This window comes from Hyphomicrobium sp. 99, from assembly GCF_000384335.2.
Taxonomy (GTDB): domain Bacteria; phylum Pseudomonadota; class Alphaproteobacteria; order Rhizobiales; family Hyphomicrobiaceae; genus Hyphomicrobium_B.
The window spans coordinates 628613-684912 of the sequence record NZ_KQ031382.1; the positions used below are offsets into that span (position 1 = coordinate 628613).

The 56300-nt window shown below is 57.6% G+C and carries 59 protein-coding genes (1 of these 59 cut by a window edge); 28 read left to right on the top strand and 31 right to left on the bottom strand.

Annotation, left to right across the window (positions count from 1 at the left end):
• Positions 1-216: 216 nt before the first annotated feature.
• The 7 genes from G359_RS03310 to G359_RS03340 form a co-directional block, all read right to left on the bottom strand.
• On the bottom strand, positions 217-729 hold the full coding sequence (locus G359_RS03310) for a c-type cytochrome (protein WP_245279913.1): 513 nt from the start codon (positions 727-729) through the stop codon (positions 217-219).
• Positions 730-1024: 295 nt separating this feature from the next.
• Entirely contained in the window at positions 1025-1204 is a 180-nt protein-coding gene (locus G359_RS03315; protein ID WP_245280104.1) for a hypothetical protein, read from the bottom strand.
• 90 nt (positions 1205-1294) lie between these two features.
• Complete coding sequence (locus tag G359_RS03320; RefSeq protein ID WP_245279914.1) at positions 1295-3592, bottom strand: heavy metal translocating P-type ATPase; 2298 nt, start codon at positions 3590-3592, stop codon at positions 1295-1297.
• A 40-nt stretch (positions 3593-3632) separates the two neighbouring features.
• Positions 3633-4334: a VIT1/CCC1 transporter family protein gene (locus G359_RS03325; protein WP_045837589.1), complete on the bottom strand. Its 702-nt coding sequence runs from the start codon at positions 4332-4334 to the stop codon at positions 3633-3635.
• A 44-nt stretch (positions 4335-4378) separates the two neighbouring features.
• The gene (locus G359_RS03330) at positions 4379-4942 is read right to left on the bottom strand and encodes a cytochrome b/b6 domain-containing protein (RefSeq protein ID WP_045837590.1); all 564 of its coding nucleotides are present in this window, start codon (positions 4940-4942) and stop codon (positions 4379-4381) included.
• Between the two features lie 5 nt (positions 4943-4947).
• Complete coding sequence (locus G359_RS03335; protein ID WP_045834980.1) at positions 4948-5244, bottom strand: PepSY domain-containing protein; 297 nt, start codon at positions 5242-5244, stop codon at positions 4948-4950.
• Positions 5245-5365: 121 nt separating this feature from the next.
• Positions 5366-5638, bottom strand: coding sequence for a PepSY domain-containing protein (locus G359_RS03340; protein WP_045834981.1), 273 nt, complete (start codon positions 5636-5638; stop codon positions 5366-5368).
• A gap of 161 nt (positions 5639-5799) precedes the next feature.
• Between G359_RS03340 and G359_RS03345 the strand changes: the two genes are divergently transcribed.
• From G359_RS03345 to G359_RS03355, 3 genes are read left to right on the top strand one after another with little or no spacing between them, the layout of a single operon-like run.
• Positions 5800-6138, top strand: a complete 339-nt coding sequence (locus tag G359_RS03345; RefSeq protein WP_052699165.1) for a PepSY domain-containing protein — start codon at positions 5800-5802, stop codon at positions 6136-6138.
• The gene (locus G359_RS03350) at positions 6138-6803 is read left to right on the top strand and encodes a response regulator transcription factor (protein ID WP_045837592.1); all 666 of its coding nucleotides are present in this window, start codon (positions 6138-6140) and stop codon (positions 6801-6803) included. The genes G359_RS03345 and G359_RS03350 overlap by 1 nt, the downstream gene beginning before the upstream one ends.
• Complete coding sequence (locus G359_RS03355; RefSeq protein ID WP_045834982.1) at positions 6800-8134, top strand: sensor histidine kinase; 1335 nt, start codon at positions 6800-6802, stop codon at positions 8132-8134. Before G359_RS03350 ends, G359_RS03355 begins: the two co-directional genes overlap by 4 nt.
• Positions 8135-8246: 112 nt before the next feature.
• Here G359_RS03355 and G359_RS03360 read toward each other — a convergent pair whose 3' ends face one another.
• Genes G359_RS03360 through G359_RS03380 form a run of 5 tightly spaced genes read right to left on the bottom strand, consistent with a single transcriptional unit; the run spans position 8247 to position 12500 of the window.
• Positions 8247-9035, bottom strand: a complete 789-nt coding sequence (locus tag G359_RS03360; protein WP_197077525.1) for a sulfite exporter TauE/SafE family protein — start codon at positions 9033-9035, stop codon at positions 8247-8249.
• Entirely contained in the window at positions 9032-10699 is a 1668-nt protein-coding gene (locus tag G359_RS03365; RefSeq protein WP_045834984.1) for a bifunctional protein tyrosine phosphatase family protein/NAD(P)/FAD-dependent oxidoreductase, read from the bottom strand. The genes G359_RS03360 and G359_RS03365 overlap by 4 nt, the downstream gene beginning before the upstream one ends.
• Positions 10700-11146 (bottom strand): DUF6691 family protein, encoded by a 447-nt coding sequence (locus G359_RS03370; RefSeq protein WP_045837593.1) that lies wholly within the window; start codon positions 11144-11146, stop codon positions 10700-10702. It lies immediately after the preceding gene.
• Positions 11146-11580 carry a YeeE/YedE family protein gene (locus tag G359_RS03375; RefSeq protein WP_156150652.1) on the bottom strand — a complete coding sequence of 145 codons (435 nt, stop codon included), beginning with the start codon at positions 11578-11580 and terminating at the stop codon, positions 11146-11148. The genes G359_RS03370 and G359_RS03375 overlap by 1 nt, the downstream gene beginning before the upstream one ends.
• The gene (locus G359_RS03380) at positions 11580-12500 is read right to left on the bottom strand and encodes an MBL fold metallo-hydrolase (protein WP_045834986.1); all 921 of its coding nucleotides are present in this window, start codon (positions 12498-12500) and stop codon (positions 11580-11582) included. The genes G359_RS03375 and G359_RS03380 overlap by 1 nt, the downstream gene beginning before the upstream one ends.
• A gap of 84 nt (positions 12501-12584) precedes the next feature.
• On the opposite strand from G359_RS03380, the gene G359_RS03385 reads away from it, so the two are divergent.
• A complete protein-coding gene (locus G359_RS03385; RefSeq protein WP_045837594.1) occupies positions 12585-13223 on the top strand; it encodes a peroxiredoxin in 639 nt (212 codons plus the stop codon).
• Positions 13220-13630 carry an ArsR/SmtB family transcription factor gene (locus tag G359_RS03390; RefSeq protein WP_045834987.1) on the top strand — a complete coding sequence of 137 codons (411 nt, stop codon included), beginning with the start codon at positions 13220-13222 and terminating at the stop codon, positions 13628-13630. Before G359_RS03385 ends, G359_RS03390 begins: the two co-directional genes overlap by 4 nt.
• Positions 13631-13964: 334 nt before the next feature.
• Here G359_RS03390 and G359_RS03395 read toward each other — a convergent pair whose 3' ends face one another.
• Positions 13965-15890, bottom strand: a complete 1926-nt coding sequence (locus tag G359_RS03395; protein WP_156150654.1) for a phosphoethanolamine transferase — start codon at positions 15888-15890, stop codon at positions 13965-13967.
• Between the two features lie 471 nt (positions 15891-16361).
• Here G359_RS03395 and G359_RS03400 point away from each other — a divergent pair, with 471 nt between their 5' ends.
• Positions 16362-16670 carry a formate dehydrogenase subunit delta gene (locus tag G359_RS03400; RefSeq protein WP_045834989.1) on the top strand — a complete coding sequence of 103 codons (309 nt, stop codon included), beginning with the start codon at positions 16362-16364 and terminating at the stop codon, positions 16668-16670.
• Between the two features lie 15 nt (positions 16671-16685).
• Here the strand turns inward: G359_RS03400 and G359_RS03405 are convergent, their stop codons facing one another.
• Positions 16686-18059: a hypothetical protein gene (locus G359_RS03405; protein ID WP_045834990.1), complete on the bottom strand. Its 1374-nt coding sequence runs from the start codon at positions 18057-18059 to the stop codon at positions 16686-16688.
• 549 nt (positions 18060-18608) lie between these two features.
• Between G359_RS03405 and G359_RS20295 the strand changes: the two genes are divergently transcribed.
• Positions 18609-18830, top strand: a complete 222-nt coding sequence (locus tag G359_RS20295) for a hypothetical protein (RefSeq protein WP_045834992.1) — start codon at positions 18609-18611, stop codon at positions 18828-18830.
• Positions 18831-19033: 203 nt separating this feature from the next.
• On the opposite strand, the gene G359_RS03420 is transcribed toward G359_RS20295, so the two are convergent.
• Complete coding sequence (locus G359_RS03420) at positions 19034-19579, bottom strand: hypothetical protein (RefSeq protein ID WP_156150655.1); 546 nt, start codon at positions 19577-19579, stop codon at positions 19034-19036.
• Between the two features lie 566 nt (positions 19580-20145).
• Between G359_RS03420 and G359_RS03425 the strand changes: the two genes are divergently transcribed.
• Together G359_RS03425 and G359_RS03435 are read left to right on the top strand one after the other, a co-directional pair.
• Complete coding sequence (locus tag G359_RS03425) at positions 20146-20478, top strand: hypothetical protein (RefSeq protein ID WP_045834994.1); 333 nt, start codon at positions 20146-20148, stop codon at positions 20476-20478.
• Between the two features lie 511 nt (positions 20479-20989).
• Positions 20990-21571 (top strand): HdeA/HdeB family chaperone, encoded by a 582-nt coding sequence (locus tag G359_RS03435; RefSeq protein WP_045834996.1) that lies wholly within the window; start codon positions 20990-20992, stop codon positions 21569-21571.
• Between the two features lie 449 nt (positions 21572-22020).
• Here the strand turns inward: G359_RS03435 and G359_RS21080 are convergent, their stop codons facing one another.
• Complete coding sequence (locus G359_RS21080; RefSeq protein WP_371199113.1) at positions 22021-22596, bottom strand: hypothetical protein; 576 nt, start codon at positions 22594-22596, stop codon at positions 22021-22023.
• Between G359_RS21080 and G359_RS03440 the strand changes: the two genes are divergently transcribed.
• Complete coding sequence (locus G359_RS03440; protein WP_371199088.1) at positions 22492-24210, top strand: cytochrome-c peroxidase; 1719 nt, start codon at positions 22492-22494, stop codon at positions 24208-24210. The genes G359_RS21080 and G359_RS03440 overlap by 105 nt on opposite strands.
• A gap of 98 nt (positions 24211-24308) precedes the next feature.
• Complete coding sequence (locus tag G359_RS03445; protein WP_045834997.1) at positions 24309-24575, top strand: hypothetical protein; 267 nt, start codon at positions 24309-24311, stop codon at positions 24573-24575.
• A 116-nt stretch (positions 24576-24691) separates the two neighbouring features.
• On the opposite strand, the gene G359_RS03450 is transcribed toward G359_RS03445, so the two are convergent.
• The 4 genes from G359_RS03450 to G359_RS03465 form a co-directional block, all read right to left on the bottom strand.
• Positions 24692-26131: a sensor histidine kinase gene (locus G359_RS03450; RefSeq protein WP_045834998.1), complete on the bottom strand. Its 1440-nt coding sequence runs from the start codon at positions 26129-26131 to the stop codon at positions 24692-24694.
• 152 nt (positions 26132-26283) lie between these two features.
• Positions 26284-27636, bottom strand: coding sequence for an ATP-binding protein (locus G359_RS03455; RefSeq protein WP_045834999.1), 1353 nt, complete (start codon positions 27634-27636; stop codon positions 26284-26286).
• Positions 27633-28295: a response regulator transcription factor gene (locus G359_RS03460; protein WP_045835000.1), complete on the bottom strand. Its 663-nt coding sequence runs from the start codon at positions 28293-28295 to the stop codon at positions 27633-27635. Before G359_RS03460 ends, G359_RS03455 begins: the two co-directional genes overlap by 4 nt.
• 125 nt (positions 28296-28420) lie before the next feature.
• Positions 28421-29059 carry a response regulator gene (locus G359_RS03465; RefSeq protein WP_045835001.1) on the bottom strand — a complete coding sequence of 213 codons (639 nt, stop codon included), beginning with the start codon at positions 29057-29059 and terminating at the stop codon, positions 28421-28423.
• A gap of 280 nt (positions 29060-29339) precedes the next feature.
• Between G359_RS03465 and G359_RS03470 the strand changes: the two genes are divergently transcribed.
• Genes G359_RS03470 through G359_RS03495 form a run of 6 tightly spaced genes read left to right on the top strand, consistent with a single transcriptional unit; the run spans position 29340 to position 34230 of the window.
• A complete protein-coding gene (locus G359_RS03470) occupies positions 29340-29678 on the top strand; it encodes a hypothetical protein (protein ID WP_045835002.1) in 339 nt (112 codons plus the stop codon).
• Positions 29679-29732: 54 nt separating this feature from the next.
• Positions 29733-31544 carry a GspE/PulE family protein gene (locus G359_RS03475; RefSeq protein WP_245279917.1) on the top strand — a complete coding sequence of 604 codons (1812 nt, stop codon included), beginning with the start codon at positions 29733-29735 and terminating at the stop codon, positions 31542-31544.
• Positions 31499-32725 (top strand): type II secretion system F family protein, encoded by a 1227-nt coding sequence (locus G359_RS03480; protein ID WP_045835003.1) that lies wholly within the window; start codon positions 31499-31501, stop codon positions 32723-32725. The genes G359_RS03475 and G359_RS03480 overlap by 46 nt, the downstream gene beginning before the upstream one ends.
• Positions 32722-33183 carry a GspH/FimT family pseudopilin gene (locus G359_RS03485; protein ID WP_045835004.1) on the top strand — a complete coding sequence of 154 codons (462 nt, stop codon included), beginning with the start codon at positions 32722-32724 and terminating at the stop codon, positions 33181-33183. The genes G359_RS03480 and G359_RS03485 overlap by 4 nt, the downstream gene beginning before the upstream one ends.
• Positions 33167-33583, top strand: coding sequence for a type II secretion system protein (locus G359_RS03490; RefSeq protein ID WP_045835005.1), 417 nt, complete (start codon positions 33167-33169; stop codon positions 33581-33583). The genes G359_RS03485 and G359_RS03490 overlap by 17 nt, the downstream gene beginning before the upstream one ends.
• The gene (locus G359_RS03495; RefSeq protein ID WP_045835006.1) at positions 33580-34230 is read left to right on the top strand and encodes a prepilin-type N-terminal cleavage/methylation domain-containing protein; all 651 of its coding nucleotides are present in this window, start codon (positions 33580-33582) and stop codon (positions 34228-34230) included. Before G359_RS03490 ends, G359_RS03495 begins: the two co-directional genes overlap by 4 nt.
• 10 nt (positions 34231-34240) lie before the next feature.
• Here G359_RS03495 and gspG read toward each other — a convergent pair whose 3' ends face one another.
• Entirely contained in the window at positions 34241-34708 is a 468-nt protein-coding gene (gspG, locus tag G359_RS03500; protein ID WP_045837597.1) for a type II secretion system major pseudopilin GspG, read from the bottom strand.
• Between the two features lie 43 nt (positions 34709-34751).
• Complete coding sequence (locus tag G359_RS03505; protein WP_197077527.1) at positions 34752-35255, bottom strand: prepilin peptidase; 504 nt, start codon at positions 35253-35255, stop codon at positions 34752-34754.
• A gap of 399 nt (positions 35256-35654) precedes the next feature.
• On the opposite strand from G359_RS03505, the gene G359_RS03510 reads away from it, so the two are divergent.
• The 3 genes from G359_RS03510 to G359_RS03520 are packed head-to-tail and all read left to right on the top strand — an operon-like array spanning position 35655 to position 37898.
• The gene (locus G359_RS03510; RefSeq protein WP_045835007.1) at positions 35655-36758 is read left to right on the top strand and encodes a PilN domain-containing protein; all 1104 of its coding nucleotides are present in this window, start codon (positions 35655-35657) and stop codon (positions 36756-36758) included.
• Positions 36755-37333 carry a type II secretion system protein GspM gene (gene gspM / locus G359_RS03515; protein ID WP_045835008.1) on the top strand — a complete coding sequence of 193 codons (579 nt, stop codon included), beginning with the start codon at positions 36755-36757 and terminating at the stop codon, positions 37331-37333. The genes G359_RS03510 and gspM overlap by 4 nt, the downstream gene beginning before the upstream one ends.
• A 46-nt stretch (positions 37334-37379) precedes the next feature.
• Positions 37380-37898, top strand: coding sequence for a hypothetical protein (locus G359_RS03520; protein WP_045835009.1), 519 nt, complete (start codon positions 37380-37382; stop codon positions 37896-37898).
• On the opposite strand, the gene G359_RS03525 is transcribed toward G359_RS03520, so the two are convergent.
• Both G359_RS03525 and G359_RS03530 read right to left on the bottom strand, forming a co-directional pair.
• Positions 37899-38918: an SCO family protein gene (locus G359_RS03525; protein WP_156150656.1), complete on the bottom strand. Its 1020-nt coding sequence runs from the start codon at positions 38916-38918 to the stop codon at positions 37899-37901.
• A 77-nt stretch (positions 38919-38995) separates the two neighbouring features.
• Positions 38996-41440, bottom strand: coding sequence for a multicopper oxidase domain-containing protein (locus G359_RS03530; RefSeq protein ID WP_082072780.1), 2445 nt, complete (start codon positions 41438-41440; stop codon positions 38996-38998).
• Between the two features lie 556 nt (positions 41441-41996).
• On the opposite strand from G359_RS03530, the gene gspD reads away from it, so the two are divergent.
• Both gspD and G359_RS03540 read left to right on the top strand, forming a co-directional pair.
• Positions 41997-44351 (top strand): type II secretion system secretin GspD, encoded by a 2355-nt coding sequence (gene gspD / locus G359_RS03535; RefSeq protein WP_052699170.1) that lies wholly within the window; start codon positions 41997-41999, stop codon positions 44349-44351.
• Between the two features lie 51 nt (positions 44352-44402).
• Positions 44403-45320: a type II secretion system minor pseudopilin gene (locus G359_RS03540; RefSeq protein ID WP_045835010.1), complete on the top strand. Its 918-nt coding sequence runs from the start codon at positions 44403-44405 to the stop codon at positions 45318-45320.
• Between the two features lie 467 nt (positions 45321-45787).
• On the opposite strand, the gene G359_RS03550 is transcribed toward G359_RS03540, so the two are convergent.
• The 3 genes from G359_RS03550 to G359_RS21085 are packed head-to-tail and all read right to left on the bottom strand — an operon-like array spanning position 45788 to position 47423.
• Complete coding sequence (locus G359_RS03550; protein WP_045835012.1) at positions 45788-46417, bottom strand: prepilin-type N-terminal cleavage/methylation domain-containing protein; 630 nt, start codon at positions 46415-46417, stop codon at positions 45788-45790.
• On the bottom strand, positions 46414-46815 hold the full coding sequence (locus tag G359_RS03555; protein WP_045835013.1) for a prepilin-type N-terminal cleavage/methylation domain-containing protein: 402 nt from the start codon (positions 46813-46815) through the stop codon (positions 46414-46416). The genes G359_RS03550 and G359_RS03555 overlap by 4 nt, the downstream gene beginning before the upstream one ends.
• A complete protein-coding gene (locus G359_RS21085) occupies positions 46812-47423 on the bottom strand; it encodes a GspH/FimT family pseudopilin (RefSeq protein ID WP_045835014.1) in 612 nt (203 codons plus the stop codon). Before G359_RS21085 ends, G359_RS03555 begins: the two co-directional genes overlap by 4 nt.
• 5 nt (positions 47424-47428) lie before the next feature.
• Between G359_RS21085 and G359_RS03565 the strand changes: the two genes are divergently transcribed.
• A complete protein-coding gene (locus G359_RS03565; protein WP_045835015.1) occupies positions 47429-48343 on the top strand; it encodes a type II secretion system protein GspK in 915 nt (304 codons plus the stop codon).
• A gap of 13 nt (positions 48344-48356) precedes the next feature.
• On the opposite strand, the gene G359_RS03570 is transcribed toward G359_RS03565, so the two are convergent.
• Positions 48357-48833, bottom strand: coding sequence for a hypothetical protein (locus tag G359_RS03570; protein ID WP_045835016.1), 477 nt, complete (start codon positions 48831-48833; stop codon positions 48357-48359).
• Positions 48834-49056: 223 nt separating this feature from the next.
• On the bottom strand, positions 49057-51021 hold the full coding sequence (locus G359_RS03575) for a hypothetical protein (RefSeq protein WP_045835017.1): 1965 nt from the start codon (positions 51019-51021) through the stop codon (positions 49057-49059).
• A gap of 629 nt (positions 51022-51650) precedes the next feature.
• Here G359_RS03575 and G359_RS03580 point away from each other — a divergent pair.
• The gene (locus G359_RS03580) at positions 51651-52310 is read left to right on the top strand and encodes a response regulator transcription factor (RefSeq protein ID WP_045835018.1); all 660 of its coding nucleotides are present in this window, start codon (positions 51651-51653) and stop codon (positions 52308-52310) included.
• A 223-nt stretch (positions 52311-52533) separates the two neighbouring features.
• On the top strand, positions 52534-52794 hold the full coding sequence (locus tag G359_RS03585) for a hypothetical protein (RefSeq protein WP_045837602.1): 261 nt from the start codon (positions 52534-52536) through the stop codon (positions 52792-52794).
• A 48-nt stretch (positions 52795-52842) separates the two neighbouring features.
• Here the strand turns inward: G359_RS03585 and G359_RS19875 are convergent, their stop codons facing one another.
• A complete protein-coding gene (locus G359_RS19875) occupies positions 52843-53148 on the bottom strand; it encodes a hypothetical protein (RefSeq protein ID WP_156150658.1) in 306 nt (101 codons plus the stop codon).
• A gap of 171 nt (positions 53149-53319) precedes the next feature.
• Positions 53320-53577, bottom strand: a complete 258-nt coding sequence (locus tag G359_RS03590) for a hypothetical protein (RefSeq protein ID WP_045835019.1) — start codon at positions 53575-53577, stop codon at positions 53320-53322.
• Positions 53578-54000: 423 nt separating this feature from the next.
• On the opposite strand from G359_RS03590, the gene G359_RS20300 reads away from it, so the two are divergent.
• The 3 genes from G359_RS20300 to G359_RS03605 all read left to right on the top strand — a co-directional run.
• On the top strand, positions 54001-54261 hold the full coding sequence (locus G359_RS20300) for a hypothetical protein (RefSeq protein WP_156150659.1): 261 nt from the start codon (positions 54001-54003) through the stop codon (positions 54259-54261).
• A 329-nt stretch (positions 54262-54590) separates the two neighbouring features.
• Positions 54591-55682, top strand: coding sequence for a glycosyltransferase family 4 protein (locus tag G359_RS03600; RefSeq protein WP_045835020.1), 1092 nt, complete (start codon positions 54591-54593; stop codon positions 55680-55682).
• 74 nt (positions 55683-55756) lie between these two features.
• Positions 55757-56300, top strand: the beginning of a protein-coding gene (locus tag G359_RS03605) for an amylo-alpha-1,6-glucosidase (protein ID WP_045837604.1). Its footprint extends 1634 nt past the window's final position; 544 of the gene's 2178 nt are visible here — the first part of the coding sequence; it begins with the start codon at positions 55757-55759; its stop codon lies off the right edge, out of view.

Consider the following 56300-nt stretch of genomic DNA (forward strand, 5'->3'; position numbering starts at 1 on the left):
AACGCATCCGGCTCGTTGGATTGGTCGATTGGCTCACCCTGCATGGCATCGGTGTTACGCCAATCAGGCAGCTGGGCCGCGATAGTCTCTGGCCTGGCGGCCGGAGAGACCGTCGTTATCCAAGCAATAGCGTGCGGTCCGGCGTAAGAGTTAGAGCAGGCTCAGCAAAGTGTTGGCTAATGGACTGCACCGCGTGAGCATACTTGCCGTCGCGCGTTAAGGCGCTTGGTGCTTCTCCAAATAGGAGACAAGGTCTTCGATGACCTGGTCGGCGCCTTCTGGGGTCGCGTCGCCTCGGAAATATTTCTCCCAGGCGAGCAAGTGCATGGTGCCGTGGCCCGTAATGCCGCCGTCTCGAATGACGGCTTCGACCCGGGCTCGTGGGAACATCCCGCCATTGCGTTTTGCAATCTCGGTGAGGTCAGGAGCCGCTTTCTTCAGCGCGTCTGCAAACATGCCAGGGCCGGTGCCGATTCCATGGCATAAGGAGCAGTAGGCCATGTAGGTTGCTTCACCCGCACTTGCAGGATTAGCAGAACGATCGCCACCGTGCTCTAAATCGGCGGCTTGCTTTGCAATCCCCAATGCATCATCCGTTGCGTCTCTCGCCTTGTCTAACACCTCTTCTGTCGCCCGCTTGGCATGCTCCAAAGCTTCGCTCGATACCTGCTTTGCTTTGTCGATCGATGAACCGATGTGAGGCTTGGCTTTTTCTAGTGCTTCTTTCACGGCCCGCCGCGCCCTCTCGATCGCATCGACCGCAGCTTCCTTTGCGGAATCGATGGCCGACTTCGTCGACTCCGCGGCATCGTCGATTGCCCGATCGACTTTAGCGCCAGATTCTTTCGCTGTGGGTTGGCCGTTGGAAGTTGCGCTCGGCGTGGGCGAAGCTTGCTCGGCATTTGCCGCGGCAGCGAACATAGCGGTGAATGCTATTCCCCAAAAAATTGGACGTTTCATGGAACCAGCCTCTTTGCTTTGATCAGCGCTTCGCCAACTTCATGGCGCGGCAATCGCCAACGTCTCATTGACGCACATCAATGACTTCAAACGGCTGCCGAATCGGTTTCCGGCATGCCGCAGTTCCAGGCCAGGACAACACCGAGGCGAGGACTCCGAACACCATCAGACCCGGAAAAAGACTCCAGATCATGAGAGCTTTGGAAAAAAGAGGCTCGTCCCGCCTGCGAGGCGGACGTCTCATCACATTGTCTTCCTCAACTTCGGCCTCGAAAACCAACGAACAGACAGGATCGATGACCACGAGCGGCAGAGCATGCGCCCTCGTCAGGCGCTAGCCCGCCGCTGCTTGCTCGTAGATGTCGTCCTCCTGCGCATTGTGCATACGGACTAGGGATTCTATTGATTCAATCACACGCTGAGCATCCCGGATCAGATATTTGTCGACCGCCTCGGTCTTTAGCCCGTTCGACAATCTCGAAAGCAACCGCGACAAATGAAGAATTTCGCGGTGCGCGCGACTCATCGCGACAAGCCCAGGAGCGTCATGGAGGATCTTGGCAATGCGCGGATAAACGTTGCTCTCATCGTCGCGTTCGTGTTCGACGATGTTCCGGGCAATCAGTTCGTTGGCCTCGATGATCAGCGGAACCGCGCAATCAGCAGATGCTTCGTCGAGCGCATCCGCAATTTCCCTCAGACGATCGAGGCACGCCTGAAGATCGGTGTGACCCTGCCGAAGAGCACGACTGGCAGCCGTCTGGAGTCGCTGCTGACCAAATCTCCATCCCGGAGTCAGCGCACGCAGTGCATTGAGTATGACCGCGACATCGATTGCCTCCTGTGTAAGTGCGCCCTCCACCGGCGTTAAATATCCGAACGCCGCGGCGATCATCGCCACGCCCGACATGCCCATGCCCGCGGCGATGCTCTGAATAGCGATGCGGCGCGTTCGTCGAGCAATCGCAACAGCATCGGAAACCCGATCAAGCTGATCAACGAGAATAACGACGTCAGCAGCCTCTGAGGACGCGCTGGCTCCACGAGCTCCCAACGCAATGCCGACATCGGCGGCCGCAAGAGCAGGCGCATCATTGATGCCATCGCCCACCATGATCGTCGGATGAAGCCGCTGTTCGACGACGACAGCCTCAACTTTGTCAGAAGGAACCCGTTCAGCAAGCACGGCATCAAGGTCTAGAGCTGCGGCAATCGTATCCGCCGACTCGGCGCGATCGCCGGTGACCATCATGATACGTTCGACGCCAGCGGCGCGCAGATTTTGCACAGCCCTAGGCGTCTCGCGCCGCAGTTCGTCAGCCAAGAGAATGGCCCCGATTGTTGTGCCATCCACTGACACAAACACGCTCAGCGCGGATCGCCACGATGCCCGGCGAAGCGCGCGCACCGCCCAAGGTGGCGGCCGCCCCTGACCGTACACTAAGTCAAACGAACCCACGCGCACGTCGCGACCGTCGACCAAGCCCTGCAGGCCAGATCCCATCGTCTCTTTGACCTCGGCTGGCTGAGAAAGCAACAGGCCGCGCGCGCGCGCCGTCGTAACGATCGCCGCCGCGACGACGTGATGAGAGGCTTGTTCGAGAGAGCCTGCCAGCCGCAATATTTCGTCTGCCGACTGCTGCGGCGCAGTTTCGATCGCAACAAGTCTTGCGCCGCCAACGGTCAGTGTGCCGGTCTTGTCGAACATTACGGTATGAGTTCGCGCCAGAGCTTCGATCGCGGCGCCGCCTTTGACGAGGATGCCACGGCGAGCGGCTCGGGAGATACCGGCGATGAAGGCGACCGGCGCCGCCAGGATCAGTGGACAAGGGGTTGATGCCACGAGAACGGCTAGACCACGGATAGGATCACCCGACCACAGCCAGGCTGCCGTCGCCAACGCTAGCGTCACCGGCAGCAGCAGCAATGCATAGCGATCCGCAAGCCGGATGAACGGTGTCTTCGCCGTCTGCGCAGCGGTTACGAGTTTGATGATGCCAGCGTACGTGCTTTCACTGGCGCTCGCTGTCGCGCGCATTTCAAACGTTTCACCCGCGTTAATAGTCCCGCTATGAACGGGATCGCCTTTCGGACGCGTCACGGGAATGGGCTCACCCGTCAACGCCGCCTCGTCGAGCGTTGCCGACGCGGCGAGGATGACGCCATCAATGGGAATGACTTCGCCTGCGCGCACCAATACGGTATCGCCGACGGCGACGTCTTCGATCGCGACGTCTTCCAACGAGTCTCCGCGGCGCCGGTGGGCGATGCGGGGCGCGCGGTCGGTCAGAGACTTGAGATCGCGTTCGGCGCGCGCGACGGCAAAGTCCTCCAGCAGATTGCCGCCCGCATACATCACCGCCACAACGACACCGGCAAGCGGCTGACCGAGCAGGAGCGCCGCCGACATTGAGACGAACGCAACGGCATCGACACCCATACGGCCGGCCATGAGGTCGCGAACCATGGACACGAACAGCCCGATGACGACCGGCACCGTCCCGGCCGCCCAAAGCCATCTCGCGGGAATGACATGGCCCGTCGCGTAAAGCAGGCCGCCGAATGCCAACCCGATCAGTGCGATTGCAATAAGTGCACGCCGCTGCAGTCGTTCGTTAAGGGCAATGGGCACAGTTAAGCCTCGTAAATCCGAAACAACTGTCGACATGCTCCTAAACGACCGTCCCGAAAAGCTTCCCGATCCCGGCCGTTAAAGCCATCGCCAGCGCTCCCCAGAACGTGACGCGGGCCGTCGCCTTCACGATATCCGCACCACCGGCCTTAGCGCCGACGGCCCCAAGGAGGGCGAGGAAACCTAGAGAGGCGACAGAGACAATAGGCACGAGCTTGTCCGAGGGGGAAATCACAACCATCAACAACGGCATCGAAGCACCGACGGCAAACGTTGCCGCCGAGGTCAGCGCAGCTTGCACGGGACGCGCCGTGCTGATCTCAGAAATTCCAAGCTCGTCACGAGCGTGCGCTCCCAACGCGTCTTTGGCCATCAGCTGGTCGGCAACTTTCACGGCTAGTTCGTGCTCGACGCCGCGTTTGACATAGATTTGGGCCAGCTCCTCCCTCTCGAAGTCGATGTTATCGCTAAGCTCCTGGCGCTCGCGCGCGAGATCCGCTTGCTCGGTGTCCGACTGCGAACTTACTGAGACGTATTCTCCGGCCGCCATCGACATTGCGCCCGCAACCAGCCCCGCGACGCCGGCGACGAGAATATCGCTGGGCTTGGCTGAAGCAGCCGCCACGCCGACGATGAGGCTCGCCGTCGAGACAATGCCGTCGTTGGCGCCGAGCACGGCGGCGCGCAGCCACCCGATCCGATCGACCAGGTGGCTTTCGGGGTGGATGTGGAGTCTGCTCATTTTTGGTCTCTTTCGTTTGTGCTCGTAGGAACCGTCAGAACGCATCAAGGCGAGCGCTTTCGCCCCGTGATCATAGCCTTCACGAGATTCTCACCGTGCTCAAGGCTCGCCAGGATAACTCCAAGAACGTGCAACGCCACAAGACCAAGCGTGATGTTGGCAAGGGCTTCGTGAACCTCCTCCATTGGCTTAGAACCCCAGAAGGCATCGGTTGTCATCAGGTATCCGGTGATCGACAGCCCGATGAGCATGACGATCAGCAGCACGATCATTGCGCCGCCTGCGGGATTGTGGCCGACATATCTTGGCGCTTCCAGCCGCGTACTCTGTTTGAGATACTGGAAGATAGTGCTCGGCCCTTTCACGAAATCTGAAAAACGGGCGTGCCGAGACCCGATGAACCCCCAAAGGATTCTCAACCCGACAAGCGCCGCGATGGCGTATCCGGCCCACAAGTGCATCCACTCGATCTCATCCCCCGTCAGGAAGGCGATGGCAAATAGGAGGACGAGGCTCCAATGGAACACGCGGATGAAAGGATCCCAGACCTTCACAGTGGCCGGCGGAGAAATACCGCCGGCCTCCCGCAGACTGTCAGAGTGACTCATGTATCTCACCCATTGCTCTTCTGGTTCTTCCAGTTCGTGCCGACAGGATTGCCCGTTGCGGGATCGATGAAGAATTCGATGCGCGTACCCTGCTCCTTGTCGCGAGCGTAAACCTCAGCACATGTTCCCTTCATCTTGGACTTGGCAACCTCGTAGCCATGGTCTTTGACCAGTTTCTCAATTGCCTCGATGGTCATCCACTTCTCTTTGGGCTCGGTGGTGCACGATTTGCCATAGCTTTCCGCCATAGCATTCGATGCTAAACCGACAAGCAGTGCGGTGGTGATAAGTACCGTTTTCATTTTAGCTTCCTTCGTAAGTTGTTGGAATTGTTCAGCCAAACATCAGGCGCCAACGATCCGGATTTTGCAGCGTTCGCGATGATGGCGTCCTGATGCTTGGTGTCAGCGTCTCGTCAGGTGCCTAATCGTCAATCTCGACGACGTTCCCGGTCGCAGGATCGAGATGAAGCTCGGTCTCCTTGCCGTCCTTGCCCTTGACATCGGCTTCCGCGCAGCCGTCCTCGATTTCAATTTTTGAGACCGTGAACCCTTGTTCGGTGAGCTTGGTCTTGAGCTTCTCGGTAGACAGCCATTGCTCCTTTGGGGCACGTGTGCAGCCTTCGTCGTCCTTGGCGTAGGCGGCAGAGCCGACGGCCAGCGCTGGCAAGAGTGCTGCAAGAAATAGGGTGCGCATGGTTCTCTCCTCAGAGTTTTTGTGGCACCGGACAATTCGGCGCCATGAGTGCACTCTGCAGGAATTGAAGTGAGTTAACGCTGACGGCTGATGTCAGCATCCCGTCATCTTGCGGCTTATAACCTGCCCGGCCCTGGGATTTTTGCGCGAGATCAATACCGATGACCCTGCATGCCATTAAAATTTTTATGGTTGTTCTCATGGTGCTCGGTGCGGCGACACGTGTGATGGGAGACGACGACCACGAGCGCGAGAGTGAGACCGACCGAAGCGAGCGCGAGACCGTGCGAGCAGCCGTCGAACGGGGTGAGCTGAAGCCGCTTTCCGTGGTGCTGCAGGCTGTGCAGTCGAAACTTCCAGGCGAGGTCGTCGGGATTGAGATAGAGCGCGAACAAGGAGTTTGGATATACGAGTTTCGTGTCGCTGGCGAGAAGGGCCGCCTGTTCGACGTCTATGTTGATGCTGCGACCGCTCAAATCCTCAAGACCAAGGAGAAATGATGCGGGTGCTGGTTGTTGAAGATGACGCTCGGATCGCAGCAGACGTGTGCAAGGCGCTGCGGGCTGCCGGTTACGTCACCGAGACGGCGTCCGATGGCGAGAATGCCTGGTTTCTCGGAGACACCGAGGATTACGATGCCGTCGTTCTTGATCTCGGGCTTCCGCATATGGACGGCTTGACGGTACTCAAGAAATGGCGGGAGGCTAAACGTAACTTGCCAGTGATCGCGCTCACCGCTCGCGGGAGCTGGATGGAACGGGTCGAAGGCATCGATGCTGGAGCCGACGACTACTTGCCGAAGCCGTTTCGCATGGAGGAGCTCGTCGCGCGCTTGCGCGCTCTGGTCCGGCGGTCCGCGGGGCATGGGTCTCCGCTCCTCACTGTCGGCGACCTATCTCTTGATGAGCGGCAAATGCGGGTAAGCTTGGCAGGCGTTCCAGTTGATCTCGCACCGCTGGAATATCGAGCCATTGCCTACCTCATGCACAATCAGGGACGCGTGGTCTCGCAAGCAGAATTGAGCGAGCACATTCACGGGGCGGAAGATGCTTATGATTCGAATGCGATCGAAGCCCTGATCGCTCGTGTGAGGCGCAAGATTGACGGTGATGTGATCAAGACCCGGCGCGGCTTCGGCTACATCATCGCTGAGCCAGGTTCATGACTGCCGGATCGCTACAGCTTCGCCTTATCGCTGGAGGGGCAGCGGCTATTATCGTGGCGCTGATTGTTGCCGGCATCGGATTGGCGCTGCTTTTCGAGCGCCATGTCACACGATCCCTCACCAACGATCTTGAAGTCGATTTGCGCCAGGCGATCGGGTCCTTGGAAATCGACGCTGGCGGCCAGCCTTTGCTGAAACGCGAGCCATCCAACCCGCGTTTTTCGGAGCCGCTGTCTGGCCTCTATTGGCAAATCAGTACTGCCGCTGGCGGGATGACGAGATCGCGGTCGCTATGGGATTCCAAGCTGCCGCTTCCCCATGATGCCCTTGCTCCCGGTGACGTTCACTATCATCGCGTAATTGGCCCCAGGAACGCCGACTTGATCGCTGTCGAGCGCACCGTCGTCGTGAGCATGAATAATACTCCGACTCCCGTGCGGCTCATATTTGCGGCCGATACGGCAGGTATTGCCGAGGCGCGTCGCGCGTTTGTCAGCGATCTCGTCCCGGCGCTCGCATTGCTCGGCCTTGTTCTCGGTGCAGCAACCTGGATTCAGATCGGCTTGGGTCTCAAGCCCTTGGAGCGCCTGCGCGACCGGATTGCTGCCGTGCGCCAAGGCCGGTCAGCGCAATTGGAAGGACCGGTTCCAAGTGAGATTGAACCATTGGTCGACGAGATCAACGGTTTGCTCACTGCGCGGACGCTCGAAGTCGAGCGCGCGCGCGGACGCGCTGCTGATCTGGCACACGGCCTCAAGACCCCGCTCGCGGCGCTGGCCGCTGATGCGAGGGTTCTTCAGGAAAAAGGAGATCGCGAAGTCGCAGCCCGATTGATGGAAGTCAGTGAAGCGATGCGCCGGCACGTCGACCGCGAATTGGCCCGTGCTCGTATTCGCGGCTCCCGTGGCCTGGGCGGCATCAGTCCGACGCCCATCCGGCCCCTCGTCGAATCGCTGCTTTCGATCCAACGACGTTCCATCGACGGCAAATCGCTCTCATTTGAAACCGACTTTAGCGGCGAGCCGAGCGTTAGAATCGACAAGACTGACCTGGCAGAAGTGTTGGGCAACCTCATCGAGAACGCCGGCCGGCATGCACGATCTCGCGTTCGTATCGGATGCCGTGGCGACGGGATGATATACGTGGAAGATGATGGCCAGGGCATAGCAGAAGCTGACCGCGCCAATGCCATTGAACGCGGTAAGCGCCTCGACGAAAAGGGTGACGGCTCGGGCCTAGGTTTGGCCATCGTCCAAGAGGTGCTCGACGCCTACGGACGCAAACTGACGCTTGAGGCTTCAAATCTAGGCGGTCTCCGAGCCGTATTCTAACGCTTCGGCCTTCCGACTGCAGCCCAGAATTCAATGCGTTTGATGTTTCTGGAGTTCCGGCGGTGTGGTTCTTCCGCAAATAACGTTCCCACGACAGCAATGCTTCCTCTCGCTACAAACCGATCGCGGAAAGGCTTTTCCAGATCATGTATGCGGCGACGACGAAGATGAGCCCTGCGAATACGGTCGTGAGCAGGCCCCGCTCTTTGGCTAGGTGCCGGGCAACGTGGGTGCCGGCCCATCCTCCAGCGACGCCGCCTGCGATGAATAGGAGTGCGAGCGGCCAGTCGATGAGGCCGGAATAGGCATAATTTATCGCGGTCGTGAGCCCGAACGCGGTGACGGCAATCAGTGACGTGCCTACCGCATTCAGTATCGGCATCCCTGTCGAACCAACCAGGCCCGGAACAATGAGAAAGCCGCCGCCGATCCCGAAGAACCCCGAGAAGAGTCCGGTGCCAAGGCCGTAACTGAGAACCTTGGGAGCTTTGTCACGGTTGCATTCGGCGCCAGGGTTTCCAGGATTGCCACGCCCCTTGAGCATCAGGATACCGATGACCACCATGACCATCGCAAACAGAATGAGGAGCTTGTGGCCGTCGATCGCCTTGCCCATAGTCGAACCGAGCAGAGCGCCGATCACGCCGGAGGCCGCATACATTCCGCCGCAGCGCCATTTCACTGTGTGCGCGCGGGCATGGCCCATGAGGCCCGTCGCAGCATTGACGGCGACCGCGAAAGCGCTTGTTCCGATGGCAACGTGCGGGCTGGTGACGCCGACAAGATAGACCATCAGCGGCACGGCGAGTATGGACCCGCCGCCGCCGACAAGTGCAAGCGTGAAGCCGACCAGCGATCCCGATAGGGCGCCGAGGCAATATTGGAGAGGTTCCAACGTCACGCGCGGTTCTCGATGAGGTGCGGATGAACCATCCATTCGCGCCCCTTGAGCATGCCGCGCCAATAGATCGGCGGCAGCAGTCTCTCTTTGAGGAACCACGCGGTGCGGCTCGGGCGCGTGCCGTCGATCAGCCACGTCGGGAAGCTTGGAAGCAGCTTGCCGCCATAGCCAAATTCCGCGAGCACGATCTTGCCGCGTTCGACGGTAAGGGGACATGAGCCGTAGCCATTGTAATCTGCGGCCGGTTGTTTGCCCTCCAGCACCGCGAGCGCGTTGACGGCGACGACCGGCGCTTGCTTGCGTGCGGCGGCCGCCGTTTTCGCATTGCTCGTTCCGGCCGCATCGCCCAGAGCAAAGATGTTCTGATAGCGAACGTGCTGCAGCGTCGCCGGGTCGACTTCGATGAAGCCACCGGGGCCAGCAAGGGCGCTGCGGGCGACGAACTCGGGTGCCACTTGCGGCGGCACTGCATGGAGCAAGTCGAATGATCGCTCGATGCGTTCAACGGAGCCATCGGGGGCCTTGCGTTCGAGGGTGGCTATTTTTCTTTGGCCATCGACAGCCACCAGCTTTGATTCAAGGCGCAGGTCTATGCCGTATCGTTCGATGTAGCTTTTGAGCGCTGGCACATAGGCTGGAACACCGAAGAGAACCGCACCGGCGTTGTGAAACTCGACGTCGATATTCTGAAGCACGCCAGCGTCGCGCCAGATGTCGCAAGACAGGTACATCGCCTTCTGCGGCGCGCCTGCGCATTTGATCGGCATCGGCGGCTGCGTGAAGAGCGCGCGGCCGCGACGGAATTCGCTGACCAGCCGATAAGTGTAGGGCGCCAGATCATAACGATAGTTGGACGTCACGCCGTTGGAGCCGAGTGCTTCAGCAAGACCTGGGATGGCGTCCCAAGCGAGCTTGATGCCCGGAGCGGCGACCAGCACGTGGTAGCTCACGACGCGCCCATCGGCGAGCTGGACTTGGTTCTGTTCAGGCAGAAATCCGGTGACGGCCGCCTTAATCCACTCGACGCCTTCCGGAATGACGCTGGCTTCGCTGTGCCGCGTCTGCTCGGGCGAGAACACACCGGCGCCGACTAAGGTCCAGCCCGGCTGATAGTAATGAAGCTCGGAGGGCTCGACGACGGCGATGGAGATTTTTCGGTTGCGCTTGCGCAGGCTTGCCGCTGTAGAAATTCCAGCCGAGCCGCCGCCAACGATGAGAATGTCGTAGGTCATCGGGCGGGTCGCTTTCGTGCGTCGCTCTAGCGCTGGCCTGAGGGCGCTTAGGTCATATCCCGCCCGCTTCGCGGCTTCGATTGCGATTGCGGGATCGTTCGGGTCGGCATCGGCTAACGCCCATAGCGTCGCCGAACGCGTACCGCTTCGGCAGAATGCCAATATCGGGCGAGGGAGATGCGCAAGGGCATCCCGCATCGCGTCGGCATCATCGCTCGTGATCTTTCCCGGGACGACCGGCACATGCGCGAAGGCCATGCCGTTGCTGTCGGCAACGCGGGATATGTCCGACGCCGTGAGCTGTCCCGGTTCTTCGCCATCGGGCCGATTGGATACGATGGACCGGAAGCCCATTTTCGCGGCGTCGGCAATGTCTGCAGCCGTCAACTGCGGCGCCACTGAAAATGTCGGGCTGAGTGCCTTAAATAACATCTAAAAATCTCCTGTGCTATGCGCGAGCGAAGCTTCGCGTTGAAAAATGAGGCTGTGCAGGCCCATGCCCGCGGCCATGGCCAGCACGAAGAGCAGCGCCGGCATCGGCTGGACCGCGATGGCTGCTATGCCGGGGCCAGGGCAAATGCCGGCAAGCCCCCAGCCCGTTCCGAAAATCGCGGCACCACCAATTAATTTCCAATTGACGTGCTTCGTCGGAGGAAAATGAAAGTCATTCGATACAAGCGGCTTTCGGAGGCGCTTCGCTACCTGCCAAGCAACGGCCATCGGAAGCAGCGCGCCGCCCATGACGAATGCCAAGGTCGGATCCCAATTTCCGCCAACGTCGAGAAACGCGCGGACTCTCGCCGGATCGATCATCCCGGATATGGCGAGACCCATGCCGAAGAGCACGCCGCTAAGCAGCGCAATTGCGGTATCTTTCATCATATGGACAACCCGAGCAGCCGCATGGCCGTGACCGTGATCACGCCTGCGATCATGAAAGTGAGCGTCGCGAAAATCGAACGCACGGAAAGCCGGGAAAGTCCGCAAATACCATGTCCGCTCGTGCAGCCGGACCCGAGCCGGGTGCCAAAGCCGACGAGCACACCCGCGATGATCAGCGATAGCGATGTGGGGAAGACGACGTTCACACCCATGACGAATGCAACCAATCCGGCACCAATGGGCAAGCCGATGACGAAGGCCCACGCGAGCTGCCGCGGCGGGTCACCGGGCGATATGCCGAGTGCGCGTGCAAACAACCCGCTGACACCAGCGATGCGCCCGTTGCCGAGCAGCATGATTGCGGCGGCGAGGCCAATAAGAAGGCCGCCAATGAGGCCTTCTATCGGAGCAGCATGAGGGAAGCCGGGCATCAGAGCACATTCAGCGGGAGCTTAAGATAACGCGTCCCGTTCTCCTCGGCCTCGGGAAGGCGGCCGCCACGCATGTTGACCTGGACCGAAGGCAGGATGAGCTTGGGCATTGAGAGCGTCGCATCCCGGGTCGTCCGCATGGTGACGAAGTCGTCTTCGTTCACCCCTTCGTGGACGTGGATGTTGTGAGCTTTCTCGGCGCCGACCGTCGTTTCCCAGGCATATTCGTCCCGCCCAACGGCCTTGTAGTCGTGGCAGAGGAAAAGACGGGTCTCGTCCGGCAGCTTTAAGAGGCGGCGTATCGAGCGATAGAGCTCGCGTGCATCGCCGCCGGGGAAATCTGCGCGGGCGGTGCCATAATCGGGCATGAACAACGTGTCGCCCGTGAAGACTGCATCACCGATGACGTACGCCATATCGGCGGGCGTGTGCCCTGGTACGTGCAGCGTTATCGCCTCGATCTCTCCGATCTGGAAGCGATCACCATCGGCAAATAACCGATCGAACTCCGAACCGTCGCGCTCGAACTCGGTGCCGACGTTGAAGATTTTGCCGAATACGTTTTGGACACGAATGATCTCGCGTCCGATCGCCAGTTTGCCGCCGAGACCATTCTGCAGGTACGGCGCGGCCGAAAGGTGATCGGCGTGTGCGTGCGTCTCGAGCAGCCACTCGACCTGCAAGTCGTTGGCGCGGACATAGGCAACAATTTCGTCTGCCGACTTCGTGTCGGTACGGCCAGCCGCCTGATCGAAATCCAATACGCTGTCGATGATTGCCGCCGCACGGGTGGAAGGATCGTGCACGACGTAGCTCACCGTATTCGTCGGCTCGTCGAAGAAGGCCCGGATAGCGGGCTTCGCTCCAGATGCGCGTGATCTGCTGATTAAGGCATCAGCCTGATTGACAACGGGGTCCATGGGCTCTCACTCATTTAATTTCATAGTTTATGTAATTGTGTATTCTGCTTGCGTCAAGGGGGCTCGATGTGGCAAGGAGGCGCCATGGAAAACACAGGAACGATAGGTGATCGGCCTCTTCGCATTGGGGATTTGGCCCCAAATTTCCGTGCTCGTACGACGCACGGGGAGATGAGCCTCGATCAGTTTCGCGGAAAATGGGTGGTGTTCTTCTCGCACCCAGCCGACTTCACGCCGGTCTGCACCAGCGAATTCGTGGCCTTGGCCAAGGCGGCGCCGCGCTTCGCCGAGATGGACTGCGCCTTGCTCGGGTTGTCCGTTGACAGCCTGTTTTCTCACGTCGCGTGGCTGAACGCGATTAGGGAGCTATCGGGTGTCGAGATTCCGTTTCCTGTCGTCGAGGATCCCTCGATGGCGATCGGGCGCGCCTATGGGATGCTCGATGAAAACGCGGCGGATTCGTCCGCCGTTCGCGCAGCGTATTTCATCGATCCCAAAGGCGTCATCCGCGCTATGAACTGGTATCCGATGAGCGTCGGACGATCCGTCAAGGAGATGCTTCGCATGGTGGCGGCGCTCCGTCGCTCTTATACCGGAGAAGCGCTCACTCCCGCCGATTGGCAGCCCGGCGACGATATCCTTGTTCCGCCGGTCGTGCCCGAGGGCCGCTTGACGGCGGCTTTGCCGCGCGACTGGTTCCATCGTTTGAAGGCCGACAGATGAGTGCGCTTTTCCAGTCTCGCGAACTCGCGGATGCTGCGACCGAAAAAATTCGGGTCTTTGCGCAGCCTCAGCGTCTCATGATCCTTTCTTATCTCCTCGACGGCGAGCGCGGGGTGGCAGAAATCGAGAAAGCAACGGGCATTGGCCAGCCAACGCTCAGTCAGCAACTCGCAGAGCTTCGCCGTGCGGATCTCGTCGTCACGCGCCGCGAAGCCAAGCTGGTCTACTATCGCCTCGCGAGCGACAGCGTGGTGCTTTGCGTGCGTACGCTCGAAGCGATGTTCGGTCGTGATGAGATCGTCGGGCTGACAGAAGAACAGCCTCAGCCGAGCCGGCGCGCCGTCAAGCCTTCGGCTCAGACTGTGGAGCCTTCAACCGGAGCGGCGGCCTTCGCGAGGATTATTTAAGTGACTGCGCTTTGAGCCGATAAAGCTGAGAGGAACTACACCCCGCTTTGTGACGGGCCCCACTTCATCTGCATTGCCATCTCTGCTGCCAGTCAAACGCTGTAGTTGCCTCGAGACGGTCTGGGCCGTGGGACCTCGACGCCAAGCGCAGCTGAAGTTGCGACTTGCGTAGGACATGACGTGCAGGGCCAAAACCCGCGCGCGTCTCTCATCCAGGATAGCTCCTGCTTGCCGACAGTATGAGGCGCGGCGAACAATGGTCCGATGATGCCCGAGAGATTAAGAGCATCGTGCGTCAGGCCGCCGGGCAACTTTCAAGCGGCCAACAGACACTTCAACGCGAGACGGTCTGCTGACATGATGAAACTGAAGAGCGCTGCGAAGTTGCTAAACGGGTTGGATCGGCTTCGACTTTTTTTGCTCCGTGTTGGGTGAGAGCCGAGTCCCAATCGAGACTGTAGCGTTCCGATGACAGATCATAGCGAGGATCGTAGTCTTCCGCCTCGATCCCGGTTAGTCCCAAAATCAGTTCGTAAAGCAAGTCGTTCGTCCAGACCGCATCGCGGTGATTTCGCAACGCTGCTGTTCGTCCAGCACTCGCTTTTGTAAACGCGTCAGAAAGCCAAACGATAAGAGGAATGTGGGTCATCTCGAACGTAAACATTTGAGGATCGTGGGCCCGACCCTCATCAATACCTTCGGCGTGATCGGGTAGGTAAACGAACGCGCGAAAGCCGGAAAGCTGCTTTGCTTCAGAAAATATTTGGGACAGCACTAGGTCTGTGAAAGCGACGCTGTCGTCGTAGCAATCAGTTTTCTTACGGCGCGCGCTTGCGGTGTCGGCAAACCAGTCGAACCATCCAGCCGTACCAGCATGCGCTGAGTTCGGCGTATCGGAGAACCGAGAAAAGTTCGAAGGAAAACGACGGCAATAATCCTGGTGGCTCCCCATCAGGTGAAGCACGATCAGATTGTTTTCATCGGGATTAATTTGCCTCTTCAAGTCGCGGAGTCTGGATACGAGTTCAATGTCAGGAAAGTCACTGAGGCTTCCGCCGTCAACGCGATGATTTATCTTCACATAAACATCCGCCGTGTTCGCAATGGCCGTTATGGGATTATCGTACGTTCCCAAGCCCTGTTGATTGCTAAGCCAATATGTCCGAAATCCAGCCGATCTCGCGACATCGAGAATCGATGGCGACGCTATATAGTTTTTGCCATTGTACTGATTGGCGGCCGTGAGGGCCAAACTTAGAGCAGGTACTGTCTGAACATAATTGGAATAGGAGTGAGTGAAGCGAGCCCAATTTTCGCTACAGACTTGGTCGTCCATCCAGGGCGTCGTTTTCCTTTCATAGCCGTAAAGGCTCATGTGTCCCCGCGCTTGGGATTCGCCGATGACGAGGACATAAGTCTCCCCCTTCGCAAGCTTGCGAGCGCTTATCGATGGGACCGCATCTTGACGCGCTCTCTCAATGGCGTGGAGGGCTCTGAGTTGTTTGAAATAGGTGAAGGCGTAGCCGATGGTTGCCGCGTACAGCCCGGCGGGCTTGTGGAAACAGGCCAGCTGAACCAGCGCGACAATGGCTATGGCGCTTATTGTCGATACGCCGACGTGCGGTCGGTTTACCCGATATTGTGCAAAATTGAGGGCAAGTACGATGAGCGTATAGCCCAATAACACGACGCCGATCGGATAGTCGAAATTGTCCGCGATAAACTCGCGAGCCTCGAACAGTGTCGTCCCCAAAACAGCCGCGCTCACCTGACTGGAAATAGGAACTCCGAAGTATAGATTATAGCAAAATACCGCAAACACCCAGAATCCCGCCGCCGCAGCAAATATCGTTGAAAAAGCGGCCTGCAGAAGAGGATGCTTTTCCAGTAGTCCGCTTCCAACGAGGTGGAGAGCAAAAAGTGAACCGATGAGAACGAGCCAAGGATTGATGAGGCCATGATAACCGAAATTGTAATATTCAACGCCCGCGCCGAACGCGAGAAGCAAAAAATAGAAGCCAAGCATCGGCAATCGCGCAGCCCGAAGGCGGACGAAAATGCCCACAGTCCAACCGATAACGAGTATCGAAGCGACGGTTCCAGCAGCAAATGCGAACGGTCCGTTCGGGGCGTAACGTTCGACTCTGTGCAGAAGGAAAAGAAGCAGGATATTCACCCCTGCAATTTTGAGGTTTCCCACCGCGTCGCCGCAAAAGACGAAAATGCGCGCTACAAAATTTTGGGGCATGTATTCGCGCAATTGCTGGCTGAGAAAAGTGAGCGGGAGAAGGCGTCGAAAAACAGCCGTCCGCTGTAATGTCGGAAGATTTTTGTTTCCATCATTCTGACTTCTGAAAGACAGAGCGGCGAAGGGAAGGAGCAGGATGCGGTGAAAGGCGGTTGCGGCTTATACGTCCTTTCGTTCCTTGCGTACAGGCCAGACTGTGCCGTCAGAGCATCGGTGGGATGTTGTCGATCAATCTTCGGGTCGAAATGCGCATTTTTTTATATCGATAGGGAGAAAGATATCCAGCGACGGGAATTGATGGAATTGGGACTAGCGGAAATTGGTGTCGCTGTGGCCGAGGAGAAGCTGGTTTCTCAGATGATCTTATTCAGCGAACCGCGTTCTTGAGAGTCATCCCGCATCGCAACGTTTACCTTTTGAGTTGGAACTATCTCTGTCCCAATGGTGTTCAACCACTGATTGCTTCGGTAGCGCAGGTGCTCAATGGAACGCGCGCATCTCATTCAAATGGCCAATCAGATAACCGAGTACTTCGAGGTTTATCCCAAGCCCGAGGCCCTGGATGGCATCGCCAAGCACATCCACAATACCTGGGAGCGGCGGATGCGTGACGCTATGAAGAACATTATTGATGCTGGAGGCGACGATCTAAAGCCGCTCTTTCTCGAAGCCATGGGCGATTATTTCAAAGGGCCAAAGTCCGAAGGAAGACGCGCGACAGTCAATCCGCGCGAGCACGCGCCAGGCGGCGCCCAACCAAGCTTTGCCAACGGCGGGGGCGACGCGGGCTGATTTACGCCCCAACGCCTATCCGAGTTGACGATCTGCCTCCGGTGCGGGCATTGGGCCGAGTCCATGACGGCGCTTGGCCTCAGCGCCAATGGCGAAAGCGGCGAGCAGCAACGAAGCCGCTATCGACGGCCAGACGAAGCGGTATTCCTGGGACTGGATGAGAAAAACCAAGCTCGCGCAGTTCCATCCGGCCGGCAACCAGGCCACCCACAATAACCTCTTGGCGACGATCGTCAGTCTTATGGTTGCGATCAAGCCAGTGAGCAGGTAGAGCGCCGGCCGGTTGAACGGGCCTTTGCCGTTGAAATAGCGGCCGTGAAACCAACGCAGCCAATCGGCGAGGCCTGGGATCTTCGATTGTGTGGTCAGCCCGAGTTCCGTCGCGAGAGGGTGGCGGGTGATCTCGAGCGGTGCGTCCGCAAGCCCGTCATGCTTGCGGGCCCAGGGGCGCCAAAACAGCTCCGTCATGCAAAGCTCTTGCCGCAGGGCGACGAAAGGATGGTTGGCCGCAAGCGAGGCGGCGGTCGTGAAGACCTTGCCCAGCTCAACGTCGGCATACGTAACGCGGGCGTCATTGAAGTAGAATGGAACGACGTTCCCACAAGGGACGGACTTCCACGCCTCAATAGGCGCTATGGCGAGTATCGTCCTTTCTTGATCGGGTGACAGATGTACATCGGCGCGAACCATGGCCGCCAGAATGGGCAGCGCGACGATGGTCCGCAACTGACCGGATTGCGGCGATGCGGCAAGCGCCGAGAGAAGGAATGTCTTCGATATTACGAACGCGACGATCTGCGCGGTGGCGAGCAGGACGGCTGGAACGCGTGCAGGCCTCACGGCCCAGAGCATTAGGAAGGCTCCCACCGACAAGATAATGCCGTTGTGTCGGAGCAGCACAAGGGCGATCCCCGCAGCGCCCATGGCCGCCCATTCCCATGATGACAAGTCGAAGTCCAGCCGGGCGCTTCGAACGAGTAGGGCCGTCAAGACAATGAGCGACGTACCGAAGGGCACATCCTTCCACAGTGTAGTGACCAGGAAAAAGTTCGGCGGAAACAGCGGGAAAAGCACTGCTGTCGCCGCTACGACCGGAAGCGCTACATTCCAACCGCGTAGCTCAGTCAGAAAGTAACCGGTCGCTAGTGCGAACATCGCGTAGTGCGCGAAGACAACGAAGGCCGGGCTTGGTACGAGCTGATAGAACATCCAGTTCAGCAAAGTACCGCTGACCGGGTGCGTGTCGTCGAAGCGCCAAGTCAGCAGCTGCTGCCACTGGTCTAAAGAGTCCGGCGACATCTGCGCTGGCCAAAACGCCAAATGGACAACGGAATAGATGACGATGCTGGGGATCGCGAATGCGATCGAGGAACCGACTGTCCGCAACATTGAGAGCCCTCGAATAACGAGGCTGTCCAATGCAGCGCCCGTTTCGCGCAGCTTGGGCAATCCATGGTGCTGAACTTATCGGCACTCGAACTCTCGTGCGAGAAGAACGCTCACGTTTTACGACGAAATCTGTGCGATGTCCGCACTGTGGCTTTCAATCACATTGAGGCTTCCCTAGAGCTTTCTTGAATCGCGCGCCTGGGAAACCAGCGCAAAAAAGCAGCGGCCTTGCGGATGCTGATGTGGAGCGAAAGCTTGCTCCAATCTCAAATGAACTGAGCAAAAGAAATCCGAGACCAGAACTGCAACCGGCGTTTGAGCCGACCGCGGACCAGCATGCTGCGCGCCTTCCGCGTTCTCGGCCATCGCGGCCAATCGCTGAGTAAGTCACGCTATGCGAACTCTCGTGCCAATCGCAATATTTGGGATCAAGACTTCTAGGTGGGCGTGAACCACATTATGGGGTGCCGCCGCACACACCTGCGACGAAACAAGTAGTCACCTAACGAGCATCACAACGAATGTGGCTAGAAATTAGCGCTTCGAACCGTGCTCTATGAGGTGAGCCTTTGCCGCCTCTTCGTGGTGTTGCCGCGCGTGGATGTGATGCGCCTCTGCCAAATGGGCGTGGTGAGCAGCCTTTTCGTGCTGACCCGCTTGATAGTGCTTGGCAGCTTCCTTGTGGTGCTCCGCGGCATGCTGGTGATGCTCGGCGGCTTTCTGATGATGTTCGTGAGCTTTCTGAGCCATTTTGGGCAATCCTTCTTTTGAAGATGGATCTCCTTAAGCGGCAAACTATAAGCGCGCCTTATAATGGTCTGTCGATTTTGATCATGTGCATTCGGCCTATGCCTTTCGGCGGGTATTTGCGCGTCGTTCCGCACGATGGACGGCAACTGCCGATGTCGAACGTGAGCTAGAAAGCTAAAATAAGAGAAATTGTTTTTGCAGAGTCCGCTGTAATTAAATCCGCCTCACCATTCCCACCATGAGCACCGATGCAATGGGCTGCCGTCCGGAGGCATTCTGTTTGGAGGAGTTCCGCTCGGGAGTCGCATGCGGTCCCAAAATTCCGACGGCCGAACCACCCAAACGCGCGTTTCCAAACGAAGCCGTTGGATAAACTGGCCGTCGCAGGTCAACAATGCCGAGATGCGGGCGAGCTCGCACTCTGCGATGATTTTCCGATCGCTCGCATCCGCACGGTGGGGGATCAGTTCTTCAGCGCGCTTTGCGACGAGAGATTCTTCAGGCGAAGGCCGCACCTCTGAAACACGGCTCAACGCCCAGCCGATGTGGTCCTCGCGTTTTTCGCGATCCGGGATCGCCTCGTATTCCAATTTGACAGTTGGCACCAATTTGAAACTGGCCTCAGGCGGCATCCAAAAAAATATTCTGACAAGGGCAAGTTTTTCTTCGGCCAAAGCCCCCGAGGGGCGATCAGGAGCCGCATTCATCGCCTCGATCCAATAGGTGAGTGCATTGGCGTCGAGTGCGAGCATCCATCGATTTGATCTCACTATCGACTGTCCTTCGCCTATCGCTGTAGCACCGTGCCCGAACTTGCCTATTCGGCATCCGGTTGGTCGCGCTGTCAACTTGGCAGACGGCGGTGCCGCGCTCGATTGCGGCCTCTCTCTGCCGATTTGAACGAACAGTCCTCGACTTCAATGATCACCCTGTGGCAGAGACAGGTTTTGGGTGATCGGAGGTCCTATGCATCGCCACGTCAAACTCTTTGCCATCGCTTGCATCCTTATTGCGATTGGGTTCGTGGCTGGCCGGTACGTCATGTATGAGCAGGCCGCGCACTACGACGCCACGCATCCGTGATACGCTCCGACGCCGGGCGCGCCACATCGGGGCGGCGGGTTGGAGGCTGCATTTTGTTGTTCGGTCCGCGGGTTCGGCCGCCGCGATCAAATCCGTTCGCAGCCACGCCACCGCGGCGCCCTCCGCCGAACTCACAGATATTTTTTGCGGCTCTGCCTTTTATCGATTGTCACCTTTCGAGCCGCCGATAGATTGACCTCAAGGGACTGCGGAAACTCCGCTCCTGAAGCCGGGAGGCTTAGAGGTACCCGACATGGAAAACTACAGAGCAATCGTCATCGTCGAGCGCTCAATCAATCAACCAATGCGGTTCTGCGACACGCGCCATAAGCGAAGCGGCAGCGCCTACGTCTTCGGTTCATACGGGGAGGCACTCGCGTTCGTGCAGGGGACGAAAGTCAATTCAGTTGTCATTGAGTTTGACGTTGAAGCCGACACTTTGGACTTCTGCGACGCAGTCAAAGCCCTGAAGGTGCCGATCGTTGTTTCTGCGAACAGTCTGGAACCGCAGAACCTCACGCAATTTGGAATAAGCGGGTCGAGCGTATTCTATCCCGCCGGCGCCACCCAAAGAAAAGCATCCTGAAGCCTGACCAGTATCGTCGGCTATGACTTGTCGGTCTGTTTGGAGATGCTCTGTGGCCCCCCAAGCATGCGCTTGACCGCGTCAATCGCAGCTTTTGTCGCCTCGAGATGATGGTGCGTCCGCGCCGAGCTAGCCTTCATGCGCTCGGCGAACGATAAAACCTGTTTGTCTCTGATGTCCTTGGAGACCCGGAAATCGACCCAGATAATATTGTCCCTAAACATGCCAAGGGCGCCCTTTAACGCTGTGCTTTAGACCCAACGTGCAATCAGCGTGCCTCTTCTTTGATATATACGCTTTTGCCCTGTTCCCGGATCGGTTCGCTACTGTCGAATCCTCCAAGGCATGAGCGCGGAGTTAGAGCGATGGGTGTCACGAGCGCGACCGTCAGATCGGAGTGCTCACGCCGATTATTAACCTCTTCGATCTATGGGTCCGCTGGCTGGGGATTATCCCGCGTCCCCGACCCGCAGGCACTGCGCAGGTCGGTGGTTTAATCAGGGACCGTTCGATGAAGAGTGTCTTCCTTTCCGTTTTATCGTCGCTGTTGTTATGGGCAGTCTTCCCGCTCGCAGCGGTAGCCGAGCAGATCGACGTATCGACAATCAGTTGCGAGAAGCTGGCATCTGCCTATGAAGCGAAGACCCCGAGCGACCTGTCATTCGTCAACGGCATTCTGAATTGGATGGGCGGCTACCACGCCACGGTAGATCAAGGTACCGTCGTCGATTGGGACAAGCTGTCGGACGCTTTCGACAAAACAGTCGTATTTTGCTCCGAACATCCCGGAGTTGGCGTGCTGTCGGCGAGCGAAAAGTTCATGGGCGAAAATATCGAAGACGCGAGCCCCAAGAGCTACGACCTGGCAATCGTCACCTGCGAGTCAGCTCTGACGAACAAAGACGTCCTGAAAAACATCGGCGATACGTTCATGTGGCTGGCCGGCTATCACGCTAGCTACAACAATGGCTCGACGATGCTGGATGTTGAGAAATTCATCAAGCAGACGAGTGACATCGCCGACTATTGCGAGGCCAATCCCAAGGCGAGCTTGGTAACGGCCGCCGAGAAATTCATGAGCGAAAGCGAGTAGATCGCTTCTCTGAGACCGCAAGGCATAGGAGCGGGCACCTCGCTCCTATGCTTTTTTTTTGTCCACGCGACATCTGCAGTACCGAAATGCGTTCTGCAAGCGCGCCATCGGATCGACCATGGTCTGGTCGCCATCGGTCCCGAGTTAAGACCAACGTCTGAAGCGCGTCACACCCTCTAGACCCAATCCCTTCCGATCTACTCCGAGAATTCGAAACAATTATCGTCAGCATGCTGATGGCGGCGCGATTTTTGCTGAACCCGTGTCCCTGCCTGGTGTTCGCGTTCGAGGATGGAGATATGGATTCCCGAGTTCATTGGACAAGCGTGTCTTTCGGCATGAGAGAGCGCGAAAACCGAAAGAGGCGATCCGCCGTCTCGTTAGGATCCAAGCTCATCGCGTGGGTGGTCACCGTCTCGGTTGCATCCGCGGGCTTACCGGCTTACCAGCTATCGGCGCAGGTCATAGATCCGGTCGCAGATATACCGTCTCTCGCCGGCGTTAAGCCGATTTTGCCAAACGTGAGCGCGTACATCAAAGACCCGATTGCAGCCCAGCAGCTTGGCAAGGCATTGTTTTGGGACACCCAGGTCGGAAGCGACGGACAAGCTTGTGCAACCTGCCATTTCCACGCTGGTGCCGACATCCGCATCAAGAACCAAGTTGACCCGAGCGTACGAAACACCGTGGTCGCTTTGCAGGCGATCTTTGATGCCCGCGATAACAACGCTGGGATCTCCGGTCCCAATAAGCAGTACAACGCTCCCGATTTTCCGTTCCACAAACTTGCGAACGTCAACGATCGGGAATCGCCGGTCACGTTCGACACGAACGATGTCTTTTCCTCGCAGGGCACTTACGCAGGTGATTTCATTTCGGGTGAAAGAACCGCGCGGCAAGACTTGCTCACCGCTTTCCTTGTGAAACGCAGCCTCCCGAGGGGCCGAATTCGCACGACCGAGAAGTGCAATCTGACCTACAGCCCGTTCAATCCCACGACCAATCCAACGGGAAACCCCTTTCACGCGAACGGTCTCATTTATCGCAAGGTCGAGCCACGTCAGACTCCAACAACCGTAAACGCCGTCTACAATTTCAGGCAGTTCTGGGATGGCCGCGCGAACAGTCAGTTCAACGGTGTTGATCCTTTCGGGCCGAGAACGTTCGCACCGTTGGATCCGGTCACCTTAGTCGGTAATCCCAATGCAGCCGGCGCGGGCATACTTGTTCAATCCGGTAAAACTCTGGCGCTGACAAAGCCTCTCATCGACAACGCGAGCCTCGCGTCTCAGGCGGTCGGGCCGCCGCTGAGCGACTTCGAAATGTCCTGCGCCGGAAAGACGTTTGCCGATCTTGGGGCAAAGCTCTTGCCGATTCGGCCCCTGTCGACGCAGGTCGTCCATCCTCAGGATAGTCTCTTTAGTAAAACCCCCTCTCTCATTCCGTCCTCGTCGCAAACCGGATTGAAAACGACATACAAAGCCCTCGTCGAAAAGGCCTTCTACCCGCAGTACTGGACAGTATCTGGAAAGTTCACCGTCGATTCCGCGACGGGCAGCATCAAGGTCGATTTCGTCAAAGGTCATACGCAGGAAGAACTGAACTTCTCGCTCTTTTGGGGGCTTGCAATCCAGGCCTACGAGCAGCTGCTTATCTCGGATGACGCGCCATTCGATCACGGCCCGGCGGCAATGAGTCAGCAAGCGGTCGCCGGCATGGCGATTTTCGAAGGCAAAGGAAAGTGCGTCGCCTGTCACAATGGTCCGCTTCTCTCTGGAGCAACAGTGACCAGCCTTTCAACCGAGTCCCCTAAATCGATTGAAGGCATGCTGATGGGCGACGGACGTCCGGGTATCTACGACTCGGGTTTTTATAATATCGGTGCGCGACCGACCTCCGAAGACCTAGGTGTCGGTGCCACAGATCCATACGGCTTCGACCTGTCATTCACTCGCCAATTCAAGTGGCGTCTGCTGAATCAAAAGAACAAATCCTTAGACCGCTTTGAGGTAAGGCCTTGCGAATTCGAAACACCAATCTTCACGCCTTGCGACAATCTCCCGTCGCTGACAGATCCCACAACCGCTCCGCGCGACGCTGTCGATGGATCATTCAAGGTTCCGATTCTGCGCAACGTTGGTCTCAACCCGCCATATTTTCACAACGGGGGCCAAGCGACGCTGAAGGATGTTGTTCGCTTCTATAATCGTGGTGGCGATCGTCGCGGCCCGCTCGATGCCGACACGACTGGGCTGGCAACGCCCACGCCATTCGGCGTAATCAACAATACCAATCTGGACCCGGATATCGGCGATGCGAGCGCGACATCGACGAATAATTCGCTCGGTTTAACCGATGAGGAGGAAGAAGACCTCGTTCAATTCTTGCTTTCGCTGACTGATAATCGCGTGGCATGCCATTCCGGAGTCTTTGATCATCCCTCCCTGCCGATTGCGAGCGGCCAAATGGATGCGGCCAAAGCTAAAACTCAACAGGCCAAGGATGTCGTCGTCACCTTGCCGGCGGTTGGGCAACAAGGTTTGAAAGTTTGTTTCCCGAACTCCGGGGATCTCTTTGGAACGCTGAATGCTTCAGATCCCCGCCGCCTTCAGGACGTATTTACTCAGGTTGTAAAATGAGTGCAGCACGCGTCCCTGCGGCCTCCCGGGATGATTCAAGAGAGCGCCGAAAATTATTCGCGCTCATCGAGAACAGAGACTGACGATAGGAACCGTGTGTGGACCACGCTATTGCCATATCGCGCGCTACGTACATCGGTGCGAACATCCTCACGGTTGCGATAGTATTGCTGGCATTCTTCCTATTGCCGGATGGCGCAGCGCCACCGCAGGATAATTTCTTTCCAGAAAAAATGCGCCGGCCGTGCGGCCTTCTGACGTCGATAGTCCAGTTCAACGTGGTGCTGACTGTCGTCGCCGGGGCGCTGTGGCTTTTACTCGTTCTCGCCGAAGAGATTCACCGCTCGTTGCAGAATGTTGGATAAGGTTTGGGAACGAGGGTTGACCAGACCATCCAACTTGCCTTTGCGGCGTCCGATTACTTGGTGCTCTGAAGCCTATTCTCGATTGAGGCGTAGGCGCATGACCTGCAAACGGCCCCTCATGCACGCGCAAGCGCGGTTATGACGTCTTCCTGGATAACGAATTTCGCGACGAGACGCGTCCCTTCTCCAGACGAGGGATAAATTTCCAGAACACCACCCTTTGACTTTATTCGATCGGCCATGCCTAAGAGGCCAAACCCGATGCGATCATCTTGGGCATTACGATATGTGAATTGCTTGCCTTCGTCGCGTATTTCGACAGTCAGCTGGCGGCCATCGTATTCGGCACGCAACGATTGCCCCTTTCCACCGGCGTGCCAAAAGGCATTATTCAAGGCCTCGCGCGTGAATTGAAACAGGCATGCGGACAGATCGCTGTTGACCGCTGGCAGAGAACCAATATTGAGCGCGACGGAGCTGCGCGTACGATCCTCGTGTAGCTGCGCGGCGAACGTGAATACCTGTTGAAGTGTCAAATTTTCGAGTTCCGGATTTGTCGACTTCCGCAAGATATTGCGGATTTCCTTCAAGGCATCGCCCGTCACCCCGCGCACGGCATCGATCGCTGCTTTCGGCGTTGGGGCATCGGAAGAAAGTCCGAGTGCATCGAGCTTCAATAACGCAAGGGCCAGAAGCTGTGCCGGGCCATCGTGCAGATCCGCCATGACTTCTCCCATCGACTTCGACTTGCGGTCATCCGAAGTTTTGGCGACAGCTTTTTCGTCTTGCTCCATTTGATTGCGAAGGATATCGGCCGCCAACAGATTTTTCGCAATGACACTCTTCCGGCGCGCGGGTCGTGTTCGTATTTCGCGCAGCACGGCTAACGCAGCGATGAGCGCGAGTATCGAAAAAAGCCCGGCGAAGGCCGAACTATATTTCCTCGCTTTCCGCAAGTCTTTGGATAGCTCATCGGCATCCATGAAGAATTCGGCCGCACCGATGACCGGCGAGGTACCGAGCGCACGCAGCGGGGCGTGAACTTCCACAATTGGAACGGTAAAATCGTGCTTGCCGGTCACCGGGTCCTGAGGGGCTTCGCTCAGCTCGGTCGTGACTTCGCCCCTGAACGCACCACGCAGTTGCTCGTGAAGTTCGTACTTGATTCCCTCAAGTGCCCTTTCATCGCTGTAAACGATCGTGCCGTCGGGATGCCAGATTCTGAGGTTGACGACGTTCTTGCGAAAAGAGGGATTGATGAGCAACTTGTCGAGAGATGCTCTTTCTTCATTCGTCAGACTTGGCCCCAATACGAGGGATTGAACCAGCGGCTCGAGAAAGCCCTCGATGAAATGTGCTGCAGTTAAAGAGGCGTTTTCGATAACGCGAGCCTCAATATTTGAATCGATGAAGAAGCCGATGGCAGTCGCTGTAAAAAAAAATGCCGTGGCAAAAATCGCGCCCAGGCGATGCGGCGAGTTTTTCAATCTTGCCACATAGCCAGCACGTTGTGAGCACGCACTTTCCGAAGCGCTGCGATCAAATTTGGCGCCCATGCTCATTCTCAGTTGTCGGCGCAAATCTCTGGAATTCTTATAAGTCATGATCCGGAGAGTCCATCTCCTCCGCCAACGCTCGGAATTACGAGGTGATCTCTGAGACCTTCATTTTAATTGGAATGTACACTGAGTCGATTTATTGCTTCACCTCAGGCTTGATTGAGCGTTATTGCCGCTCGCAATCCCCCCAGTGAACTCCGCGATAACCGCAATTGACCACCGTACAGAAAAATCAGCTCGCTGGCGATGGCTAGCCCGAGTCCGCTGCCGGGGACCGTTGGATCCGCCCGCTCGCCGCGCTGGACAATACGGTCGATCTGTTCGTCTTCCACGCCTGGACCATCATCATCGACAGTCAGAAGAATGGAATTCGCAGTCTGACTGGCTTCAACCAAGACCTGATGTCGTGCCCATTTCTGAGCGTTGTCCAGAACGTTCCCCATGATGTCGCTGAAATCTGCGCGATCGATCGTCAATGGCAGCGATGGGTTGATCGACACGTTCCAATTAAGCTCTTCGCTTCGGGCTAGCTTCTTCAGGGCGCTTACGATTCCGGATATTTCAGTAGCGGCATCGATCTGTGAATGAGCCGCGGGTTCAAAAAATCGGGGGCGCGAAAGGGCGAGCTCCCGTTCGACATGCCATCTCATGGCTTCCAATTGTTTTTCGAACTCCATAGCTGGTTTGAAAGCTCCATCGCGTCTCAACTGCCGGCTGAGGGCGGCCATAACCGCCAACGGCGTTTTCAGGCCATGTGCGAGATTGGCGGCCCGGGCGCTTGCGGCAGCGAGGGCGTCGTCTCGGGCGGCGAGCAGGTCGTTCGTTTCCGATATGAGAGGTGCGATCTCTGTTGGAAAATTGCCCTCGATTCTGCGCGCGCTGCCGTTTCTCACGGCAGTCAATGATTCCCGCAGGGCCTTGAGGGGTTTCAGGCCGATAAAGACTTGGGCCATTGCCGCAAGAATGATCAGTAGAAAGACCACCGCGACGCCAATCCAGACGTCATTCGAAAAGCTATGTCGTGCGACCAGTATTTCTTCGTAATCGATCGCCGTGACGATCTCAAAAGCCCGGTCGTTGTGGCTAGGGGCTCGGACGATCTCGGCGAGACCCAGCAAGGATTGGTCGTTAGGCCCTGAGAAGCGGCTGACTGTAAGCGCGCCGAATTGCGAGGGCTGCGTAGGGCTAAGGGTTTCCGCCCACAGCGAGGGTGACCGGAGGAGAGGCTTGCCGTCCTCCGAGAGTTGCCAATATCGGTGCCCGTAAGCCAGCAGAAAGTTGGGGTGTGCCGGCACATCGACGAGATTTACATTTCCCGACGGATCGATCTCGATTGAATCGGCAATGAGATTAAGGTCGGTGGTCAGATCGGATATCGCGCCCCGATCGATACTCCGTTCAAAAAGAGCCTGCAGGCCAAGCGCCGCCATGGGCAACGTCAACAGAAGGAACACCAGCCACGCCGCCAGCAGTCTGAGGCTGAGCGATCCTTCCCGTATCACGGCGATGCGTCCACTACGTAACCTTGGCCCCGGCGTGTCTCGATGATGTCAATGCCGAGCTTCCGTCGAAGGCGTGCGATCATGGCCTCGATGGCGTTGACGTCGCGTCCGTCGTTGTGGCCATAAACGTGCTCTTTAAGCTCCTCCCGAGAGATGACCTTGCCCAAATGATGCAAGAGATGGCTTAGAAGCCGAAACTCGAAAGGAGTAACGTGAATATTCCTCCCCCCGACCGTCACGTTCATCGCAGCCGTATCTAGTCGCAACGGTCCGGCAATGATGGTCGACGTATGATGATGATTGCCGCGGCGCAGAACGGCGCCCAACCGAGCCAAGAGCTCCGGCATCTGAAAAGGCTTCGCCAAATAGTCATCCGCGCCGGCGTTGATACCTTCGACGCGCTCGACCCAGGATGCGCGCGCGGTCAGTACGACGACCGGCATCGATCGTCCGTCTGTGCGCCAACGCTTGAGAATGGTGAGACCGTCAAGTTTGGGAAGTCCGAGATCGAGAATGACAGCGCTATAGGTCTCGGTTGATCCGAGTAGTAGCGCGTCCTGGCCGCTATCGCATGTTTCGACGATGTAACCTGCTTCGGCGAGGCTCGACCGGATGTCTTCAGCAATCGTTGGCTCATCTTCGACGACCAAGATTTTCATCCGTCCCGATCCCCCTCGCCAGTTCCCCTCGTGGTTAGCTTGCGGGTCTGAAGATTGCTCGCCCTCGACGGCGGCTACCGCGGTCGCTCGCGATTTCGCGTAGATGTATGACGGATTGCAGCAGCTTAGAGCGATCTTTCCTTAACCCGCAGCGCGGCTTCGAGGCGGCTACGAACCTGTAGCTTCTGCATAATACTTGTCATGTAATGCTTGACGGTCTTCTCGCTGAGCGAGAGGACGCGAGCGATTTCCTTGTTCTTGAGGCCGAGGGCCAATTGATTGAGAACCGCTTCTTCCCGCGATGTGAGATCGTTTTGCGGGGAGGTCGTCTTCGGAACAGAACGCACGCGGATTTTTGTCAAGATGCGTGCAGCGAGCGCCGGCGTCACGTAGGATTCGCCCTCGCACACGCTCCGGACGACGCGAACCAGTTCCGAAGGGCTCGTTCCCTTGAGAATATAACCCGCTACGCCTGCCTCAAGGCACGTCGCGACGCTATCGTCCAGGTCGCAGACAGTGAGCATGATGAGGCGGATTTTTGGATGAGCCTTCGAAATCTGCAAGGCTGCTTCGAGGCCCGACCCAGGCATATTGACGTCCAACAATATCGCGTCGGGATGCTGATTCTGGGCAATTGCAATGGCGTCGTGGGCGCTCCCGCCTTCAGCAATGACCTCGAAGTCTCCGGCGGTTTTAAGGGAATGGATTACGCCGGCCCGCAATAGGGGATGGTCGTCAACGACCGCAATACGCGTATTGGCCACGTTATTTAGCCCGTTTTTTGAAGCGTTACCGTTACTATTCTACAATCTGCAATGCTGGCCGAACGTCCGTCGACTGACGAAGTTTATAGCGGTTCCAGATATTTTTCTCAACTTAAAGCAAAGCCGATTTAGACTAAATTCTATCTTTATTAATTGCGGTGTAGCCGCCTTACACTCTTCTTCCTGACAAGTTTCTGACAGCGTCCGGTGAACAACTGTCAGGGCAGATTTAGTAGGAGGGTAATGCTGGCATACCGACAGAAACGTAACGAGGCTGGACATGAACTTGGAAGCCGAACAGGCAGGCGTCTGGAGCGTTGGCCTCACAGTCCGGGAGGAAGGGCTAGAGATCCATGCTGTAAACAGTCGGAGCGAAGTGATTCTCGAAGGTTGGTTCCCGATTGAGGCAGGCTTGGCCCTTGTCTGCGGCCGCCCGGCCTGTGTGATTGCCATCGACGAGGAAACCCTCCCGACAAGCATCGTTTCCGATTTGGCGTATCTCGGCCATTCCGTTGTCGTTGTTCCGCCCACGACCGATTTTTGGAACAGGCCGACTTCGCACCGCCGGGCGAAAGATATTCACGATATTGGTGTGACCCTACTGGAAGTAATGAATTGAAAGGCGCAAAATAAATTTAAGTTAGCTTGAATTTATATGCGGGAGTTTAAGAAGGTGGCGATTGAGGCGGAGGAAATCGCGCTCGATGTGAGTTCACGTCAGAGCGATCCGCGCGCGGCCGAATTCATCGAGCAATTCTCGGCGTTTCTTCAATCGAACTCGTTCCTGGACGAGCTGGCAATTCGGCGCGCGCAGCGCGCGCAAAAGCAATCCGGCGAACGCTTTGACTTGGTCATCATGCGTCTTGGGCTGCTCTCAGACAGGCTGATGGCAAAAGCTTTGTCGGCATATTGCGGTCTTAGGCTGGTCTCCGAAGATGCTTTTCCCGAGAGGCCGCTTTTTTCGCAAGAGATAGACGCCGCATTCCTGAAGCACAGCGGCGTGCTGCCGCTGGCCGAAAAAGGGGAAAAAATCGAGCTGGCAGTGGCGGACCCATTCAATGGCGATGCCGTTGCCGCAATCTCCTACTTGATAGGCCGTCCGATCGAACTCTGCGTCGCGGCCTTTGGAGATATTGAGAGGGCAATTGGAAAGCTCTACGGCGACAATGTCGCCAAATCGGAAATTGACGGGGGTTCAGCGGCTGCCACCGCGGAGGTCAGCGACGCCGACGTTCAGCGTCTCGAAGATATGGCCAGCGAAGCGCCGGTCATCCGTCTTGTTCAAGACCTGATCGTACGCGCAGCCAACGAACAGGCTTCAGACATCCACATTGAACCGCGCGAAGACTGCGTGCGGGTGCGCATCCGCCTCGACGGTATTCTGCATACCATAGAAACGCTGCCGATCAGCGTACGGGAAGCCCTAGGGTCTCGCGTTAAGATCATGGCGCGGCTGAACATTGCCGAGCGTCGCCTCCCCCAAGACGGTCGCATCAAAGTGAATGTTCGCGGACGGGAGATCGATCTCCGCGTCTCGACGATGCCGACGTTGTGGGGAGAAAGCATCGTTCTCCGGCTTCTCGATCGAAGCAGTGTCGAACTCGACTTTCCCAAGCTCGGGTTTTCGGGCGGCTCCTACGACGATCTCCGCCAGCTGCTGGATCAGCCTAACGGCATCATCTTGGTCACCGGCCCGACCGGAAGCGGCAAGACCACGACGCTTTATACCGCCCTCAGCCTTTTGAATTCGGCTGAACGTAAAGTGTTCACGGTCGAAGATCCGATCGAATACCAATTGCCGGGCGTCAACCAGATCCAGGTGCAGCCGAAAATTGGACTGACATTCGCGACGGCCTTGCGATCGATCCTCCGTCAGGATCCCGACATCATCATGGTCGGCGAAATTCGCGACCTCGAAACGGCGCAAATCGCAATTCAAGCCTCGCTGACGGGGCATTTGGTGCTCTCGACGGTTCACACGAACAGTGCTGCCGCGACGCTGACACGCCTGTTGGACATGGGCGTCGAAAAGTACCTACTGACTTCCACCGTTAAGGGCGTGCTGGCGCAAAGGTTGGTCAGAAAGCTTTGCGCGAGCTGCTCGCAGCCATCGCCCGAGACTGCGCGCGTTCTGCGCTGGTTGCGGTCGACTGGAGCAGACCCTGTCACACTGTTGAATGGCGAAGAACCGCGGCTGCATCGGGCCGTCGGATGTCCGGCATGCCGGCAGACAGGCTTCGCTGGGCGCACCACGATTTACGAGTTGCTGACGATGTCCGAGGAGATTCGCGATTCCATTTCGATGGGAAATTCGGAAGGCGAAATAGAACGAGTGAGTATGGCTCAGGGCATGACCACCATGCTACAAGCTGGTCTATTGAAGGCACTTAAAGGCGAGACGACAGTCGAAGAAGTCATGCGCGTAGCCCGGTTTGATACATGCCTCGATTCCGATACAGAGCTTACGATCAGCGCGGCACCTTAAAGAAGGGTGATATCGAGGCACGCTCGCGCGAAGCAGCGCTAGAGGCGCTTCATAAGCAAAGTCTCTACACGTCGGAACTTTTCGAAGCCAAGGCGGTCAGCGGCCAACGCTGGTGGGAGCGCGAGGTCTTCGGCGGGGGATCGCTCCCCCTTTCCGGGCTGGCGCTTTTCACCCGAGAACTGTCAATACTCATCAATGCCGATCTGCCCTTGGATGAAGCGCTGCGGATCGTCAGCCTGCAACCTCTCATTCCTGCACGCGTGAGAAAGAGCACGCAGGCAATCCTTGAGGCGGTGCGCGGCGGGGCGTCGATGTCGGGTGCCATGGCGGCGCGGGGTCGCGATTTCCCGGAGTATTATTGGAAACTTGTCGAGTCCGGTGAAGCCAGTGGCTCGCTCGGCGACGTGCTGGAAGACATGAGCGTTTTCCTCGAGAGATCGTCGGAGTTGAGATCCCAGATAACGTCAGCCCTGCTTTACCCGGCAATCCTTATGGCTGCGGCGGCCGTCGCCGTTGGCGTCATTCTAACTGTCCTGTTACCGACCGTTCTGCCACTGTTCAAAGACGCAGGCGCCCCGCCACCCGCATCTCTGCAATTCCTTGTCGATGCGGAAGCGTTTGCATCGGCAAACTGGGCGTTTGTTCTTGCCGTCTTTGCCGGGCTTTTCATCGCTGTTGCATTCGCTGTTCGCAATGCCGGACTTCGTCAATGGGTGGACGGCGCACTTCTCCGCCTGCCTCTGTTTGGCAGCTTCTCCGCAAACCGTGAGACCGCACGCCTGGCACGCACGCTCGCGACGCTCACTCGGAATGGCGTTGCAGTTCTGGATGCCGTTCGTCTCTCGGCCTCGGTCCTTCGAAACCGCGCTTTCGCGGCGGCGGTCACACGCGCTGGCGAAACGTTGAAGGAAGGTGGCACGCTTTCGAAGCCGCTTGAGCAATCCGGACTTTTCTCCGAGCTGTCGCTCCGCCTAATCGCAGTCGGCGAGCGAACGGGCCAGCTCGAACCGATGCTGACTCGCGTCGCCACCATCTACGAGGCGACCGTCGCGCGCCAAATTTCCCGCATGATGACGCTGCTGACGCCGGTCATGACGCTCCTAATCGGCGTCCTGGTTGGTGGGCTCATCCTTTCAGTGATGAATGCGATCCTGAGCATCAACGATCTGGCGCTGCAATGACAGTCATAGGGAGACGCGGCGGCGGCGAGGGTGGCTTCACGCTGCTCGAATTGCTCGTCGTTCTCGTCATTCTCGCCTTGGCAGGTGCGGTCGCAATTCCGAAGACGCGAAACGAAAGCAGCGCAATGACGCTCCGCAGTGTTGCAACAGGTCTCGCTGCCGAATTGCGCGCAGCTCGCGCCGATGCCATACGAACGGGCACCAACCAATCGGTGACGATTGACGCTGAGCATAGAAAGTATTGGACCGGCGAAAATGGCCGCGTTCATTATGTTCCAGCTGGCATAGAGATCAGTGCTTCGATCGGCAAGTCCGGATCGATGCCGCTCGCGAGGGTGAGTTTCGAGCCCGACGGCAGCTCTGCGGGCGGAAACATTTTTCTCAAGGCCGGCAACAAGAAGGCCGACGTCATGGTCGATTGGATGACCGGAGCGACCCAAGTTGAGCGCGATTTCTAATTCATCGCGAACCCGCGATAGCGGGTTCACCCTCATTGAAGCCATTGTCGCGCTGGTCTGTTTCGCGGGTGTCTTCGTTGCTGTCCAGCTTTCTCTCAATCGCGGAATGCGCGGCCTGCGCATCGGAGACCGGGAAGCTGCGGCACTGGAAATTGCGCGCTCGGTTCTGCAGACGGCAGGGGCAACGAACGCACTGAAGGATGCGCTACATGAAACCGGTGAAAGCGGCGGGATGTTCTGGGAGAAATCCGTTTCAAAGTACATTCCGGAAGCGTCTTCCGATGAGCCCACAAAGATCGACGGATATTGGGTTTCAGTCGACGTCGATTGGCGCGAGAGTGCCGGCTTGCACTCAAGAAGGCTCAGCCTGAAGACTTTAAAAATCGTGCCTGCGCCATGACGAAAGCCGTGGGGACAGAGCAGGGCGTCAAACCCGAGGCGGGCTTCACGTTACTCGAAGTTCTCCTTTCTCTCGTTCTTGTCTCACTCTTGTTGACGGCAATCCCACCTGCTCTTCGCCTCACGAAGAATGTCTTCAAAGTGACGGCAAAGATCGACAGAGATTCCACTTTCACGGCGTCGCTCAGTTTTCTGGAGCGGCGCCTAGCCCAGGCGATGCCCATCTACCAACATTCGCCCGACGGCTTGCTAGCGATCGTATTCAGCGGTGAGCCCCGTGCGGTAAAGTTTGTTGCACCCATGATCAGCCAGGATGAACCGGGCGGACTTTTCTTGTTCTCTCTATCGCCGATCGAGACGCCGGACGGCCGGGATCAGCTGGCCCTAACTTGGCAGCCATTTCGGTCCAATGCCGATCACCGTGATGCGCCCCAGCAGCAACGCCAGCGGATATTGCTGCCCGATGCTACAGGCTTCACGCTGAGCTACTTCGGCGTTCCGGAGACATCGAAAGAGGCTCAGTGGAACGAGTCGTGGACACGCAAAAACGCTCTGCCGACGGTCGTGAAATTAACATACAACTCGCCAGGCGCGCGATCCGAGGTCCGTTCGAGGCGCATCGAGCTGCACCTTCAAACTCAGCAATAGGCTCAGTGCGTCAGTTCGAGACGTCTTGGTCTTCACCTGTACCGCCCGCGCTATTATCGCGTCCCAAAGTGTACACTTCAGGACCACCGCCCGGCCCGGGAAATCTATATTGATAAGGGCGACCCCACGGATCTATCAGTCCCTGAGCTTTTTTGAGGTAAGGGCCCTTCCAATTTCCAGCGCGCGGCGGCGCTTGGACCAAAGCGTTGAGGCCGGCCTGTTGTGAAGGAAAGGTGCCATTGTCCAAGGCATAGAGTTCAAGCGCCGTCGAAATAGCCGAGATCTGCGCCTTGGACGTCTCGGTGCGGGCCTTGCCGAGATAGTGAAGAACTTGCGGAGCCACGACCGTCGCCAGAAGCGCGATAATTCCAAGAACTACAAGGAGTTCGAGAAGCGTAAATCCGGCATCGGCCTTTGCGTTCTTATTTATAGCCGCATTAGCTGCTTTGCCTTTGCTGAACCGAGCAGAGATTTTCATTGAAAACATCCCAATCCCGCACGCAAAAAAGTCTGAATCTGAATCAGACCAAAGGCCCATATAGCCAAACAAACCATAGACCAAAGGATATAAATGGCCCGAATGGAATTCGGGTCTCTCGTGTTACGTCAATTCCAATTAGTTTTGCAAGCAAAGCGCCAGTCACCGCCGACACGCTGGAGATGAGCAGTGTGCTGGGTAATCCGACAATGCCGAGCCAGGCTCCGGAAGCCGCCAAAAGCTTCGCATCTCCGAGCCCCAGTCCGTCTTTGTTTCGAAAATAGCGATAGAACTGGGAGATCCCGTAGAGCATGAGGAAGCCAAGTACGGCTGCCGCCACATGCCAGAGCGCTTGTTCCCAAGAACCGACTGAAGTTACGAGAATACCAACAACAGCAAGCGGTAACGTTAGAATATCGGGCAACCGTTGGATCTGAATATCGATTGCGCTGAGGAGCGCGAGCGTCGCGGCCAGGCAGAGTGAGATGGCGATCGCGCCCGCAGAAACCTCTTCCGAAAGGGCCGGCGCACCGGTGAGCAAGTACAATAGACAGAAGCCCGCGAACAGCGCCGCGGAGCGGCCGCCCGATCCATGAAGGTGTTCAGCCTTCAGGCTGTCCCGAAATCGTTTGAGAGCGGTCGTGCTATCGGGCATGCGAATAAATACCGATGGGTCTAAAGCTTTAATGTTTGAAATTGATACCGCGTGCGAAGCAGGAATGCATCGTCGAATCTTTCTTGACTCTATTTGGGTAAAACCACGCTCCCAACTTCAATAGCGAAATTTCCGAAGTGCCATTATAATTAAGTTGCCAATCGAACGCGTCGGGAGCTTATTTACAGTGTGCGGAGAAAAGAGGCGGTCCATCACATTTTGTGAGCTGCTTTGGCCGCGTACTTGCATTGCATGAAGAGGTTTTTGCGTAACGGGTAACGAGTTTCTTGTATGTTAGCGTCGATTTCCGATCCGCTCTCACGCTTTTTTACGTGGTGGGGCTCAGAGCTGACCGGCATCCTGTCGCCGGCACCTGTGGTCGCTTCAGATAACCCCAATCTATATACGGTCGCCGTGCTTGAGTCCGGTGGCTATCGTTTGATCGAGCCTCGGAAGCCGCGCACCTCCTCGAATATCGCGAACGAAGCCGCACTTTCGTTGTCGGAAATATTGTCGCTCGTCGCATCCGTTGGGCGTGCAAACCGGTCGGCAACGATCGGCATCCGTGTTCCGCAACGGGCGTGCTTCGTGCGCAATGTCACTCTTCCCGGCGCCGCAGCTCGCGATTTCCCAGTGCTTCTCTCTCTCGATTTGGAGCGCACCACCCCGTTCAAGCAGAAGGACGTATATACCGCACACACGGTCGACCCATCGCGAAGCGGTGGGGGGAGGCAGTCGCTTCGGCAATACATTATCAAGCGATCGCTCGTGGATGGGCTGAAGTCCGACATTGAAGCTCTAGGGCTCAAGGTTACGTCTCTCGAATGCATCGATGCGGCCGGGGCCATCGCTCCAATAAACTTTCTCGAAGTTCCAAGCGGCCGCGACGCGAGTTTGAGGATGAAGTTGCTTCTTGGGCTTGCCAGTTGCGCTGTCGTTCTCGCCGCAGCCGGCGCATATATTGATGTCTCGAGACACGAAGCGGCGCTGGAGCTGTTGCAGTCCGAAACGGCGCGTCTGAAGGACGAAGCGCAGTCCGTTCGCGACATGACAGCGAAATATCAAACGACGGCCTCGGCAATTGCGAGCTTCAATCAACTCCGGCGGGAAACGGTTTCGCGCGTCGCGATTCTGGAAGAGCTGACGCGGCTTCTGCCCGATTCTGCTTGGGTGAGCGACGTCAAGATCAGCGGAGCGACGGTGGACATCTCCGGCCTCGCGACGTCCGCAAGCGCAATCGTGCCGATCCTCGAGAAATCCCCTCTCTTTGTTGACGCGACTTCGACCTCGGCCCTCACATTCGATCCTCTTCAAGATAAGGAACGCTTCGGCATTCGCGTGCGCTTGCGCAACGTCGCAGAAGAAGTCGAGAAGGCAGGGGAAGAAGCGCAATGATTTACCGCATCACAAAACCCATGCGGCAGCTTATTGCGGTTGGTCTCGCGCTGCTCGTCTTCGGCTGTGTGGCAGCTGCCGTTGTAATCCCGCTTGCGAGTCCCGTTTCCGAGGTCAAGGACAGTATCGAACGCGAGCGGAGCGTGCTGGGCCGATTGCAGACGATCGTCGACGATCGCGATAATATTCAAAATTTTGACCGGCGTGCGGAAGCCGCGCGCAACAGCGGTCTGTTCATCGTAGGTGAGAGCGAAGCTATTCGACTCGCATCGGTGCAGTCGCAGTTATCCCAGATCATGGCGGCGAATGGCGTGAAACCCCGATTGACGCGAGGTCTCCCCGGCCGTGATCGCAACGAGCTGCACCTAGTCGGTGCGCAAGTTCAAATCAGCGCGCCCATTGAAAAATTGCAAAAGGTTCTTCTCGACATCGAGGGGCATCAACCGGCTTTGCTCGTCGACTATCTGCAAATCACGCCGTCCTCTCTTGGTGGCGTGTCGAACGACGACGAAGCCGGCGCCCTCGATGCTAGATTTGATGTGTACGCAGTAGCGTTACGTTCGAAGAGTGAGTGATATGTTAGCGGGCAAGATTAGAGACATTTCGGGTGGTCATATGATTATGGCAGCCCTCGTAGTGACGAACGCCGCCTTTGCATATTTCGCCTGGGATCAATGGTCCAAGCCGATTGATATCTCGGCTGATCTCGACGGCGTGGAGGGCGGTGACAAAGCGGTTTCTGAGGGAGGCGAGACCACTATCGCTCCACCGCCGCGGGCCGGTAATCTCTCTCAGACGACGGCACGGCCGATATTCAACTCGTCGCGCCGTCCCATCGAACCGAAGAAGATCACGGTCGCCGAACCTGCTCCTCAATCAATGGTGCCAGCAGTGTCCCCGGATCAGTTGCTGCTTGTCGGCATACTTCACACCGGCGTGGGCGATGACCGTGCTTTGATCCGAGAATCAAGCGGGGCTGCCGGCAGCTGGGTATTCATCGGCGACTCGATCGAGGGTTGGCGCGTCCGCGCCATCAGAAGCGAAATGGCTGTTATAGAAAACGAAGGCAAGCAGTACGAACTGCGAATTTCTTACAACACGCCGATAACTGACAACAAGGTAACGGCCTTCAATCGCTGATTACTCGGGCATTTTTTGCATGCCCTGCTTCTCGTGAGAAGCAACGCCTGTTGTCGGTTGCGGACGGGACAGCGAAGTGACGTATGAGAGTACGTCCTCCGCATCGGATGGCGAAAGTCCCAGATTCGGCATCCGCACTGCGGGAAATTTTTCCGCAAGGCGCATAGCGATCGGATCCAGCCGCGCGAACATCAGATCGGGTCGCGAAACAAAGCTCTTGATCCACTCACGATCGCGACGGCTTGCAACGTTCTTCAAATCCGGCCCGGCGCGATCTCCGCCGCCGACCGTATGGCAACCGGCGCACATGCTGGCAAATAGCATTTGGCCTGGAGCCAATTCGACGGCCCCGGGTTCCGCGGCGCTTGCAGAAGCGTCCGCGAGCCTGAAATCGGGGTCCATCGAACGAATAGTAAGGGCCAGCTGATCGAGATCGCCAAACACCGAATCGCGCGACCAGCTGCCCAGGCTGTCGTTGCCGAGAAGTATCTCCTGCTTGTGATCTTTTAGGCTTTTGGCCCTTTCACCGAGCTTGTAGCGAAGGGCGGCGATGTCTTCAGGTTTGCCCGTCAGGAAGCGCCATCCCGGTCCCACGTGAAAGGCCCCGGCGTGCTTCTTCAGCTCAGCGGGACCGTCGTGCTCGGGATCGATCGAGATCGAATACATGAAGAAATCGCGGCCAACCGCATCGCCAAGTTTCTCCTGCAGCATCGCGAGTCGTGACGTCGTCAGCGGACAAATTTGCGAGCAGCTCGTATAGATGAAATTGATGATGACCTTCTTGCCTTTGATAAGGTCGTCGTAGAACCGAAACCGGTTGCCGTCCTGATCGACAACCGGAACATTCGGCATGTAATTTCCGCCCCAACGGGCATCCGCATTGGCCGTCGAGAATGATGAGTCGGTGCTCGTCGCGATGCCGGAACTTCGCCAAGCCCACGTAAGGCCGGCTGCGCCCGCTACTGTCATTGCGACAACGGCGGCCGCCACCGGCAGGCCGGAAAGTTTCAAAATACGCACGATCTCTCCATCAAAGCGCAAGCCAACTCGAGCTATCCGCAAGAGTTTGAGCCCGGCATATCAGATCCAAATCGCTCTCAGCCTTTGCCCGAGGACTTTGAGCTGCTGCTGGATGCCGACGAACTGCCTGAGGAGGAGCCGCTGCCGCTACCGCTAACGTTCTGCGTGAAGAACTTCGTGTTCGCGGGATCGCCTTCCGGCTGAACTTGCGGTGTCGTCCAGACAATCCCGTCTTCGGTCGGATTTGGCGTCGGCGTGATCGCTGTGCGTTCGCCACCCAGAACCTGGATACGCATCAACAGCGCGAAGTCTTCATGGACCGTGTTGTGGCAGTGGTTCACATACGATCCGCCGTACTCGCCGAAGCGAACCTGGAATTGCACCTGGCCCGACGGCCGCAAACGCCATACGTCCTTTCGCACCAGTTTCTCGGTCGCCGGGATGCTGTCTTTGCCACGGTTCATCGTGACGCCTTCTTCGAAATGAAGATGAATCGGATGATCCCATCCGCCGCCTCCATTTATGTACGTCCAATGCTCTGCCTCACCGGGCTTCAGCGGCGTAATGAGTTCAGATATCCGGTTTGCGTTCATGGAATGAGCGGATTGACCGTTCACCTTTATGATCCACGGGAATCCCTGAACCACTTCGGAGCAGTCGGGTGTGCACTGTCCGTTGGCTCCACGCGAATCGCCGTTGCCGCGGCCAAACTCGACGACGCGCGTGCGAACGGGAGTGATGATCGGAATTTGCTCCGTGAGGACGCCTGGAACCTGGCTGAGATCCGGGTCGGTCGCGCGGAGGGTAAGCGTCGGATCGTCCACGCTCTGAAGCTGGCTGACGATCTTGAATTTCAAGTTTTTTCCGACAACGGGGTCGGACGACTTTCCGGCGAACGCATCGGCAAGCGAGAGGGCATTGTCAGGTTTGTTGCCGCTTGTCTGCTGCAGAACATTGACAAGGAACAGTTCGTCCCCGACGCGATATTTCGAAAAATCGACGACGATGTCATACCGCTCGGCGATTCCTTGCTGGTCGAGCTGGGTCAATGTCAGCGGATTGACGACGAGGTTGCCGTCGTTGGCGATGAATTGGAAAGGAACCGCCTTCGCCTTCGAATCCGCGATGGCCAGCTGAATGAAACGCGACATGCTGGCGTTCAAAATGCGGAAGCGGTATTTCCGGGGCAGCACTTCCATCACCGGTTTGTAGGCGAAATTGACGAGCGGAAGATCGCCGATGAATCCGTCGGTCGTGAAAATATCGAAGAAATACTGGCCGCTGGAATCGGTGGCGCCATCGGAATGGACGATATTGACGTCGAAATCCGAATTGCCCCAATCGCGCGCGTATCCGCTTGGAAGGCGCAGGTTGACCGCATCGCCGCGGGCATTTCCTAAGGGTCTTTCGTTGCCGCGATCCCGTCCACTGTAAACATTGTTCATCATGAGATTGCCCTTGTAGACATTCTCAGCGGTGAAGAAGAAGCGGTGGTCGTGGGCCCACATCGTGCCGACGAGCTCTTTCCAATCGCCCGGAACGTTGACGAGGCCACCGTTGCCGTCCGGACCTGACGCCCTGTCATCTGACGCATCGGTGTTTATGTAATCGCGCCGCGCGAGCGTCATGCTCCAGCGGTAATCATAGAAGGTGCCAGGGTAATGATGGACGTTTGCCGCGCCGTCGCTCTCCGCACCGTTGTGCATATTATGGAAATGCAGCTGGCTCTGGTTGCGTCCAAATCCGCCGTTCTGCGTTTGATCCGTCGGCAGGCGGTTATAGATGCGCATCATCGTCGGCTCGCCGTAGCGGAGCTTGATGAGGGGCGGCGGCATCACGCCCCGTGCGTTCGCGCCCGTTCCATAGCACCAGACACTGTTGGGATTCTGCGACGGCAATAGCGGATGGAACTTGGTCCCGTCCTGGCATTGGGCGAGGGACATGTAATATCCGGTCTTTGGAAAGTACTCGTCCCAACGTTGATGCGAAAAGGCCTCTCCGGGCGGCCGGCCTTCCATCGGCCCACGCTGGGTCGTTGGATTTACATACGGATTTCCATTCGACGACGGATTTTTGTTGGATTGGCCGGACTGATAGTTCGTGTAGTCGTCATGGTAGGAAAGCCGCTTGCATCGATCGACGGGTTGGCCCCAATCGCCCTGGTGAAGTTTCGGATCTGTGGCGGCCAGATCTGCGGGGTTGGAGCTTCCGCTCGGCGTCACGCGGGTCATACTGAACGGCGCTTGCTCACGGAGGCGTGGCAGAGGCTGCGTAAAGGGGGTCGCTGCGCCAAGTGGCGTCCGCGGCACTCCGGTCGGTCCGGATGCGAAGGCGCTACGCGCGAACGGGCTGAGGCCGTTCTTCGCTATCAGCACGCCGCCCGCCGTAAACAGGCCCAATCTGAAAAGATCGCGCTTTGTAATTTGACCGTCTGCCAGCGCCTTTACGATCTCGGCGCGATTCCTGCGCGCATTTTCGGCTTCGCGCTGACGAATTTTGGACGCGTCCTTGGGAAGGTACATTGAAAAAGCCCCGCACGCTGGATGAAAAAATCGACCTGACCTGCCCGGCAATTCGCCCGGCTCCGACACCTCGGTTCCCTGCCAAGGCAGCTCCGCGGTGCACCCCGAGTTAGCGGCAAACTCTTCATTCCCGCTACGCACCTGTTTCCGGGTGATTAGGTCGCCCGATCAGGCCCATTTGTCTTGATTGCCATCGGACTTTGGTCTGATGCGATTGGGCAGCCTTTGCTGTGTAATTTCACAGATCGCCCGCCGAGGCAGCGATATTCAACAAAGGCCTCTAGCTTTTCATCCAATCGGCGACGGAATTGAGGGGCAAGCCGAAAGGCAATTATACAACAGATGCGGACGGAGCTGCCGAGGACATCGGCACGTGTTTGCGCAATGAGACGTATGCAAATATTGCTATCTGCCGTGGGCTAATTTTTACTTCGGGCTGGGGACTCATTTTTCGGCGGCGAGTGAGCGACAATTGTTTCGAAGGATTGTGTTAATCCCGCGTATAAATGCGATTAGGTGGCTAAGCGGCGGCTGCGAATCGCGCCAGAGAGTAGGGATGCTTGCTGATTATCGACATGCTCTGCTCTTTCTCGGCAGCCTTGCGCTTGCGGGCTGTTCGTTGCCGTACGGACAGCTGGCTTTGCCAGACCCCATTACTGGTCCGTCAAAGGATGCCAAGTCCCTGTTGGCGTCGAAATCAACGGGAACACCGCTTTCGAGCCCCTCGCCGCAATCGGTTGAAGATGCGCGAGTCTACACAGGCTCAGGTGAATACGCGAAAGAACCCGGGAAACGCGTTGGTGATGCGACCCCGCCGGGCGCATCGCCGATAACCACGGGCGCGACGGTAGCAGACGGAGCCAACGGCGTTGCTCCTCTCGCGCCGACGAGCGAAGTCAACTCGGCAGGCATCACGATAAATCTGGTCAATGCTTCGGTGCCGGAAGTCGCCAAGACCATCCTGGGCGATATCCTGGGAGTGAATTACGTCGTCAGCGACAAGATAAAATCTTACATCACGCTACGAACGGTGCATCCCGTCGACAAGGCGGGCCTGCTCGAGATTTTTGAATCCGTTCTTCGCGCTGAAGATATCGCAGTCGTCGCTGAGGGTGGTGTCTACAAAGTTCTACCTGCCGCCGATGCGGCCGCCTCCGGTGCACCCCTGCAAGGGCGTCTTTCAAAGAAGGCCAACCAGATAGGCCTCGCCAATGAGATTGTTCCGCTGACTTACGTCGCCGCACCAGAAATGGAGCGCATACTGAAGTCGGCCGCACCCGACGCCAGCGTCCTACGCGTCGACACGAACAGAAACCTCCTTCTCATTTCCGGTACGCAATCCGCCCTGAATTCGATGAAGGAGCTGGTCGGAGTTTTCGACGTGGACTGGATGCGAGGCATGTCGTTCGCGATTATGCCAGTCGAAACCGGCGATCCCGCAGCCATTGCTGAAGAGTTGGACGTGATTTTCGCGAACGACAAGGACAGCCCGACCAAAGGGATTGTGCGCTTTATACCCAATCAGCGGCTCAAGTCCGTCTTGGTGATCAGCTCACGCCCCGAATATTTGAAGAAGGCGGAAACGTGGCTCGCCCGCATCGACCAAGCGAGCCAGGCGACGGAAAAGCAGGTCTTCGTTTATCACGTGCAGAACAGGCCGGCCGCCGATCTGGCGCAGCTTCTGCAGAAAGTCTATCGGTCCGGCAGCCAGAACCAGCAATCGTCCCAGGGAGGTCCGTCGCAGGGGTTGAATGGGCCCGGCGCCGCGCAATCGCCTGCCGATGCCGGCGGTGGCTTGGACGTCTCTCCCGTAGCGCCTCCGGTCGTCACGCCTCCCGGTCAGACGGCAGGATTATCTCCAGCGCCATCGCCGAAGGGCTCGGATACCGCGAGCGATGTGGGCGGAGGTTCGCAGGCAAACGCGCTGGATGCGAGCGGCGGGCAGAGGTCGGCGTTCGGTTCCGGAGGACCACCGGATGATCGTTCCGCGGGAATTACCGTCACCGCCGACGAGCCGAACAATTCCCTCGTGATTACCGCGACGAAATCCGAGTACAAACGCGTACGCAATATATTGCGATCGATAGACGTCGCTGGCAATCAGGTGATGATCGAAGCGACGATTGCCGAGGTCACGCTGACAGATGACTTGAAGTTCGGCGTGCGATGGTTCTTCCAAAAGGGCGGCAACAACTTCGGCTTCAACGACGTGGCGAGCACAGCTGTGTCGAATGCCTTTCCCGGTTTCAATTACTTCCTGAATGTCGCGAATATAAAGGTCGCAATCAACGCGCTCAGCGAGATAACCGATGTCAACGTCGTCTCATCGCCGACCTTGATGGTGGTGGAAAATAAGCGAGCGGTTTTGCAGGTTGGCGATGAAGTCCCGATTGTCACACAGCAGGCACAGGCCGTGTCGGCCGGCGATGCACCGATCATCAATAGCGTGTCGTTCCGTAATACCGGCGTGATTTTGGGCATCACCCCGAGGGTCAGTGATGACGGCAAGGTCGTGATGGAAATCGAGCAGGAAGTCAGCGACGTCGTAAAAACGACGACGTCGACGATCGACTCTCCCACCATTCAGCAGCGCCGGATCAAGACGACGGTGAATGTCCAGGATGGACAGAGCATAGTGCTGGCTGGACTCATTCAAGACCGCGCCACACGCCAGCGTGATCAAGTCCCCATCCTTGGCAATATTCCGTATGTCGGAAACATTTTCAAAACCAAGGACGACTCGATAAAGCGAACGGAACTTCTCATCGCGATAACCCCGCAGGTAATCCGCGATCAACTTCAGATTGATCAAGTTACTGCCGAATATCGCGATAATCTCAATCTCTCGACCCGCCCGCAGCGGCGCACGCAACCCGATGTCCGGGAGCAACTTGACCGGATTGTTCGCTAGGGCGCGGCACGCCGTGTGCCAAACGCCGTTAGGCTCATAGGTTTCGCTCGCATGCGCCGGCAATCGCACGACGAAGGCGGCTTTATCCTAGTCGTTGTCTTGTCGATGTGCCTGCTGCTCGCACTCATCGCAGCCGTCTTCTCCCGTGCCGTGCAGAGCTATCTTCACGAGGCGTCAGGGATCACGCATTCGGCGCAGGTAGAGGCGGCTGCCGATGCCGGCGTCAACATCGTTGCCCTCGAGCTTGCAACCGAGAGAGATACCGGTCGCAGACCCCGCTTTCCGATCGACGGAAGCGAATGGGCCTGTCGCATCGAAGATGGCACCGAACTCGTCGTCGCAGTTCAGGAAGCCGGCGGGAAAATCAATCTGAACTTGGCAGACGACCGGTTGCTTTCTGCCCTCTTCATCGGTCTGACGGCCACGCCGGCGGCCGCAAGCCAGTACGCCGACCGCATCATCGATTTCAGAGATCGCGACGATGACAGGCGGTTGAACGGAGCCGAGCATGATGAATATGTCGCCGCGGGCGCAACTTGGGGACCGAAGAATACTGCCTTCGACAGCCGCGAGGAATTGCAACAAGTTCTAGGTCTCGACCCTGCAATGATCGACGCGATTTGGCCGTACATAACTCTCTACTCGGGAACTGCCGGACTGGACCCCGCCACCACATCGAGCCAGTTGGCAGATATCGTCACGCGCGGGTTTTCACAACTGCCCCACGCCGACGCATCGTCTCTCGAGCAGGGCCGCGTGCCCGCCGAATTCGTCGTAGCGTCGGGGCGACATTTCTTTGAAGTGACCGTCGCAGCCCGGTTGGAAGGGGGAGCCATTTTCGCCCGCGAAGCCGGATTTGAGATTCCCGCCGGAAAGGGAACCATGCCTATCTTCAAGATGTGGAACCGTGCTCGCGGAACGACCCAACAGCGCCAATGGCCGCCCTCATCAGCGCTGCCGCGATGCTGAGCCGGTTGATACATTGCAGGCTGTGGCGCGACAGTACCTGCGACCGGAACCAAATTGGGCTAATCTCCGAAATGCTATCTGCAATGACGTTTTTTCAATTGCGGACTGAAATGGACGAACGCAGGCGCAGGGATCGAATGCGAATAATCCAACTCTCGGCCGTGACAATACTGGCATTTATGGCAGCCAGTCTGACGATTGATAACGCGCCGGTGCAAGCAGGACGAATCCATCAAGTCCCGGATTACCCCAATCCTGCGGGCCCGGAACGCCGCGGCTGTTACTGGGTTCGGCAACACGAGTATTGCGGCCGCTACTGTTACACCGAGGTCAATGGACTGCGCTATTGCACGGAGCGCGAGCGTTCGGCATATCCGCAGGGGTTGTTCTGGGAGGCGCCACCGGGCGGAGCCAGATACCAGATGAAGCTAGGCGCTCCCCGACGCTAACCCTTCGAGAATCGCCGCTCAACCGCAGTTGACGCGATTAGGGCACCGGATGCCATTCGTATCGGCCGCAGCGATGGAAACGATCATCGGCTGCCATCTCCGCACGTCATTCCTAGGAAAGCGCACGTCGACTGATATCATGGTCGGCATCCCGGAAATCCAATCCGATTGCCACGAATCTTCTCCTTCATCGTGCTTCGTGAAATACGAGAAGCTTACGCCCGCGATGTTTTCGATGAGCCTGGATCGCAGATGCGGGGTAGCCGCAGGCGTGTTTGTTTCCTGACGGACGAGCTCTTGTTCGGCGACCAGATCAAATCCCCCGTGCCCATTGGGTGAGGGGCCTATGCTCACTCGATAAAGGCCTTGGTAGGCGCCAAGCGGCGCATACGAAGTCGTGAAGGCGATATGATCGGAATCTCCAGCCACGCCGAGAGCATGGATCAACGCGTTATGGAGATAGTTTTGAGCATTCATGATCGGGACTGCGGAATTTGTCCGGTCCGCGAAGTTCAGCGCGCGTCGGGCTCCGTTGATCATCTGGATCAGCGTCGCCGAAATGAGCGCCAGGAGTGCAAGTGAAACCAGCATCTCGATCAAGGTGAAGCCGGCGTCACCAGAGCTTCGAGCGGCGAACTCTTTCCTCACGGCAACCTGCCGGGCATCTTGGCAGTTTGCAGAACGAATACGTCCTTCCCGCGACGATCGACAACTTCGAGCGACACCCAGTAGGCGCGCGAATCCGGCGGCGCAGCGTCATCGGAGACTTGCTTGTCGAGCGGTGTAACAGTCATTCGCCATCGAACATTATTCGAGTAGGTTCCCGCGAAGCTCCCGCTCTGCAGCGGTTCATCTATGCCGAGCCTGGACAGCTGAGATTGCGCAGCAATGATTGAAGCGGCATAGCTTTTGGTGCGCGCCGACGCTCTGTAGGCATTTCCGATGGCCTGACAAAGCGCAGAGAGAGCAAGCGCCACGACGACAAGCGCGACGAGGGCTTCGAGAAGTCCAAAACCAGCGTCCTTATCGGTCACGTTTTTCATCATCGCCCGCCGTCGCGCGTGACGGCGCCTGACAGCCAATCGACGCGCACAACGACAGCGCGCGAGTGATCGGACAACTTGAAGACACCGCCCGTGGAGCTGCCATCGGAAAAGAATACGAGTCGCGGCGTTGGGCTTGAGCGACCAATACCTTCGATCGGAGAAAACGTCATTCGGATGGAATCGGGCAGGCGAACTCCGGTTCGCGACGAGGTTGACCGAAGGATCCTGCTATTTTGGTCGACGACCATAGTAACAGGCCGATTCTGGCTAATCGCCAAGACCCGCGCGAAGTTCAATTCGGAAGTCAGTTGCGTAGATAGTATCTGAAGATTGGGCTCTCTCGAGCGGCTGGTCGCCATTGCAACAGAAATCGTCAGTCCAGCGATCACGAGAACCACGAGCAACTCGAGAAGGGTAAATCCGGCGTCGGCACCAGACACCTGGCTCTTTAGGCGGAGCATTCGGCTCGTCCCATATCCCTCGGCCAAAATCGATCGGATCAAGGCACAATCAAAAATACCATAAAGGCATTCATCGAAAATAGCGGATGCTTTGCCCGAGCGCGTCGAGTTTGTTATGCTGTGCTTTACGGGAGCCAGGATAATCATCGTAAATGGATATGGCCGCCACACGTGCGCAGCCGTCTACTGACGACCGGGCGGAAAGCGGGTTCATTCTTGTGCCCGTGCTCTTCACCTTGGCGCTGCTGGCGTTGGCGAGCATAGTCCTCACGCGGACAGTCGCGACCGACATGAAGGCGAATGCCAATCTCCTCGGCGCGGCCGAGGTCGAAGAGCTGAGCGACGGCATCACCCGTCTCACCATTAGATACCTGCTCAGCAAGAGCGTGGATATCGATCGCCTCGGTGTCTTTCGCCTGAATGGTACCCCAGTCAGTTGCGCTGTCGGCAATGCAGTTGCCACCATTTCCGTCAACGCAGTCGCGGGTCTCATTGACATCAATCTAGGACCGTACGAGGTCCTCGAGACGCTTTTCTCCCATCTCGGAGCCGATAACCCGAAAGGCTTGGCTGCTGCCGTCATCGATTTTCGCGACGGCGACAACGAAACCACACCCGGCGGCGCAGAAGCAGCGGAGTATGAGGCAGCCGGTGTTGCTCACGGACCAAAGAACGCGCCTTTCGTCACGGTCGGAGAACTTGATCAGGTCCTTGGCATGACCCCGCAGGTTTTGGCGCTTGCGCGCCCCCTAGTCACCGTACACTCCAAGCATCCGTTACCGGATGCGGCGCTGGCTAGTCCGGAAGTTGCGGCTTTGTCTCTTCCCACTCAGCTTTTTAATCGGTCCGATACGCGGCCCATCAGGATCCGCGTGTCCGTTCGGTCGAGCCGTAACGCGGCTGTCAGCTTTACGAGAGAGGCCGCGATCTTTCTGGAGGCGCGAGTCCCGGGCGGCTTTCTCTTGAAGGATTGGCAGAAAAGCGAACAGCCTGTCGATGGCAGTCTCAACTTCGGAAGTGCTGAATTGGATTCGTGCGTCGACTCCGTTCTCGCAACGGTCAACTGACTCGGCGCGTTCTCTATTTCACAACCGGCGTTGTTGAACTCGCGACGGAGCGAATAATCTGCTTCCGTCGTGTCAGGTGCGAACGGCGTGGAGCTGTAGGCTTCGCGATATTTTGCGTAGGCGCTATCGCGACTGTTGGTGCAACTTTAATCTCGACGGGCGCCGGTTGGGGAGCCACAGGCTGCGCAGCCGGTGCAGTTTGCGCGTCAGACGCTGGGGCGGATGCGGGGAACGCACCGTAAAGCACGACGCGGGCGATGGTGCGAGGCTGATCCGGACTGCGCTCGACGAAATTGTTTTCCTTCTCGAGAACACGCTCCAGAACGTGCGCAAGCGGCCCTTCGAAGCGGCCACTTATTCTCGCATCATCTCGGGCTTCGTCGGCGCGTTCGACTTTGAAGCCGCGTCCTTCCGAAAGCTTGAGCAATACGTCTTGGACGGTTGCGTCCTGGGCTTCGATGACCACGTGTGCGTCGCCATCGGTCGTCATTGAAACGCTCGCAGCCGAGGCGCCCCCAACACTTAAGAATGCGAATCCTGCAGCCGCTAAGCAGCCGGTTCGAACGAGAGGGGATGCGGATGTGATGAGCACCGGAACCTCATTAACTTCGCCGGATTCGCGCAAAACTTAGCGCGTGCTTGTGAATCGAGTGATGCGGACGCCCGAATGCTCGTTGGCAATTGGGCGTCCGCGGCTATTCAGTGTCCGGCGATTACCACGGTTGCGGAACGAGTGGGTTCGGTGCCGCCGCATCTCCGGAAAGGAAATTGAGATCCCAGAAATTGTTCGAAACGATCGGATCGCCTCGGCCGGTATTCTCCGGGAAGATGAACTCGAACACCGGGGCTAGGTATTCACCCGTTGCTAGACCGTTGGCGGCGATCGCGCGGCCAACACAAGTTCCGTCGCTCGTGAAGCCGGGCGTCGTCGGGGCCGTAGTGTTCATTGGTGTCCACCCGAGGGACGCAATCGTAACGCCCGCGAAACTCACGCCGGTCGTCGGATTGATATCCGCAGGTGTGCAGAGAGATCTCGCAACGACCCGGATGGTCCGGGTCGGCGACGTCAACAATCCCGGAGTGGCTTTGCTGGCACGAATGCGGGCTCGGCTGATTTGAGCGCCATCCCATTGCGTAACGATACCACCCTCGATCCCGAAGCCCGCAGGCTTCGGATAGACGACGCCCGTAGCTCCCGGCACGACACCGCCGCCCTGGAAGCCAGTAGGTCTGGCTTTCGCGCTATCTAACCCTGCGTTCGTTCTTCCGGTCATATTCAGCGGTGTGACCCAACGCTGAATCTCGAAACCCGAACCCGAGGCATCCTCATCGACGAGATAGACATCGACGATCGAGGTGATGTCGGTGACGTCGGCCTCGACGACCAATCGATTTTGCACTTCCTCGGGTATTCCGGCGATCGACAGGCCGGCAGCGTTGATGTCGCCCGCCACGCCGAACTCGCCCATGTGCAGATAGACAGGGAGCGTACCCGGCTGAGTGAAGATGCCGACATCCGCGGTGATCGTGTGCACGGAGATGACGTCACTGCCGTTTGCGCCCGTCACACCCCGCATCAGAGATCCGTTCCAAGTGATGTGGTCGCCGGGCTCGAACGGAGCCTGTTGCATGGCGTCAGGCTCCGTTGCCGTAGCTATGGCTGACGGCGGCGGGTAATGAGACGTCGGATCCGGCACTGTCCCGAGCGGCGCCTTCATTACGAAGCTTGTGCAATAGACACCGCCGCCGGGCGCAGGACCGCCATTGGCGCCGTTATTGAAGAAAACGCCCGCTCCGCCGGTTGCCGGCGTCAAACCAAGGCCCGTTATGAAGTCCCGGCATCCAGCCACGCTCGACGGCCGGTTCTTTTGCGGACACAGAGGGTCATTCTGACCGTTGCTGGTGCGGGGCACGCACATTGGATAGCCGGTAGCCGCGACAATCGTCGGGTTCGCATCGTCTACCGAAAGCCGGCCATCGCGGCTTGTCGCACGACCGAACCGGCCCTTCGGATCGTTGATTTCGAGTTCGACGGTCGTGCCCGAATTCGAAGCGACAACGATATGGCCAGTCGAGAAGTCGATGCTTGAGATGACGCCGGTACCGCTATTCACCGATTGCTGTGATGCGTAGCCAAGCGCCGCGATATAGGTACCGTTGACGACGTTGCCGATAAGGTGGAGCTCGAACGACGGGTTCTGGCTGGTGCTCGTGATGGATGCCAAATCGTAGGGTTCAGGCGATACTTGCCCTTCGAGGCCAGTGACGAAATCCGCCCACGTGACGGTATTCGCCGGCATCTGAACGACGAGATTGCACGGTATGACGATTTTGGTGCCGTTGATCGTCACGTTGCCGCCCGAGCCGCCGCCGGCGCAAGCAGCCGATGCATCATAGCTCTGAACAAATCCGGTAACGTCGAAGCCGTGGATGTTTGCATCCGCGGCGGCGGTCGGCGGAGTCAATGTTCTGACCGTGGCCGGGGTAAGCCGCGTCAGCGGATTGGGTGCGGGAAGGACACCGACGGGGGGCGGAGGGTTCTTCGGGTTCGGGGGCTTCGCCGTTCCGCCTTTCGCCGCCGCCATTGTCGTTCCGAAGGCGATGCAGGCCGCGATGCTCACCGCTAATTTGGCGATACGCTTTCCTTGCCCAGCCGCAGCAATTTTTGAATTCGACACTTTATCCTCGCTACACCTTAGCACTGAACCACCCTCCTACTCATGAGCCGTTTCACATTCGGCGACGGCCACTCGAGCGAATGCCACGTCTGCCGTCTTCGGCCCGGCGGTAGCGGATACGAATTCCGGAATTCTCCGAAACTCGGATTGCTCCAACTTTGACGCTATGGCGGATACCGCCGGACCGGTACGGTCGAACGGGCTGCGATTTTGCTGATCCTGTTGGGTCGTCTTATTCCGACCTAGGAGCAGGCACGTTTGGACCTAAGTCGAAGCCGTTCCGGGGGCCGTGAAGCATTAAGAATAAGTGACGGCGATTTGCTGCGACCTTCGAGCTGGCGCCCGCACGCTGTCGATTTTGCTTCCGTACAACATGCTTGCTCGGAGAAATATTCGTCCGCCTACGACGCTCATGACGCAAAGCCTTCGTCACGGCGTTAGCCCCCGAAACGCTTGACTGGAAATTTCAGACGTTAGTCCCGAACGCTGCGACCTCTGGATTAACTCCATACGCCTGCCGGCCGATGCTGAGGGCGACGTCGCTAGATACCAATGGTCTGGAAGCGTGGAGTCCGGACATAACGGCATTGGCGGGGACCGCTGCCTGTCCCAGGTATTTCGGAATTATCATGCGGACGCTTGTCGTCGAAGATGATGCATTCATAGCCGCAACGATGGAGGCCAGCCTCGCGGCCGCCGGCTTTATCGTGGACGTCTGCCGGCAAGGCGACGAAGCATGGTTCTTAGGATCGACTGAAGATTTCGACCTGATTTTCCTCGATCTGGGACTTCCTCAACTTGATGGCCTCACCATTTTGCGCCGTTGGCGAACACAAGGCCGCAACATGGCCGTTATCGCCGTAACGGCGACAGCAGGTTGGTCGACCCGCGTCGAGACCATCAACCTAGGTGCGGACGACTTTCTGACGAAGCCATTTCAAATGGAGGAATTGATTGCGCGCGCCCGCGCGGTCTTACGCCGGAAGCACGGCTATTCAGCGCCCTATCTCACTGCTGGCAATGTCGTGCTCGATACCAGCACGATGCGGGTCGCCGTCGATGGCCGCTTGGTTCACCTGTCATCGTTGGAATACCGGCTTCTCAGCTATCTGATGCATCACAAGGGGCGCGTAGTGCCTGGAACGGAGCTGGGGAATCATCTCTATCGAAACGACGAATTGCATGAAGCCAACGCCATAGAAGCTGTCGTCCTGCGATTGAGAAAGAAGTTAGGCGTGAAAATTATCGAGACGCGACGAGGGTTGGGTTATTGCGCGCGCGACAAGTGACGAGCGCCGAGCCATTTCCAACGCGATTAGCCGGCCAGCCAATATGTGGAACGCTCGTCCCATAAAGTTCTACAGTGCCGTCTCATCTCGGATTAACGACGGCATCGACCTTACGAAACTGTATGTCAAAACGGGCAATCCGTTCATCTATGTGACAGGCAAAGCACCTTATGACCGGTGCTCCACGTCGATGAGACGCTTTAGAAAACTTAGGAGCCCAAAAATGAAGACCGCTATGACAGTGGCTATTGCCGCAGTTGCAATGATGCTTGGTGCAGGCGTTGCGAGCGCAGCCGAAAAACCGGTGAAGCATGTGCAACACCACCATCATCATCAGGCCCATGCGACGCATAAGTCTGCGAAGCACTACGCCGCGAAGCCGGCCCACAAGCACGTCGCTTCGAAGCATGCCAAGAAGCACTATGCGTCGAAGCATACCCACAAGCATCTTGTCTCAAAGCGTCCGGCGAAGCCTGCCGCTTAAAGATCATGAGGTGAGTGGCGCGTGCTGCTCACCTCCAACTTCTATCGATCAGCAACCGGCACGCTGCATGCAGAGCCCGTATCGGCGCCCGTCCGTACCCCACTGGTCAAAGCAGGCGTGCCGCGCTTCGCGACAGCGATTGGCATCGGGATTAGGGGCAGGGGGATTGTTATATCCCATAGCTTCCCACGGTACGTCGACGATGACGCCGGTATTGGGACCCCATCCGCCGCCACGCCCGTGAGTCAGGTGAACGATCGAAATGTTTTTCGGTTGGATTATCCCAGCAGGAGCGGCCGCCACGCCGCCTGCGATTATTCCGCAAGCCGCAACGGCGATTGCAATCGTCTTCACTGTCTCTCTCCGAATTGTTGGGAATGTCGGCCAGCATCATCGGCCAGAATGAGCGCCGCTTATTATTAATCCCTGTCCGGAGCAGAGTATTTTCGCGCACGGTTTCGCAGACTCGAATGAGCGTTCCAAAAGGAAACGAATTCGCGCTTATTCGGGCACCGACTGCCCGCGCTAGTCTCGCGCGCTTTGAAGAATGGCGTCGCTCAGCATTTGAGATAGACCGATCAGTTCGTGCAGGCCCGTCTTGTCATCCTGCAAAATCCCCAGAGTAACGTTCTGGCCGTCGGCATCGACGCTTGCGTAGCAGATCGCTTTCAACTCGCCGCATTCGGCCCGCGCCAGAAGCTCTTTCAATCCAGCGATAATCCGCTGCTTTTCTTCCAACTCTTTCTTTGCGCGCTCACCACTCAGAAGAACCAGCTTTCCCATCGGCTCACCTTCCGCATCAGCAACAGAAGTTCAGACGTAGGCCATGCTGGCACGCATCGGGCGTGCCCGTCTTCGTTCCGCGCGAGGTTTCGCCCGATTTTAGAAGCGCCAGACGCTGGTTGCTAAGGCAAGTGTTACACGGCGGACTCGCATGCTCATTCGCTCTGGCCAGCGCATCGCTGTATCGCCCTGCTGGTGGGAGGGTGACAATTGCGATGCATGTTTGCGCTGGAGGCGTTTGCACCCTCAACGCTCTGCCCAACGGCCGCCATGTCCGCCGCGCAGATTATCGGCGCGATTCGTCTTAAATCGATGTTTCGGCTGTCACATTGGTCCATGTTTCCGAGGATGCATGAGGGACAGGCGTCCAGAGACGTTGCCAGAACGTGCATCTCGCACTATCCATCGGGAAACGGAGGGAAAATGAAAAAGAGTCTTATGCTTATCGCGGCCGTGACGCTCTTTGCCTCGCCCGTCTATGCGCAAACGCGCCTTCGTTCGCCGACGATGGGAGAGCCCACCGCGCCGCTGATCAGAACCCCTTCGTCGAGCCTTCCTGGGGCGGGCATCACTGGCTCTATTCCATCGCCAACGACCTCGACCTATCCGAAGCCGATCAAGCAGAACTACGACCCGCTGTTCAATGACCCGACGCAGCGCAACCCGAACCTCCGCAACCGCTAGTTCGACGTTTCAAAGCCATAAGCGCCTCCGTCGGAATTTCTACGTCCGAGCGTGTTACCCTACGGGCGATTTTCCATCGCTGATCGTTGTGACGGCACGCATGCCTCGGCTCGTGCATGCGGAAAATTCCCGCCAACAAATTCGTCTGATGATTTCTCGGCATTATGTCGATTGCTCGAAAATGCGAGCAGGTAGCTATGACGGATCTCGTCCTTCCATCCGCGATCATTTCTTAACTTCGAACGCGGGCAGCCACCGCGCCGCATGTAGCTCGGGAACGATTCGAGTACCGTGACGTTAAGCTTCCCGAGCACGGGAAGGACGTACGCATGAAGATTGCACAGGTTGCGCCCTTGATTGAGAGCGTTCCGCCCAAACTTTACGGGGGAACAGAGCGAGTCGTTTCTTACGTAACCGAAGAACTAGTTAGCCAAGGCCACGACGTAACGCTCTTTGCGAGCGGGGACTCCATAACGTCGGCGAAATTGATTCCGTGCTGCGAGCAATCGCTACGATCCAATCCCGCGGTACGCGACCCGATTCCATACTACATGATGATGGTGGACCAGATCCGCCGCATGGCATCGACCTTCGACGTCATCCATTTTCACATCGATCAGTTTCAGTTTCCGGTCTTTCGGACAATCGCCCATAAGACGTTGACGACGCTTCATGGCCGTCAGGACCTTCCCGATCTCCAGCTTCTCTATCGCGCGTTCCCCGAGATGAACCTCGTGTCGATTTCGGATTCGCAGCGCGAGCCCATCCCCCATGCCAAATTCGCGGGAACGGTCTATCACGGACTGCCGCAAGATTTGCACCGGCCGACGTTCAATCCGCGCGGCGGATATCTCGCGTTCCTGGGTCGCATATCGCCTGAAAAGCGGCTCGACCGGGCCATCGAAATCGCACGAGCTGCGGGCTTCCCACTGAGGATCGCGGCCAAGGTCGATGCCGTCGATGTCGAATATTTCGAAGCAAAAATTAAACCTCTGCTTCATGGCGATGACGTTCATTTCGTCGGCGAAATCAACGATCGCGAGAAAACGAAATTTCTTGGAGAGGCGTCCGCCCTGCTTTTCCCGATCGACTGGCCGGAACCTTTCGGAATGGTGATGATTGAGGCAATGGCGTGCGGAACCCCGGTTCTGGCCTTCGATAACGGTTCCGTCAGAGAGGTTATCGACGAAGGCATAACTGGCTTTATCGTGAATAACGTCGAAAGCGCCATCGCCGCGCTACCGCGCGTACTGGCCCTCGATCGCGTGCGAATTCGCGAGCAATTCGACGAGAGATTTACCGCTGCTGCAATGGCCAAAGCTTACGTTGCGCTCTATGCGGGAGCGTTTGCAGCGACCGGGCGCCTACCGGCTCCTCGCAGCGACGAAATCACCTCCGTCCACGAGACTCTCGTCAATTGACGCAGTGGCCGACGCCACGGAAAGCGTCTATTATTAAGCTTTGGCGCGATCTTTATTTGAACGGAGTTTTTGCGATGGCAGTCGCGCCATCCCGGCAACCTGATCACCTCGAGCACGAGCCGGAGCGGATTCACGCTGCGGCCGACAGCTCCCCGCGTGCTCATGAAACGCTGAAGCACGATGATGCATTCGTCGTCGTCGACACGCATGGCGATATCGGCGCATTCGGGAATCATTCGGACGGCTTCTTCTACAACGATACGCGATACATATCTCGGCTCGAGCTGTTGATCGCGAGACGGCCGCCATTGCTTCTCGGCTCCACGCTCGATCGAAAGGATCTTCAGCTCTGCTGTGATCTGACGAATACCGACGTCTATTCGAATGGCGGACTTTGGCTGCACAAGGACGTCGTTCACGTCTTCAGAACCACCTACGTTCGAGATGCGAGCCTCCGGCAGCGCCTCGTTTTCACCAACCATTCGAATATCGATCTCAACTTGCCGGTCACGATCTTCGTTGATGCCGATTTCTCGGACATCTTCGAAGTGCGCGGCATGCGTCGCGAGAAACGAGGAACGGTTCGCCGCAACGTCGAATCTCCGCATTCCGTCCGGT

What these genes read in the sequence shown, in the direction of transcription:
- G359_RS03315 (WP_245280104.1), bottom strand. Translation starts at nt 1,204, where the DNA reads ATGAGACGTCCGCCTCGCAGGCGGGACGAGCCTCTTTTTTCCAAAGCT.
- G359_RS03325 (WP_045837589.1), bottom strand. Translation starts at nt 4,334, where the DNA reads ATGAGCAGACTCCACATCCACCCCGAAAGCCACCTGGTCGATCGGATC.
- G359_RS03330 (WP_045837590.1), bottom strand. Translation starts at nt 4,942, where the DNA reads ATGAGTCACTCTGACAGTCTGCGGGAGGCCGGCGGTATTTCTCCGCCG.
- G359_RS03335 (WP_045834980.1), bottom strand. Translation starts at nt 5,244, where the DNA reads ATGAAAACGGTACTTATCACCACCGCACTGCTTGTCGGTTTAGCATCG.
- G359_RS03340 (WP_045834981.1), bottom strand. Translation starts at nt 5,638, where the DNA reads ATGCGCACCCTATTTCTTGCAGCACTCTTGCCAGCGCTGGCCGTCGGC.
- G359_RS03345 (WP_052699165.1), top strand. Translation starts at nt 5,800, where the DNA reads ATGACCCTGCATGCCATTAAAATTTTTATGGTTGTTCTCATGGTGCTC.
- G359_RS03350 (WP_045837592.1), top strand. Translation starts at nt 6,138, where the DNA reads ATGCGGGTGCTGGTTGTTGAAGATGACGCTCGGATCGCAGCAGACGTG.
- G359_RS03355 (WP_045834982.1), top strand. Translation starts at nt 6,800, where the DNA reads ATGACTGCCGGATCGCTACAGCTTCGCCTTATCGCTGGAGGGGCAGCG.
- G359_RS03365 (WP_045834984.1), bottom strand. Translation starts at nt 10,699, where the DNA reads ATGTTATTTAAGGCACTCAGCCCGACATTTTCAGTGGCGCCGCAGTTG.
- G359_RS03370 (WP_045837593.1), bottom strand. Translation starts at nt 11,146, where the DNA reads ATGAAAGATACCGCAATTGCGCTGCTTAGCGGCGTGCTCTTCGGCATG.
- G359_RS03375 (WP_156150652.1), bottom strand. Translation starts at nt 11,580, where the DNA reads ATGCCCGGCTTCCCTCATGCTGCTCCGATAGAAGGCCTCATTGGCGGC.
- G359_RS03380 (WP_045834986.1), bottom strand. Translation starts at nt 12,500, where the DNA reads ATGGACCCCGTTGTCAATCAGGCTGATGCCTTAATCAGCAGATCACGC.
- G359_RS03385 (WP_045837594.1), top strand. Translation starts at nt 12,585, where the DNA reads ATGGAAAACACAGGAACGATAGGTGATCGGCCTCTTCGCATTGGGGAT.
- G359_RS03390 (WP_045834987.1), top strand. Translation starts at nt 13,220, where the DNA reads ATGAGTGCGCTTTTCCAGTCTCGCGAACTCGCGGATGCTGCGACCGAA.
- G359_RS03400 (WP_045834989.1), top strand. Translation starts at nt 16,362, where the DNA reads ATGGAACGCGCGCATCTCATTCAAATGGCCAATCAGATAACCGAGTAC.
- G359_RS03405 (WP_045834990.1), bottom strand. Translation starts at nt 18,059, where the DNA reads ATGTTGCGGACAGTCGGTTCCTCGATCGCATTCGCGATCCCCAGCATC.
- G359_RS03425 (WP_045834994.1), top strand. Translation starts at nt 20,146, where the DNA reads ATGGAAAACTACAGAGCAATCGTCATCGTCGAGCGCTCAATCAATCAA.
- G359_RS03435 (WP_045834996.1), top strand. Translation starts at nt 20,990, where the DNA reads ATGAAGAGTGTCTTCCTTTCCGTTTTATCGTCGCTGTTGTTATGGGCA.
- G359_RS03450 (WP_045834998.1), bottom strand. Translation starts at nt 26,131, where the DNA reads ATGGGCGCCAAATTTGATCGCAGCGCTTCGGAAAGTGCGTGCTCACAA.
- G359_RS03460 (WP_045835000.1), bottom strand. Translation starts at nt 28,295, where the DNA reads ATGAAAATCTTGGTCGTCGAAGATGAGCCAACGATTGCTGAAGACATC.
- G359_RS03470 (WP_045835002.1), top strand. Translation starts at nt 29,340, where the DNA reads ATGAACTTGGAAGCCGAACAGGCAGGCGTCTGGAGCGTTGGCCTCACA.
- G359_RS03480 (WP_045835003.1), top strand. Translation starts at nt 31,499, where the DNA reads ATGCCTCGATTCCGATACAGAGCTTACGATCAGCGCGGCACCTTAAAG.
- G359_RS03485 (WP_045835004.1), top strand. Translation starts at nt 32,722, where the DNA reads ATGACAGTCATAGGGAGACGCGGCGGCGGCGAGGGTGGCTTCACGCTG.
- G359_RS03495 (WP_045835006.1), top strand. Translation starts at nt 33,580, where the DNA reads ATGACGAAAGCCGTGGGGACAGAGCAGGGCGTCAAACCCGAGGCGGGC.
- gspG (WP_045837597.1), bottom strand. Translation starts at nt 34,708, where the DNA reads ATGAAAATCTCTGCTCGGTTCAGCAAAGGCAAAGCAGCTAATGCGGCT.
- G359_RS03510 (WP_045835007.1), top strand. Translation starts at nt 35,655, where the DNA reads ATGTTAGCGTCGATTTCCGATCCGCTCTCACGCTTTTTTACGTGGTGG.
- gspM (WP_045835008.1), top strand. Translation starts at nt 36,755, where the DNA reads ATGATTTACCGCATCACAAAACCCATGCGGCAGCTTATTGCGGTTGGT.
- G359_RS03520 (WP_045835009.1), top strand. Translation starts at nt 37,380, where the DNA reads ATGGCAGCCCTCGTAGTGACGAACGCCGCCTTTGCATATTTCGCCTGG.
- G359_RS03530 (WP_082072780.1), bottom strand. Translation starts at nt 41,440, where the DNA reads ATGTACCTTCCCAAGGACGCGTCCAAAATTCGTCAGCGCGAAGCCGAA.
- gspD (WP_052699170.1), top strand. Translation starts at nt 41,997, where the DNA reads ATGCTTGCTGATTATCGACATGCTCTGCTCTTTCTCGGCAGCCTTGCG.
- G359_RS03540 (WP_045835010.1), top strand. Translation starts at nt 44,403, where the DNA reads ATGCGCCGGCAATCGCACGACGAAGGCGGCTTTATCCTAGTCGTTGTC.
- G359_RS03555 (WP_045835013.1), bottom strand. Translation starts at nt 46,815, where the DNA reads ATGATGAAAAACGTGACCGATAAGGACGCTGGTTTTGGACTTCTCGAA.
- G359_RS21085 (WP_045835014.1), bottom strand. Translation starts at nt 47,423, where the DNA reads ATGATTATCCTGGCTCCCGTAAAGCACAGCATAACAAACTCGACGCGC.
- G359_RS03565 (WP_045835015.1), top strand. Translation starts at nt 47,429, where the DNA reads ATGGATATGGCCGCCACACGTGCGCAGCCGTCTACTGACGACCGGGCG.
- G359_RS03570 (WP_045835016.1), bottom strand. Translation starts at nt 48,833, where the DNA reads ATGACGACCGATGGCGACGCACACGTGGTCATCGAAGCCCAGGACGCA.
- G359_RS03580 (WP_045835018.1), top strand. Translation starts at nt 51,651, where the DNA reads ATGCGGACGCTTGTCGTCGAAGATGATGCATTCATAGCCGCAACGATG.
- G359_RS03585 (WP_045837602.1), top strand. Translation starts at nt 52,534, where the DNA reads ATGAAGACCGCTATGACAGTGGCTATTGCCGCAGTTGCAATGATGCTT.
- G359_RS03590 (WP_045835019.1), bottom strand. Translation starts at nt 53,577, where the DNA reads ATGGGAAAGCTGGTTCTTCTGAGTGGTGAGCGCGCAAAGAAAGAGTTG.
- G359_RS20300 (WP_156150659.1), top strand. Translation starts at nt 54,001, where the DNA reads ATGAAAAAGAGTCTTATGCTTATCGCGGCCGTGACGCTCTTTGCCTCG.
- G359_RS03600 (WP_045835020.1), top strand. Translation starts at nt 54,591, where the DNA reads ATGAAGATTGCACAGGTTGCGCCCTTGATTGAGAGCGTTCCGCCCAAA.